The following is a 56900-nucleotide window of genomic DNA, read 5'->3' as shown; positions in this document are numbered from 1 at the left end:
CGCCAGGGCCTGCAATACGTGATCTCGGTGCAGGGCTACGAATGGGGGCTGGCGGTGCATCAGGTCAGCCGTTCGCTGCGCCTGGACCCCAACGAAATCAAATGGCGCAGCCACCGGGGCCAGCGGCCATGGCTGGCGGGCACTGTGATCGAGCATATGTGCGCACTGCTGGATGTCGCCGAATTGGCGGAGCTGATTGCCAGCGGTGCGGTAAAGGATTTGCCAGGTAACAAACGTACTTGATAAGAGGCGCAGCGCCAGGGTGCTGCCAAAGAAGAACACACGCCGTCATCAACGGTATTTGAAGGGGTCAGGGGTATGAACAAGTCGTCAGCGTCCGCACAGGGTTTGGATGATCCGATTCTGCAATGGGTGACCTTCAAGCTGGACAACGAGTCCTACGGCATCAACGTGATGCGCGTGCAGGAAGTGCTGCGCTACACCGAAATCGCGCCAGTACCGGGGGCGCCGAGCTACGTGCTGGGCATCATCAACCTGCGCGGCAACGTGGTGACGGTGATCGACACCCGCCAGCGCTTTGGCCTGATGCCGACTGAAGTCAACGACAACACCCGGATCGTCATCATCGAAGCCGACAAGCAAGTGGTCGGGATCATGGTCGACAGCGTGGCCGAAGTGGTTTACCTGCGCCAGTCGGAAGTCGAGACTGCGCCGAATGTCGGCAACGAAGAGTCGGCCAAGTTTATCCAGGGCGTATGCAACAAGAACGGCGAACTGCTGATTCTGGTTGAGCTGGACAAGATGATGAGCGAAGAAGAGTGGTCGGACCTGGAGAACATCTGATTGATGCTTGAGGTAGCGGTAATCGTCCTGGCCCTGTTGTGGGTCGGGACCCTGGTGGTGTTGCTGCGCCATATGCGTCAGCAACGCGAATCGGCCTTGCAGCAGGCCGAGCGCGACGCCGTGCGCGACCAGCGTCTGCGCGAGATGGCCAAGCGCGTGGACAACTACCAGCAAAGCGCCGTGCGGGTGGGGGAGGACGTGCATGAACTGCGTTCAATCCTTGCCCCATTGCCCGATAAGCTGTCGGCACTGGAACAGCGCGACCCGGCCAACCTGTCCTTTGCCCAGGCCGCCAAGCTGGTGGGCATGGGCGCCACGGTGGATGAGTTGACCCAATCCTGCGGCCTGACCCAGGCCGAAGCGCAGTTGATGAGCAAGTTGCACAAAAGCTGAGCCCCGGCACAGGTCAACCGGGAGGTTATGCGGTCAACCTCCCGCCTCGCTCATGTCGGCCTTGAATATCAGTATTTCTCCCTGCTGGTTGGTGGCGCCCACCAGTTGAACCAGCCGTCCACGGGACATTGCGTCAAGGACGGCCTGCCCTGCAGGCGTGTACAACGCTTCTGGATGGTTCAAGACGTGATTAATCCAGCCGTCGCTCAATTGAAAGGGGTACGGCGTTCTGGAGAGTTGCACTTTGCCGGAGGAGGTCGGGCTTTCGCCGGTAACATGTTTCACTTCCATCACATAAGTAATGTCGGCGGGGCCTTTGAAGACCAGGTCCAAGCCGTTCTGGCCATTAGCGTACTTCCCCCCCTCAAGCACGAGGTAACCCCTGTCCTTGAGCATGAACTCATACATCTTTTCGTTCAGTTGGCCGCGTCGCAGGTTATTGGCTGTCTGGCGCCTATCCAGTTGCTGCCATTCGTGCAAAACGGCTATTTCGCTAGGGCTTTTGACGCGCGTGTCGGGGATGAAGTCGTTGGACTGTTTAATTGCGTCAATATTAAAAGAGCCATTTTCACTGCACTTGAAGCTGGAGATGCCCTGGAAAGGATCAAAGAACGGAGCCCCCACTGGAATAGACCCATGTTCCACATTGCCTTTGAACACGCCCAGTAAATACCGGTAGGGGTAGCCGTGCCTCCAAATGAATGTATCAATCATCCGGTCACGCTGACGAACGGGCGCTGACAGGATATTTGGGTGGGTAAAGCCAATGATCTGGCGGGCGTAGGCTCTTATCAGCCGATACACCGATTTGTCTTGGGGCACGCTGGACAGTGAATCCAGGGTCAGTGGATGGGTGTCGTCCAGGCGTTTTGACCGTCGTGCATAAAAAATCACTTCCTCGATGTCCGGCAGGTCGAGCATGGGGATCCAGGACGCATGGCCACTTGACTCGATATACACGTCCTTGAGTGCCGGAGTGCTCATCTCCGGGAGCAGTTTGTAGCGCTCCAGATTGTCGTCAAGCGTTACTCGGCACCAGTTGCCATCGGCGTATAGGTATTTGGACGCGTTATTGTCGGTGTCGGTTATTTCAAATAGGCCGTTTTTGGCGATCCTTCCGCACTCATACCGTGTGTTGTCGGGGTTCACCCGATAGAGGGTTGCCGGCCTGTTGAGCTGTGATCGGACATAGTCATGGGCCCCGATGGAGAACAATTGTTCCCCATGCGCCAGCACTGGAGGATGAGGCCTCGCGCTGGCGGGCACGCTGTAAGGGACAAGGCTCCAGGTACTGCCTGGATAACCGGGAAGGGGTTGTGCCGAGGGCGTTTGATGCCCCAGAAAACGGTTGACCAGTACCGGATTGGAGGCAGGAACGCTGGGCCTGTAGTTTTGTAGGTCTTGCAGGGTCGGATGGTTCGAGGGTGGGCCGCTGACACCTCTTCTGACCCAGGGCGGCACATTGATTGCCGCGGTGGGGGGGCTGGTGGGCGGTAGTGGAGGCCTGCCGCCAGGTGGTGCAGGCAGGCGTGAAGACGTAGGGTGTTGACGCATGGCTGTTCTCCGTGATCGAAGTACCCTGTGCCCGGTCTTGGTTTGGAATTCAGGAATGCTGCAAACAGGCATACGCAACCTGCCAAGGCCATGGGGAGAAACAGGGGGGAGGATTAAATGGCAGCTTGAAGTTGCAGTTCGTTCGCTTGCAGCGGGCGGGTGTTGTCCTTGGATAAGGTCCATCCGTCATACTGAACGTCATAATAAATACGTTCTTGTGGATGCTGTCGGGCCGTTAACCCGTTAATCAATATGTACGACGCCACCAGTGGACTTTTTTGTCTGAGCTTACGCAGTTCAAGGTGGAGGTTTTCGATGGTCTGGTGGGCAGATGCGTTCATTTCATAAAGAAATGCCTTCGCGTGCCCAGGGCTGACTTCATATTTATGCCCGCAGGCAACGTAAATAATAATTCTGTCAGGTGTGCCCGTGGTCGAGGCTGTTTCAGGCATGACTATTTTTACTGTGCCAGCACTGATGGTTTTTCCATCGACGGTGACTTCCTGAAGCTGGGGAGGCCCTTGGGTCGTGAATATCCAGGTAGAGGGCTGTGCCTGGTCCGGGTATTGTGGCGATAAGTAGAGTGTCGTCCCGTTGTCTGGAAATACCTCATAAATTGCGCCTTTGCCTTTTAAACAATAAATGCCACCCCCCGAAAACGCCGGCAGTCGGATTGTTTGCGGGGTTGATTTGCAATGAATGCTTTTTGAAACTTGCGGGCGGACAAACGCGAACTTTCCGGCTCGAAATTGCAGATGCGCCTGACCGTCGTGGATCTTGTGGCCAGGGTATGAACGGTCGCTAAGGGTAAAGACGTAAGGTGTTGTGATGTTGCAGGATTGACCATCGGCCATGACGAGCAGCAAGCGACACAGGATACTGATGGGCGCAGCCTGAATACGGGTCCCCAATGTTCTGGCTCGGCCTTTTTCAGTGGCGTAGTTGGCGAGCATCAACTTTTTTCCGTCTTCAAAGGTAATGCTGAGTTTGAAGTTCTTATAGGTCAGCCGGTCATAGACACCACTGCTGTTTTTCGTGACGTGATAGCTATAACTTACACTTTCGATGTGTTCTTTCGGGTAGTCGACGTACAACGTGCAAGTGGCATCATCTTGCGCCGAGATGAACCGTACTGTTGTATGCATTGCACCGCGAGGAACATACAAGTTGGACTCACCATGAGCAGACAGTGCGTACTCGTGGTTGTTGACGATCGCCTGGAGTGCCTTCTCGGGGCCGTGGGCAATGAGTTGGACGGTTACGTTGTGATCGTCCGCCCCCTGCAGCTTTAAGGGGAGCACAGGGGAGAGCACATAGCCATCTTGGGTCATAAACACCAGTTTGGAGTTTTTCAGTACACGGCTGCCAGCCAGTGTCTCGTAGACGTTCATGATGATGATTTGTTGTTCAGCCAGGTCGCCATCGGCATCGCTCAATGCCGATACCACCAGGCTATTCTCGTGAAGGGTCCAACTCTGGATACGCTCAAAGGGCCATGCCATTTCCACGTGGCTGATTTCTTCTCCATCTTCATCGATACGCACTTCGCCGATGCCGTTGGCGATCACGTAGCGGTCCTGGCCTGCTCCACCATTGACCCGCGTGCCGTTCCCGGCGATCACCAGGGTGTTGTCGGCAGGGCCGGCGTCGATGGTGTCGTGGCCCATCGAGACGATCTGTTGCGTATCGAGCGCGCCTTTGACACGGCTGGAAGCGCCCGCGAGGGTCTGCACCTGCTCGATCGAGGAGAGCGTGGCCGTGAGTTGTGGGTAGAGGTCTGTAGCGCTGCGGTGCAGTTCGACACGCTGACGCTCCAGGTCGATGGTATAGCCTGCCCCGGAGGCACCACCTGGATGATGACCGGCAAATCTGAGCGTGTCGGTACCGCCTTCTCCCTGCAGGACGCTCAGATTCTGACGGGGTTCAATGCCATCGAGGGTGCCGTCCGGCACCGTGAAAATGAACTCATCGTTGTCCTGGCCTCCCGTCAGGTATTTGCGACCCTGGCCGTAGTGGAAGAAGTTGGGTTTATCGGGCAGGCCGGTGACAACGTCTTCTCCACCGCCCAATCTCCAGACGATAGCTTTCGTGGCCCCTTGGGTGCCAGGTACATAACCCGGCAGGTTGTCGAGGGGGAACGCAGCGGCATTGATCACGTCGTCGTCATCGTTGATCACCGGCTGGTCTTCCAGGGTGTACGGCGACTCTTGCTCACTCCAGCTCATCTTCCAGACTTTTGCCGGGCGCACGGTGACAGTGAACTTGCCGTTGACAATGCCTTCGACACTGTCTTTCAGCGTGGTCTCAAGCCATTCCCTGGCCTGGGCTTTCAACTGGGCGTTGTAACTGGCTGTGGTTTGAGCGATCAGGTATCGATGCATGACCTCTGTATCCAGCGGGCGTCTCCAGAACAACAACCACCCTGAACGCAGGCGCTCATGAGTACTGAGTTCGATGTAATCGTCGATGTCGTCAATCTTGCGGATGGCGCCGTAGATTTCGGCACCGATCACCAACAGGGCGGCTGCCACCAGCCCCAACGGCCCGGCAGCACCAAAACCCGCCAGTGCCGCTGCCCCCAGGCCTACCGTCAAGCCGATACTGACCAAATCAAACCCGGCGCTGACGTAATGGTCCATGGCCTCCTTGCCGTGTGCTTTGGCGGCAGCCTCGAACGAGGTTGTGGCGTTGTAGATATCAAACGGCAGTGTGAGTGCACTACCGATGGGCCCGGCACTGCGTCCCAGCCACTTACCGAGGCGACAGGCGGCAAAGCCTTTGAACAGGCTCGCGCTGTTTTTGATCAAGGCCTGCCCGGTTTTGCGCAGGCTCAGTTCCAGGGCCTGTGCAGTGAATTCAGCGGCGAGGCTGCCGAAGCCAATGATCGCGGTTGATTTCTCGCCTTCCTTGATCGCCCCGGCAATCGCGACGATTGCGCTGTAGTAACCGTAGGCCTGGAGGCCGTTGCCGGTCATGTCCATGCTGCGGCTCAATGGGGCATGGACCCAGTTGAAGTTGCCGCCAGTTGAGTGTGAAGTGTCTGGATTGAAGTGCTGAACCCGCTCCAGCAGACCGTTGAGTCTATTCATCAGCGTGGTCGGGGATGGATCGTCGATGCCCTTGATCAGCGCAGGTGCCGAGATCGAGCGCAACGACGCGAGGTCGAACAATAGCCCGGGCGAGCTCAGGTCCGTCGATAAATCAGATGTCTTGAAAACCTGTTCGACATCGGCGCTGGAGAAGCGGATGCCATCAATAAATGCTTGATCGACATCCGTCCCGCTCACATCACTGGCACTGAGCGCCCGGTCATCAATGCGTGCGCCCATCCGCGCAAGGGCTACCCGGCTGACGCTCAGATCGCCGATTGCCAGGGGGCCCATGCTGCGATCCAGGTCTGCCAACGGCCTTGTGGTGGGCCTTGCATCGTCAAGCGAGGGGGGAGTTTGGTTATCCGTGGTTGTCATGGCTATACCTTTTGGCATGAACGTCTGGTGACGTTTTGGCCATGTTGGAATAGCGCTGTCCCCCCATGGGGGTACCTAATTAACGAGCTTGCAGAACGAGTAATGTGCCGTTTGCAGGGCGCCTTTTGCTTGAAATCTGACTCGCGATACCGACAGCTCAGACTTCAGTAATCATCCCCGCGATCTGTCACATCCCGCTCCACCGGCCCTGCATCCGGGTCATATCCCACCGGGAATTTGCCCTTCAGCGTCCAGGCGAACGCAATGATCTCAGCGATGGTGCGGTACAACTCTTCAGGGATGCTGTCGCCCAACTCCATGCGCGCGAGCAACTTCACCAATTCGGCATTTTCATAAATCGGCACTTCATGTTCGCGCGCCAGTTTCAGGATGGCTTCGGCCAGGGCCTCATCGCCTTTGGCAGTCAGGGCGGGGGCGGCTTTGCCGTCGTATTTGAGGGCGATGGCCTGGCGTGGTGGGTTGGGGGTCTTCATGCGGTTTCATCCACCCAGCGTTGTTCCAGCCCGGTCTTGGGCCCCCGGGGCGGGGTGCCGAGGTGGCAGTCGAGGTCGCCGACATTGAGGCCCGACGACACCAGGCGCTCACGCAGGCTGCCCAGGTGGCTTTCGATCAGGCTGGCGGTAAACGGGCGGGTGGCCCACAGCTGGCTGGAGAGTTTGCCCTGGCTCAGTTGTGCCTGGACCTGCAGCGGGCCCAGGGGCTCCATGTCGAAGGCCAGTTCCACGCGCCACAGCATCTTCTTGGCGTCGCGTTCGATCTTGCGTTCTGGCTCGTCCTTGTCCGGCGCCGGCTCCTCACGCTGGAACTTGACCTGCAAGGGCACGATGTCCTGCAAGGTACGCATGGGGATTTCCAGTTGCCAGGTGGTTTGCAGGCGACCGTCGGCGGTGGTGCCGGTTTGTTCCAGGCTCGACAGTTGATGGCTCTGCAGGCGCGAGATGGCGCCGGCGGCCAGGCGCAGCAGGTTTTCCAGGCTGTTTTCACCGTCCAGGCGCTGCAGCAGGCGCTCGGGCAACGGGAAGCCGCCCGGCGTGGTGCGTGCACTCACCTGGCCGAGGGTACCCAGTGGGCTGCGGACAAAGCTGGGCAGCATCTGCGCCAGGGTATTGGCGGCCAGGATCGCGTTGAGGTTGGTGCTGGCGGGCAGGGCGGGTAGCAATTCGTTGACCAGGCGCAGCAGGCTGCCTTTCATGTCCAGCGGCGGCACTTGCGGGTTTTGCCCGGCCAGCAGCTTGGCTTCGAGGAACACGCCGCTGTTGTACAGCAACTGCGCCAGCACCTTGGGATTGCTGACCTGCGCCACATCCGGCAGCCCGGCAAGCAGGCGGTCGACGGCGGCGCGCAACTGCGCCGAGGTGTCATTGGGCACGTTTTTCAAGGCCGTGAGCAGGCCTTCCAGCGAGCCCTGGCGGCTTTGCTGGGCGGCCAGTTGCTGGCTGACTGCCAGTTGATCGCGCAGCCCGCTCAGGGGCACGAAATCCAGGGTCTGCGCGCCCTGCACCACGGCACTGAGCAAGCTGCCGACGCGCAGCGGCTGCGGGCTTTCCAGGCTCAGGGTGGTGCCGCTCAGGGCGTTATTGAGCACCGCTACCAGCGAGCGGTACAGCGCCGGCTGCCCGGCGCCCTGGGGCAGCATCTGCGAGGTCAGCACCTTGGCTTGCAACAAGGTGCCCACGGGCAATTGGGTGGTGTCGATGCGGGTCAGGGCGGCGACATTGGCGCTGAGGGCCTGTTGCAGGCTGATCGCCAGGTCTCCCGACGCCGTCTGGCTCACCGCGACGTTGCTGCCCAGGGGCAGCGGCTGGCTGCTCGCAGCCTGCACCAGGGTTTGCCGGCCACCGTCGAGGGTCAGCTTGAGCAACAGCTGAAAGGCTTCACCGCCTTGCTTGAGCGCAAGCACCTCGGCGTTCACGGTTTTGCCGGCGTCGATCAACCCTGCCTGAGGCTCCAGCAGTTTCAGCAGTTCTCCCACCGCAGGCGCAGGCCTGGGCCCGGTGGCTGGTAGTGGGGGGAGGGTCGGTAGGTTGATGTCACCGGTCATCGTGGCCGCGGTCTCAAGGAAATTGCCCTCTTTAGAGTAGGACATCGCATGTATAATGCCGCCCGTCTGCAAAGAGCGGGTCAAAAACATCACAACTGATTGATCCAGCTCTCTAAAACAGGCCGCCAATGCAGTTATTGTGCATCTCTTTAACGGCCGCTCCACCGCCGACTTGAACCGTAAAGGCCCGCGATCTTGTGACCAGTCCACTACTTGAAGCCGTTGCGCTTGCCTGTGAGCGAGACCTGCGGATGCTGTTCGAACACCTCGAACTGCGTCTGGCGGGCGGCGATATGGTGCAGATCAGTGGGCCCAACGGCAGTGGCAAGACCAGTCTTCTGCGCCTGCTGGCCGGCCTGATGCAGCCGACGGCGGGGCAGGTACGCCTCAATGGCAAGCCGCTGCACGAACAACGCACGGAGCTGGCGCGCAACCTGGTGTGGATCGGCCACGCTGCCGGGATCAAGGATGTGCTGACGGCTGAAGAAAACCTCAGCTGGCTCAGCGCCCTGCATCACCGGGCCACGCGCGAGTCTATCTGGCAGGCCCTGGCCGCCGTGGGCCTGAAGGGCTTCGAAGACGTTCCCTGCCATACCCTGTCGGCCGGCCAGCAACGTCGGGTGGCCCTGGCCCGCCTGTATCTGGATGGACCGCCGCTGTGGATCCTCGACGAACCCTTCACCGCCCTCGACAAACAGGGGGTGGCGCAGCTCGAAGAACACCTGGCCCGGCACTGTGAGCAGGGCGGCATGGTGGTCCTCACCACCCATCACACCTTGACCCGCCTGCCCGCCGGTTACCGTGACCTGGACCTGGGGCGGTGGTCGGTATGAGTGTGTTTGCCTTGTTGGTGGCCCGTGAGGCCCGTTTGCTGTGCCGTCGCCCGGCCGAGTTGGCCAACCCGCTGGTGTTCTTCGCCATTGTCATCGCGTTGTTCCCTTTGGCGGTTGGTCCCGAGACTAAACTGTTGCAAACCTTGTCTCCGGGACTGGTGTGGGTAGCGGCACTTTTGTCCGTCCTGCTCTCGCTGGACGGGCTGTTTCGCAGTGATTTTGAAGATGGTTCCCTTGAGCAGTGGGTCCTTTCGTCGCACCCCCTGCCTCTTCTGGTACTGGCCAAGGTACTGGCACACTGGGCCTTTTCCGGCCTGGCGCTGGTCCTGCTCGCGCCGTTGCTGGCAATGATGTTGGGCCTGCCTTTTGAATGCCTGCCCGTGTTGCTGGCCTCGTTGTTGCTGGGCACCCCGGTGCTGAGCCTGCTGGGGGCCGTGGGCGCAGCGCTGACCGTGGGCCTCAAGCGTGGGGGGCTGTTGCTGGCCTTGCTGATTTTGCCTTTGTATATCCCGGTGTTGATCCTGGGCAGCGGTGCCTTGCAAGCCGCGCTCATGGGCATGCCGGCGACCGGTTACCTCTTGTGGCTTGGCAGCCTGACCGCCCTGGCGGTAACCCTGACACCCTTTGCTATAGCGGCCGGCCTGAAGATCAGCGTCGGCGAATAATGAGGTCTGATCCAGTGTTTTCACTGAGTCAGTAAAGACCCTAAGCTTCTTGCCACGACAAGAAGCAACCGTGATGGAAACAGCAATGAACTGGACCTGGTTTCACAAGCTCGGCTCGCCCAAGTGGTTCTATGGCATCAGCGGCAAGATGCTGCCCTGGCTGGCCGCCGCCGCCTTCCTGCTGATCGGCATCGGCCTGGTCTGGGGCCTGGCCTTCGCACCGCCGGACTATCAGCAAGGCAACAGCTTTCGCATTATCTATATCCATGTTCCCGCCGCGCTGCTGGCCCAGTCCTGCTACGTGATGCTGGCGGTGTGCGGCGTCGTCGGGCTGGTGTGGAAGATGAAGCTGGCCGATGTCGCCCTGCAATGCGCAGCGCCCATCGGTGCATGGATGACGGCCGTAGCGCTGCTGACCGGAGCAATCTGGGGCAAGCCGACCTGGGGGGCGTGGTGGGTCTGGGATGCGCGATTAACGTCCATGCTGATCCTGCTGTTCCTGTACTTCGGTCTGATTGCCCTGGGCAACGCGATCAGCAATCGTGACAGCGCCGCCAAGGCCTGTGCGGTGCTGGCGATTGTCGGCGTGATCAATATCCCGATCATCAAATACTCGGTGGAGTGGTGGAACACCCTGCACCAGGGCGCCACCTTCACCCTCACCGAAAAGCCGGCAATGCCCGTGGAAATGTGGGCGCCGCTGCTGCTGATGGTCCTGGGGTTCTATTGCTTCTTCGGCGCGGTGCTGCTGATGCGCATGCGCCTCGAAGTGCTCAAGCGTGAAGCCCGCGCCAGCTGGGTCAAGGTCGAAGTGCAAAACAGCCTGGGAGCCCGTGGATGAGTTTCGCCTCTTTCAGTGATTTTCTCGCCATGGGCCACCACGGCCTGTACGTCTGGACCGCCTATGGCATCAGCCTGGCCGTCCTGGCCCTGAACGTTGTTGCGCCGATCCTGGCCCGCAAGCGTTACCTGCAACAAGAGGCGCGTCGTCTGCGCCGGGAGACCGATAAGTGAATCCGCTGCGTAGAAAGCGTCTGTTGATCATCCTTGCCATCCTGGTGGGCGTCGGCGTTGCCGTGGGCCTGGCCTTGAGTGCCTTGCAGCAGAACATCAACCTGTTCTATACCCCGACCCAGATCGCCAACGGCGAGGCGCCGCAAGACACGCGCATCCGGGCCGGCGGCATGGTCGAGGCCGGTTCCCTCAAGCGCTCCGGCGACTCCCTGGACGTGACCTTCGTGGTCACCGACTTCAACAAATCCGTGACCATCGCCTACCGCGGCATCCTCCCGGACCTGTTCCGCGAAGGGCAGGGCATCGTTGCCCTCGGCAAGCTCAACGCCCAGGGCGTGGTCGTGGCCGATGAAGTGCTGGCCAAGCACGATGAAAAATACATGCCGCCGGAAGTGACCAAGGCCCTGAAAGAAAGCGGCCAATCCGCGCCAACCCCAGCCAAGGAAGGTTAAGCGATGACCTCTACATTGTTTGTTCCCGAGTTGGGCCAGCTGGCGATGATCCTTGCCCTGTGCTTTGCCATCGTCCAGGCCATCGTGCCGCTGCTGGGCGCCTGGCGCGGCGATCGCTTGTGGATGAGCCTGGCGCAGCCAGCGGCCTGGGGCCAGTTCGCGTTCCTGGCGTTCGCCTTCGGTTGCCTGACCTATGCCTTCATGATCGATGACTTTTCCGTTGCCTATGTTGCCAGCAACTCCAACAGCGCCTTGCCCTGGTACTACAAGTTCAGCGCCGTCTGGGGTGCCCACGAGGGCTCCCTGCTGTTGTGGGCCCTGATCCTCGGCGGTTGGACCTTTGCCGTGTCGGTGTTCTCCCGGCAGTTGCCGCAAGTGATGCTGGCGCGGGTGCTGGCGGTGATGGGCATGATCAGCATCGGTTTCCTGCTGTTCCTGATCATGACCTCCAACCCGTTCGAGCGGATTCTGCCGCAGATCCCCGTGGACGGTCGCGACCTCAACCCGTTGCTGCAGGACATCGGCCTGATCGTCCACCCGCCGATGCTGTACATGGGCTATGTCGGTTTTTCCGTGGCCTTCGCCTTTGCCATCGCCGCCTTGCTCGGTGGGCGTCTCGATGCGGCCTGGGCGCGCTGGTCGCGGCCATGGACCATTGTCGCCTGGGCCTTCCTCGGCATTGGCATCACCCTGGGCTCGTGGTGGGCCTACTACGAACTCGGCTGGGGCGGCTGGTGGTTCTGGGACCCGGTGGAAAACGCCTCCTTCATGCCCTGGCTGGTGGGCACGGCGCTGATCCACTCCCTGGCCGTCACGGAAAAACGTGGCGTGTTCAAGAGCTGGACCGTGTTGCTGGCCATCGCCGCCTTCTCCCTGAGCCTGCTGGGCACCTTCCTTGTGCGTTCCGGCGTGCTGACCTCGGTGCATGCGTTCGCTGCCGACCCTGAGCGCGGCGTGTTTATCCTGATCTTCCTGCTGTGTGTGGTGGGCGGCTCGCTGACCCTGTTCGCCCTGCGCGCGCCGGTGGTCAAGAGCCAAGTGGGCTTTAACCTGTGGTCGCGGGAAACCCTGCTGCTGGGCAACAACCTGGTACTGGTGGTCGCCGCCTCGATGATCCTGCTGGGCACCTTGTATCCGCTGGTACTCGATGCCCTGACCGGCGCCAAGCTTTCGGTCGGCCCGCCCTATTTCAACGCCTTGTTCATCCCGCTGATGGGCCTACTGATGGTGGTGATGGCCATTGGCGTGCTGGTGCGCTGGAAAGATACCCCGGTCAAATGGCTGCTGGGCATGCTGACCCCGGTGCTGCTGGGCAGTGCCGCCTTGTCGGTGATTGCCGGGATTGCCTACGGCGACTTCAACTGGGCAGTGCTCGCCACCTTTATGCTCGCGGCCTGGGTGTTGCTGGCCGGCGTGCGCGATATCGTCGACAAGACCCGGCACAAAGGCCTGATCAAGGGCCTGCCGACCCTGACCCGCAGCTACTGGGGCATGCAGATCGCCCATATCGGCATCGCCGTGTGCGCCCTGGGCGTGGTGTTGTCCAGCCAGAACAGCGCCGAGCGCGACCTGCGCCTGGCCCCTGGCGAGTCCATGGACCTGGCCGGCTACCAGTTTGTCTTTGAAGGCGCCAAGCACTTCGAAGGCCCGAACTTCACTTCCGACAAAGGCACCGTGCGCGTGGTGCGCAACGGCAAGCAAATCGCCGTGCTGCACCCGGAAAAACGCCTGTACACCGTCCAGAGCTCGATGATGACCGAAGCCGGGATCGACGCCGGGTTCACCCGTGACCTTTACGTGGCGCTGGGTGAACCGTTGGGTGACGGCGCCTGGGCTGTGCGCGTGCACGTCAAGCCGTTCGTGCGCTGGATCTGGTTCGGCGGCCTGTTGACCGGTTTCGGCGGGTTGCTGGCAGCGATGGACCGGCGTTACCGGGTCAAGGTCAAGAGCCGGGTGCGTGAAGCCCTCGGCATGCAAGGAGCGGCGGTATGAAGCGTGGGTTGATGGTATTGCCGCTGGCGGTGTTTCTGGTGGTCGCGGTGTTTTTGTACCGGGGCCTGTACCTGGACCCGGCCGAGCTGCCGTCGGCGATGATCGGCAAGCCGTTCCCGGCGTTCTCGCTGCCGACGGTGCAGGGCGACAAGACCCTGACCCAGGCCGACCTGATCGGCAAGCCGGCCCTGGTCAACGTGTGGGCCACCTGGTGCATCTCGTGCCGCGTGGAACATCCGGTGCTGAACAAGCTGGCCGAGAATGGCGTGGTGATCTACGGCATCAACTACAAGGACGACAATGCGGCGGCCTTGAAGTGGCTGGCCGAATTCCACAACCCGTACCAGTTGGATGTACGTGATGAAGACGGCAACCTGGGCCTGAACCTGGGCGTCTACGGTGCCCCGGAAACCTTCTTTATCGACGCCAAGGGTGTGATTCGCGACAAGTTCGTCGGCGTGATCGACGAAGTGGTCTGGCGCGAGCAACTGGCGGCCAAGTACCAGGCCCTGGTGGATGAGGCCAAGCCATGAAGCGCTGGTTGAGCGCCGCAGTATTGGCCCTGGGCCTGGTGGGCCTGGCCCAGGCTGCCATCGACACCTATGAGTTCGCCCGGGATAGCGACCGCGAGCGTTTTCGCGAGCTGACCAAGGAACTGCGCTGCCCCAAGTGCCAGAACCAGGACATTGCCGACTCCAATGCGCCGATTGCCGCCGACCTGCGCAAAGAGATTTTTCGCATGCTGGGCGAGGGCAAGGACAATCAGCAGATCATCGACTTCATGGTGGATCGCTACGGTGACTTTGTCCGCTACAAGCCGGCGCTGACCGGCAAGACCGCCTTGCTCTGGTTTGGCCCCGCCGCCCTGTTGCTGGGTGGCCTGGTGGTCATGGCCATGATCGTCCGCCGTCGTCGCGCGGCGCCTACCGATGGCTTTGACGCACTGTCTCCCCAAGAGCGCCAACGCCTCGACCAACTGCTGGACAAAAAAACTGATGATTGATTTCTGGCTCGCAGCTGGCCTGCTGCTCCTGGTTGCCTTGAGTTTCCTGTTGATCCCGGTGCTGCGCGTGCGTCGCGCCCAACGTGAAGAAGACCGCACCGCGCTGAACGTCGCGTTGTATCAGGAACGTGTCGCCGAACTGCAAACCCAACAAAACGAAGGCGTGCTTAACGCGGCACAACTCGACACCGGCCGCGCCGAAGCTGCCCGGGAACTGTTGGCGGATACCGAAGGCGTGGAAAAACCCCGCGAATCGCGCCTGGGCAAGCCATTGCCACTACTGGCAGCGGTGTTGGTGCCCGTACTGGGCCTGGCGCTGTACCTGCATTACGGCGCCATCGACAAGGTGGAACTGACCCGCGAATTCGCCCAGCCGCCGGTCTCCCTTGCAGACATGACCCAGCGTCTGGAACGGGCTGCTGCGGCGCAACCGGACTCGGCCGAAGGCCTGTACTTCCTGGGGCGCGCCTACATGGCCCAGGACCGTTCGGCCGACGCGGCCAAGGTCTTTGAGCGCGCCGTGGCCCTGGCCGGCCGTCAGCCAGAATTGCTGGGGCAGTGGGCCCAGGCACAGTACTTTGCCAACAACAAACAGTGGTCGCCCCAGCTTCAGGCCCTGACCGACGAAGCACTGAAGCTTGACCCCAAAGAAGTCACCAGCCTCGGCCTGCTGGGCATCGCCGCCTTTGAAGGCCAGCGTTACCAGGACGCCATCGATTACTGGAACCGCCTGTTGGCCCAACTGCCGGAGCAGGACAGCTCCCGCGCAGCGCTGCAAGGCGGTATCGATCGTGCGGCAGAGAAGTTGAAGGAGGGGGGAGGTGCCGTCGCCCCGACCGTCAAGACTGCCGTGATGAGCGTGCGTGTGGACCTCGCGGCCGACGTCAAAGCCAAGGCGCTGCCGACTGACAGCGTATTCATCTTCGCCCGTGCCGTTTCCGGCCCGGCGGCGCCACTGGCTGCCAAGCGCGTGACCGTGGCCGACCTGCCGGTGACCGTCGAACTGGGCGATGCCGACGCGATGATGCCGCAGTTGAAACTGTCCAACTTTCCCGAAGTCCAACTGGTTGCGCGCATCTCACGGGCCGGTCAACCGACTGCCGGCGAGTGGATTGGCCGCAGTCAACCCCTGGCCAGCAGTACCACGGCGACCCAGCAGTTGACCATCGACAGCCCGGATCCATAATTTCGAGGAACCCCCCATGACCGCCATCGCTCGTATCACCCTGCTCAGCCTGGTATTGGGCTTGAGCGCTTGCGCGGTTCATCGGCCACCTCCTGCCCCTACGGGCCCGACCATCCCACCGTCGGGCCCATCGACCCAGCCGAGCAGCAAACCCAGCGGCCCGGTCACCGCGCCGCCGAAGGCCCTGCCCAGCAAGTCCCCGACCTTCGCCCCGCCGCCTGGCGCTGCCAGCCACTGGGACGGCAAGATGCAGGTGTACGTGCTGGACGAACAACCGGACACCTTCTACCGCCAGCGTACCTACTACCGCTGGAGCAACGGCTGGAGCCGCTCCATCAGCCCCAACGGGCCATGGGAAGAAACCAATGTGCAGGGCGTGCCGCCGGGGTTGAGCAAGCAGTATGCGCAATGACACAAGGCGACCTTCGGGTCGCCTTTTTCATGGTTGCTGAAAACACTGCTGCCCAATCAACGCAGATCAACTGTAGGAGCGGGTTTATCCGTCACTACTGCGGTGCAGCAGCGCCAGTACTTGCTTGAGGCTGGAGCCGGGAGCCTTCAAGATGCTCGCGGATGGCTGGATGTACTTTCCAGTGGCCCCGCTGCATGCAGTTGGTGGTCCAACAAGTCTGGCGACAAGCCAAGAGGGTGTTTTGATGGCGGGCAGGTTGATCTATCTCATCGGGCCATCGGGTTCGGGCAAGGACAGCCTGTTGGAGGCGGCGCGGGTGCCATTGGCCGAGCGCGGCTGCCGCATTGTGCGGCGGGTCATCACCCGGTCGGCAGAAGCGGTGGGCGAGGCCGCCCAGGGCGTAAGCCCCGCACAGTTCGCTGCGCTGGTGGCCGAAGGCGCCTTTGCTTTGAGCTGGCATGCCAATGGCCTGTCTTATGGCATTCCACGGCAGATCGACGACTGGCTGGCGGCCGGCGACGATGTGTTGGTCAACGGCTCTCGTGGCCACCTGGCGCAGACCCGCGCGCGTTATCCAACGCTACAGGTGGTGCTGCTGACCGTGGACCAGGCAGTGTTGCGCCAGCGCTTGCTGGCGCGGGGCCGTGAGTCGGAGGTGGAAATAGACGCGCGCCTGGCGCGCAATGCACAGTTCAGCGAAAGCCTGAAGGCCGCGCCAGGGGTGTTCCTGCTGGACAACTCCGGGCCATTGGCGCGCACCGTTGAGCAGTTGCTCGGAGGCCTGGGCGACGGGCAGTCGGCAGGATCCAGAGCGTGCTGACGTCAGACGCTTACTGGTGAAGATACCCTGGACACACTCAAGAACCGCACCAGCGCCACCAGCGGGAACAGGCTGCCGACGGCAATCACGCCCAGCCAGCCGCCATGTTCGTACACACTGCTGGCAATCGCCGAGCCGAAGGCGCCGCCGATAAAAATGCTGGTCATGTACAGCGCGTTCAAGCGGCTGCGGCTGTGGGCATCGAGGGCGTAGATGGTCCGCTGGCCGAGGACCATGTTCATCTGCACGCAGAAGTCCAGGACCACACCGGTCACCGCCAGGCCAATCACGCTGTAGAGCGGGTGGATAAACGCCGGCAGGAAACTCAGTGCGGCAAACAGCATCGCCAGCAGTGAAGCGCGGTAAGTATGGCCGGCATCGGCCAGGCGCCCGCTGATAGGGGCAGCCATGGCACCGAGGGCACCGACCAGGGCAAACAGTGCAATCTCACTTTGGCTCAGGCCGTGGTTACGCGACAGTTCCAGGGGCACGGCGGTCCAGAACAGGCTGAAGGAGGCAAACAGGCAGCCTTGGTAGAACGCCCGTTGCCGCAACAGAGGTTGCTCGCGCAGCAGCGTGCCCAGGGAACGCAGCAACTGGCCATAGCTGGCGCTGTGATCTGGCTGGCGCTTGGGCACGGTCAACAGCAGTACCAGGCTGATCAGGGCCATCATCGCCGCCGCCGCCATGAACATCGCGCGCCAGCCGAAGTGGTCCGCCACCAGGCTGGACACCGGACGCGCCAGCAGGATGCCCAGCAACAGGCCACCCATGATGCTGCCGACCACCCGGCCACGGGATTCGGCGGGCGCCAGGTGCGCGGCCAGGGGAATCAGGATCTGCACGGACACCGAGCTGAAGCCGATCAGCAACGACACCAGCAGGAAAAGGTTCGGCTGCTCGGTAAATGCCGCGCCCAGCAGGCTGGCGATGGCAACCACGGTGGTGGTGATCATCAGCCGGCGATTTTCCAACAGGTCACCCAGCGGCACCAGGAAGAACAGGCCCAGGGCATAGCCGATCTGGGTCAGGGACACGATCAGGCTGGCCATGGTGGGCGTCAGGCCGATATCCGGGGCGATCAGTTCAATGATCGGTTGCGCGTAGTAGATGTTGGCGACAATGGCGCCGCAGCAGAACGCGAACAGCAGCACCATGCCACGGGTCAGGGTGGCGGTCGCGGGCGGGGTAGCGGTCATGGTGTTCTCGTTAGAGCGGGGAAGGAGGATGTGCAGGGTAAAGGGTCGGCTGGGGACGGAGTAGAGTGTTACTAATAATTTCGGTCATGTCTGGCATTGATGCCTTGCGCGCAAGCCAATGTGGGAGCGGGCTTGTGTGGGAGCGGGCTTGCTCGCGAATGCGGTGGGTCAGACAAATAGTTTTTGACTGATACACCCCCTTCGCGAGCAAGCCCGCTCCCACACAAGCCAGCTCCCACATTCAGTTACTGGCCGTTGTAGATCTGGTCGAACACCCCGCCATCATTGAAGTGGGTCTTCTGCACGGTGCGCCAGTCACCAAAGGTCTTCTCCACCGACAGGAAGTCGACTTTCGGGAAGCGGTCGGTGTACTTGGCCAGTACCTTCGGGTCCCGTGGGCGCAGGTAGTTGTTGGCCGCGATTTCCTGGCCTTCTGCCGACCACAGGTATTTCAGGTAGTCATCGGCCACGGCACGGGTGCCTTTTTTATCGACCACTTTGTCGACGACCGACACCGGCGGTTCGGCTTCGGCAGAGACGCTTGGGTAGACCACCTCGAACTGATCACGGCCGAATTCACGGGCAATCATTTCTGCTTCGTTCTCAAAGGTCACCAGCACGTCACCGATCTGGTTGGTCATGAAGGTGGTGGTGGCGGCACGGCCACCGGTATCGAGCACCGGTGCTTGCTTGAACAGCTTGCCGACAAAATCCTTGGCCTTGTTTTCATCGCCGCCGTTCTTCAGGACATAGCCCCAGGCCGACAGGTAGGTGTAGCGCCCGTTACCGGAGGTCTTGGGGTTGGGGACGATCACCTGCACACCGTCCTTGAGCAGGTCCGGCCAGTCTTTCAGGGCCTTGGGGTTGCCCTTGCGCACGATAAACACCGTGGCGGAAGTAAACGGCGCGCTGTTGTTTGGCAGGCGGGTGACCCAGTTGTCCGGCACCAGTTTGCCGTTGTCCGCCAGGGCGTTGATATCGGTGGCCATGTTCATGGTGATCACGTCAGCCGGCAGGCCATCGATGACCGAGCGTGCCTGTTTGCTGGAGCCGCCGAAGGACATCTGCAAGGTCAGCTTGTCGTCCGGGTGCTCGGCTTGCCAGTGCTTCTGGAACGCGGCGTTGTAATCCTTGTAGAAGTCGCGCATCACGTCATAGGAGACGTTGAGCAGGGTGGTCGAGGCGGCCTGGGCGCCGACAGACAGGGCAAGGCCGGCGGCCAGGAGAGAAGCGCTAACGAGTTTTTTCACTGCTCATTCCTTGTTGTTCGAGAAGGTAGTGGCTTATAGCCCACGACTATAGCCGGGGCGACATAGACGCTTAAAGATTAAAAAGAACTTTGCTTATTCCACTTTCGGATAGAGCCCGTTGCCGCAACGTGAACAGAAGGCCGCGTTGGGTTCGTGGCTGTTTTTCTTGCATACCGGGCAATCGTGTTGCAGTTGCTCACCGCGCATGGCGTGGGCCAGCTCGGCGGTAAAGATCCCGGTGGGCACGGCGATGATCGAGTAACCGGTGATCATCACCAGCGACGAAATCACCTGGCCCAGCGGGGTCTTGGGCACGATATCGCCAAAACCCACGGTGGTCAGGGTCACGATGGCCCAGTAGATGCCCTTGGGGATGCTGGTAAAGCCATGCTCCGGGCCTTCGATCACGTACATCAGGGTGCCGAACACGGTCACCAGGGTGCAGACGCTGACCAGGAACACCACGATCTTCTGCTTGCTGCCGCGCAGCGCCGACATCAAGTAGTTGGCTTGCTTGAGGTACGGGCTCAGCTTGAGCACGCGGAAGATCCGCAGCATGCGGATGATGCGGATAATCAGCAGGTACTGGGCGTCGCTGTAGTACAGGGCAAGGATGCCGGGGACGATCGCCAGCAAGTCCACCAGCCCATAGAAACTGAAGGCGTAGCGCAACGGCTTGGGCGAGCAATACAGGCGCAGGCCGTACTCGATGAGGAAGATCAGCGTGAAGCCCCATTCGATATAGGCCAGCACGTTGGCGTAGTTCTGGTGCACTTGGTCGATGCTGTCGAGCATCACGACCACCAGGCTGGCGAGGATGATCAGCAACAGGAGGCCGTCGAAGCGGCGCCCGGCTGCCGTGTCGCTCTGGAAGATCATCACATAGAGCCGCTGGCGCCAGTCGTTGTTGCTGTCCATGAAGTTCGCCTGAATCGAAGATCTGCGAAGCCTAGGGGGATTCAAGCGGGCTGTCCATATTGGCCCTGTGCCGCAGGCGCAGGGTGGCGCGCACCAGCCAGCAGGCCAGGATAAACGGCGCGGTCAGCGGCGCCAGGTGCAGGCTGGCGAAGCCCGGGGTGAGGAGGACTGCCAGGAGAATCCCGAGCAAGGGCAGCCAGGGTTGGCGCCGATAATGGCTCAGAGCCAGGGCGGCAAGCGCCGGGTTATAGCTGTGCAGGCCGAGCAGGGCGCCGGCGCGGTCGTCGAGCAGCAGGCCCAGGACCACGCCGCAACAGGCGCCGAGCATGGCCCACAGCGCTGCACGAGGGCTGGCCAGCAGCAGGCCAAGGGCGATCAGCAGGCCGGCCAGCGGTTGGTCCAGCAGCACGACCTGCCCCAGGCCCGTCAGCGGCGCACTGAGCCAGTCCAGGGTGTGCGCTGTGCTGAGGGGCAACGTGGCAGGCGAGACGGTGCCGAGCAACAACCAGCCGATGCCGACGAAAGGTGCGGTGTAGGCGGGCAAGGCATCGCCATGGGCCATGCGCTTGACCCATTGGCGGGTCAGGATCGCACTCAGGCCGCCACACGCCAGGATCAGCGGCGGCAACAGCAGCGACCAGGCAAAGTGTTGGCTGATCAGCAACCCCAGCAAGACACCGTTGTAACTGTAGAGCCCGGCCTGGCGCTCGGCCTTGGGATAGTCGCGGCGCTGGGCCGTGAGCAAGCCGGCGACCCCGCCCAGCAGCGCCCCGCCGAGCAGGGCCGGGGCGCAGATCAGGATCGCCAGCAGGCAGAGCAAGCCACACAACGGGTGGCGTTGCAGGAAGATCTGGCTGAAGCCGTTGAGCAGGGCTTCGGCCCAGTCGGGGCAGGTTGGGTTGGGCATGGTGAGGGAGTCAGGGAGACCGAGTTATCCTTAATCGCAGACAAGCCAGCTCCCACATTTTGCTCTGCGAACAGGGTCAAATGTGGGAGTGGGCTTGCCGCGATAAGGCCCGAACAGACGCTAGATCAACGTCTCGATACGCAGCGAGTTGGTCGACCCCGGCTGCCCAAACGGCACCCCCGCCGTGATCAACAGCGTATCCCCACGCTGCGCCATGCCTTGGGCCTGGGCGATTTCCAGCGCCGTGGAACACACCTCGTCCACCTGGCGCAAGCGGTCATTGACCACCGAATGCACGCCCCAGGCCACGCTCAGGCGCCGGGCAGTGGACAGGTTGGGTGTGAGGTTGAGGATCGGCACCGCCGGCCGTTCCCGCGCCGCGCGCAGGCTGGAGCTGCCCGACTCGCTGTAGTTCACCAGCACCGCCACCGGCAGGATGCTGCTGATCCGGCGGATCGCGCAGCTGATGGCATCGGACACCGTGGCCTCGGCCTTGGGCCGGCTCACATCCAGTTGGCTCTGGTAGTCCGGGCCGTTTTCCACCTGGCGGATGATCTTGCTCATCATCTGCACGGCTTCCAGCGGGTATTCGCCGGAGGCGGTCTCGGCCGAGAGCATCACCGCATCGGCGCCCTCGGCCACGGCATTGGCCACGTCCGTGACTTCGGCGCGGGTCGGGGCCGGCGAGAAGCGCATGGACTCAAGCATCTGCGTGGCCACCACCACCGGTTTGCCCAACTGGCGGCAGGTGCTGATGATGTCTTTCTGGATTTGCGGCACGCTTTCGGCCGGCACTTCCACACCCAGATCGCCTCTGGCGACCATGATTGCATCGCTCAGCTCGGCGATTTCTTGCAGGTGGCGCACCGCCGAGGGTTTTTCGATTTTGGCCATCAAGAATGCCTTGTCGCCGATCAGCTCGCGGGCTTCGCGGATGTCTTCGGGGCGTTGCACAAATGACAGCGCCACCCAGTCCACGCCCAGTTCCAGGCCAAAGCTCAGGTCGCGGCGGTCCTTGGCGGTCAGCGGGCTGAGCTCCAACAAGGCTTGTGGGACATTCACCCCTTTGCGGTCGGACAGTTCGCCGCCATTTAGCACCGTGGTGTCGATCGCATCGGCGTGCTTGGTGATCACCCGCAGGCGCAGCTTGCCGTCGTCCAGCAGCAGGTCCATGCCGGGTTCCAGGGCCTTGATGATTTCCGGGTGGGGCAGGTTGACCCGCCGCTGGTCGCCCGGCGTGGGGTCGAGGTCCAGGCGCAAGGCCTGGCCGCGCAGCAGTTGCACCTTGCCTTCGGCGAAGCGCCCGACCCGCAGCTTGGGCCCTTGCAGGTCCATCAGGATCCCCAGCGGGTAATTGAGCTGGCGTTCGACCTGGCGGATCCATTGGTAGCGTTGGGCATGGTCGGTGTGTTCGCCATGGCTGAAGTTCAGGCGGAAGATATTTACCCCGGCTTGCACCAGTTCACGGATGTCATCGATACTGTCGGTGGCCGGTCCCAGGGTGGCGAGGATTTTGACCTTCTTGTCAGGCGTCATGGGCAGCAGTCTCAAGTATCAAAATGGCACGAAAGTCATTGACGTTGGTACGGGTCGGCTCGGTGACGATCAACGCGTCGAGTGCCGCGAAATAGCCGTAGCCATTGTTGTTGTCCAGCTCATCGCTGGCCGACAGGCCCAGGGCCTCGGCGCGGGCGTAGCTGGTGGGGGTCATGATTGCCCCGGCGTTGTCTTCGGAGCCGTCGATGCCGTCGGTGTCGCCGGCCAGGGCGTAGACGCCGGGCAGGCCCTTGAGGCTGTCGGTCAGGCTCAGCAAAAACTCGGCGTTGCGTCCGCCCCGGCCATGGCCGCGCACGGTCACGGTGGTCTCGCCGCCAGAGAGGATCACGCAGGGCGCCGCCAGCGGCTGGCCGTGCAGCACGATCTGCCGCGCAATGCCGGCGTGGACCTTGGCCACATCCCGCGCTTCGCCTTCCAGGTCGCCGAGGATCAGCGGGCTGAAACCGGCCTGGCGCACTTTCACCGCCACCGCTTCGAGGGATTGCTGGGGGCGCGCGATCAATTGGAAATGGCTGCGCGCAAGGCACGGGTCGCCGGGTTTGACGGTCTCCGACTCCGGGTTCTGCAACCAACTGCGCACCGAGCCCGGTACTTGGATCTGGTAACGCTTGAGAATTGCCAGGGCCTGTTGCGAGGTGCTCGGGTCGCCCACGGTCGGGCCGGAGGCAATCACTGTGGCCTGGTCGCCCGGCACATCGGAAATCGCATAGGTGTAGACCGTGGCCGGCCAGGCGGCCTTGGCCAGTCGCCCGCCCTTGATCGCCGAGAGGTGCTTACGCACGCAATTCATCTCGCCGATGGTCGCGCCGCACTTGAGCAGGGCTTTGTTGATGGCTTGTTTGTCGGCCAGGCTGATACCCGCCGCCGGCAACGCCAACAGGGCCGAACCGCCGCCGGACAGGAGGAAGATCACGCGGTCATCTTCGTTTAGGTTGCTGATCAGTTCCAGCACGCGCTTGGCTACGGCCTGGCCGGCGGCGTCCGGCACCGGGTGCGCGGCTTCGACCACTTCGATTTTCTGGCAGGGTGCGCCGTGGCCGTAGCGGGTGACCACCAGGCCCGAAACCTCGCCTTGCCAGCTGTTTTCCACGACCAGGGCCATGGCGGCTGCGGCTTTGCCGGCGCCGATCACGATCACCCGGCCGCTGCGGTCGGCGGGCAGATAAGGTTCGAGGACTTGCCGGGGGTGGGCAGCGTCGATGGCTGTGGCAAACAGCTCGCGAAGCAGGTGTTGCGGATCGACCGACATAAGCGGGCTCCCGGGTTCTTGTTATTGGATGTGAGACTTGGAATGAGGAACCCATGTGGGAGCGGGGCTTGCTCGCGATAGCGGTGTGTCAGGCAATACATCTGTTACTGATAGACCGCTATCGCGAGCAAGCCCGCTCCCACAGTTGACTGCATTTCAACGTGGGACAGGTGTGGCTTACTTATCGCGAATCGAGAAATTCGCCATATGCTCCAGCCCCTTGATCAGGCCTGAATGGTCCCAGTTGCCACCACCCAGCGCGGTGCAGGTGCTGAACACTTGCTGGGTCCCGGCGGTGTTGGGCAGGTTGATCCCCAGTTCCTTGGCGCCGGCCAGGGCCAGGTTCAGATCCTTCTGGTGCAGGTTGATGCGGAAACCCGGGTCGAAGGTGCCCTTGATCATCCGCTCGCCATGCACTTCGAGGATTTTCGACGAAGCAAAGCCACCCATCAGCGCTTCGCGGACCTTGGCCGGATCGGCGCCGTTTTTCGCGGCGAACAGCAGCGCCTCGGCCACCGCCTGGATGTTCAGGGCGACGATGATCTGGTTCGCCACCTTGGCGGTCTGGCCATCGCCATTGCCACCCACCAGGGTGATGTTCTTGCCCAGGCTCTGGAACAGCGCCAACGCGCGCTCGAAGGTCTGCGGCTGGCCACCGACCATAATGCTCAGGGTCCCGGCCTTGGCGCCGACTTCACCGCCCGATACCGGGGCGTCGAGGTACTGCGCGCCGGTGGCGTTGATCTTGGCGGCAAAGGCCTTGGTGGCGGTGGGCGAGATCGAACTCATGTCGATCACCACTTTGTTCGGCGACAGGCCGGCAGCCACACCGTCGGCGCGGAACAGCACGTCATCGACCTGGGGGGTGTCGGGCACCATGACGATAATGAACTCCGCTTCCTGAGCCACTTGCTGCGGGTTGGCCAGGGCCACGGCACCGGCGGCGACCAGCTCGGCGGGCGCCTTGCCATGGTGCTCGGAGAGGAACAGTTGGTGGCCTGCTTTCTGCAGGTTGGCGGCCATGGGTTGGCCCATGATGCCGGTGCCGATAAAGCCGATTTTAGCCATGGAGAAATCCTCTTTTTATTCGTTGTGCAGGTCTGGCGCGGTTTGCCAGACACAGGAGATCTAAATGTGGGAGCGGGCTTGCTCGCGATAGCGGTGTGTCAGCCGACATAAATGTTGAATGTCAGACCATCGCGAGCAAGCCCGCTCCCACATGGGGTTGTGTGGTGTGGCTTAGATCGCGTTATGGGTCTTGAGCCAACCCAGGCCGGCCTCGGTCGTGGTCAATGGCTTGTACTCACAGCCGACCCACCCCTGGTAGCCAATACGATCCAGATGCTCGAACAGGAACCGGTAGTTGATCTCACCGGTGCCCGGCTCGTTGCGCCCAGGGTTGTCCGCCAGCTGGATATGGTTGATTTGCTCCAGGTGCGTGGCCATGGTGCGCGCCAGGTCGCCTTCCATGATTTGCATGTGGTAGATGTCGTATTGCAGGAACAGGTTGGCGCTGCCCACCTGTTCGCGAATCGCCAGGGCCTGCGCCGTGTTGTTCAGGTAGAAGCCGGGAATGTCACGGGTGTTGATCGCTTCCATCACCAGCTTGATGCCCACCGCCTGCAGCTTGTCGGCCGCGTACTTGAGGTTGGCGACGAAGGTTTTTTCCAGGGTGGCGTCATCCACGCCGGCCGGGCGAATCCCGGCCAGGCAGTTGACCTGGGTATTGCCCAGCACCTGGGCGTAGGCAATGGCCAGGTTGACCCCGGCGCGGAACTCCTCGACCCGGTCCGGGTGGCAGGCCAGGCCGCGCTCGCCGCTGGCCCAGTCACCGGCCGGCAGGTTGAACAGCACTTGGGTCAAGCCGTGGGCGTCGAGTTGCGCCTTGATTTCGGCGGAGCTGAACTCGTAGGGAAACAGGTATTCCACCCCACTGAAACCGGCATCGGCGGCGGCCTTGAAGCGGGCGAGAAAGTCCTGTTCGGTAAACAGCATGGACAGGTTGGCGGCAAAACGCGGCATGGGGGTTCTCCTTAATCGAGCAATGAAATGGCAGTCGGTGCGTCGTTGCCCACCAGTGCCAGATCTTCAAATTCGTTGACGGCGTTGATCTCGGTGCCCATGGAAATATTGGTCACGCGCTCCAGAATAATCTCGACAATCACCGGCACCTTGAATTCTTCGATCATTGCCTGGGCCTTGCGCAGCGCCGGCTGGATCTGGCCCGGCTCGAACACCCGCAGGGCCTTGCACCCCAGGCCTTCGGCGACGGCGACGTGGTCGACGCCATAACCGTTGAGTTCCGGGGCGTTGAGGTTGTCGAAAGACAACTGCACACAGTAGTCCATATCAAACCCGCGCTGGGCCTGGCGGATCAGCCCCAGGTAGGAGTTGTTCACCACCACGTGGATATACGGCAGCTTGAACTGCGCGCCCACGGCCAGCTCTTCGATCATGAACTGGAAATCATAGTCGCCGGACAGCGCCACCACCTTGCGGCTTGGGTCGGCCTTGACCACGCCCAGCGCCGCGGGGATGGTCCAGCCCAACGGGCCGGCCTGGCCGCAGTTGATCCAGTGGCGTGGCTTGTAGACGTGCAGGAACTGCGCGCCGGCAATCTGCGACAGGCCGATGGTGCTGACGTAGCAGGTGTCTTTGCCGAACACCTGGTTCATCTCTTCGTACACCCGTTGCGGCTTGACCGGTACGTTGTCGAAGTGAGTCTTGCGGTGCAGGGTGGCTTTGCGCTGTTGGCAATCATGCAGCCAGGCGCTGCGGTCCTTGAGCTTGCCGGCGGCTTTCCACTCGCGGGCCACTTCGATAAACATCGTCAGCGCCGCGCCGGCGTCGGACACGATGCCCAGGTCCGGGGTAAACACGCGACCGATCTGTGTCGGCTCGATGTCAACGTGAATGAACGTGCGCCCCTCGGTGTACACCTCTACCGAACCAGTATGGCGGTTGGCCCAGCGGTTGCCGATGCCCAGCACCACGTCCGACTTGAGCATCGTAGCGTTGCCGTAACGGTGCGAGGTTTGCAGGCCGACCATGCCCACCATCAGCGGGTGATCGTCGGGGATGGTGCCCCAGCCCATCAGGGTCGGGATCACCGGGATCCCGGTTAGTTCGGCGAATTCCACCAGCAGTTCGCTGGCGTCGGCATTGATCACGCCACCACCGCTGACCAGCAACGGGCGCTCGGCCTGATCGAGCATGGCCAGGGCTTTCTCGACCTGGATGCGCGTGGCCAGGGGCTTGGCCAATGGCAGTGGCTGGTAGGCGTCGATGTCGAACTCGATCTCGGCCATCTGCACGTCGAATGGCAAGTCGATCAGCACTGGGCCGGGGCGGCCGGAGCGCATTTCATAGAAGGCTTTCTGGAACGCATACGGCACCTGGCCAGGCTCCAGCACGGTGGTTGCCCATTTGGTCACCGGCTTGACGATGCTGGTGATGTCCACGGCCTGGAAGTCTTCCTTGTGCATCCGGGCGCGGGGTGCTTGCCCGGTGATGCACAGGATCGGGATCGAGTCGGCCGAGGCGCTGTACAACCCGGTGACCATATCGGTGCCCGCCGGGCCCGAAGTGCCGATGCACACGCCGATATTGCCGGCCTTGGTGCGGGTATACCCCTCGGCCATGTGCGAAGCGCCTTCCACGTGGCGAGCGAGGACGTGATCGATGCCACCGACCTTTTGCAGGGCCGAATACAACGGGTTGATCGCGGCGCCCGGGATACCGAAGGCGGTGTCTACACCCTCACGGCGCATCACCAGAACGGCGGCTTCGATTGCTCTCATTTTGCTCATGGTTTTGGTGCCTCTTGCGTTTTGTAATTGTATACAAGTGGTGTTGCTTCAAAGTGTATTCACGGCGAGCTGCGCAGGTCAATCCATTTTCTTCTTACGCCTGTGCATTCGTCGGAAGGCTTTTTAGCAGGAATATTTCGACGTATGGTGCAAATATTAAGAAATATTGTATACAAAAAATAAATCTATTGTGTTCTATTTGTTGCATCCGGCTTCTGCTCAAGCAGAGCCCCAAGGCTTTCTCAATAACAAGATAAGGACGGCACCCATGAGCGCTCTCACCTTGAAAGTCGCAGTCAACCTGGTCAGCCAGGCCATCACCGCAGGCCGCACCATTGCCGCTGCACCGCTGACTATCGCGGTGCTCGACAGCGGCGGGCACCTGATCACCCTGCAACGGGAAGACGGCGCCAGCCTGCTGCGCCCGCAAATTGCCATCGGCAAGGCCTGGGGTGCGATAGCCCTGGGCAAGGGCTCGCGCTTGCTGGCGCTGGATGCCCAGCAACGCCCGGCATTTATCGCCGCGCTCAACAGCCTGGGGCAGGGCGGCGTGGTACCGGCGCCGGGTGGGGTGCTGATTCGGGACCCGGCGGGGTTGGTGCTGGGGGCGATCGGGATCAGTGGGGATACGTCGGATATTGATGAGCAGTGTGCGATTACGGCGATTGAGGGGGTGGGGTTGTTGGCGGATGCGGGGGTGTCTGCTTGAGGTGGTAGTGACTGTCATGGCCCCATCGCGAGCAAGCCGCTTTTGACCTGTGAACGCGGTCAAAATGTGGGAGCGGGCTTGCTCGCGATAGGGGCGCCTCGGTCCTAAACCTATACCCAAATCGCATCCCACAACGGATAGTCGCCAATCCTCTCCACCAACCCCGCCCTCAACGGATTGGCCACCACATACCTGGCCGTCTTCACCAGATCATCTTCCTTGCGCAGCGTGCGATCATGAAAGCTGGTTTGCCAAAGCCTTCCCTTGCGGCCAGTGGCGCCATTGACCGATCGAGTGCTTTTGGATTTGACCTGGCACATCAAGTCGCCCAGCGAACCTTTTTGCAGTTGGATCAACCAGTGGAAATGGTCGGGCATCACCACCCAGGCCAGAGAGTGCGCCAGCCCTTGATAGTGGGCGAGCCTGAACTGCCAGACCACCAGGCGGCCCAGGTAGAAGTCACTGAAGATCGGCACACGTTCGTGGGTGTTGGTGGTGATCAGGTAGATGTGGTTGGTTTCGCTGAAACGGCCAATGCGCAGGCGGTGTGAAGCAGGGAGATCAGGCATTCCTTGGCCTCTCTTCAAGTGGTGTTCTGAGAGGCTAGATCTGGGAAGCAGGCATTGAGGGCCTGGCTTTTGGCAGGATGTGTCTGGGAGGGCGCTATCGCGAGCAAGCCCGCTCCCACAGTGGTTTTGCAGTGTTCATACAATCTGTGTCTGGCACAGATCCAAATGTGGGAGCTGGCTTGCCTGCGATAGCCACACCACGGTCCATCAGTCCGGCTCACACCCCTTGAGCACCAACCGAATAATCGTCTGCGCCGCTGCTTCATAGTCGGCCTCATCCAGCTTGGCCTTGCCGGTCACGGCCGAGATCTGCCAGTCGAAGTCGGCGTAGGTCTGGGTCGCCGCCCAGATGCTGAACATCAGGTGGTTGGGGTCGATGGCGGCGATCAGGCCGCGATCGACCCAGCTCTGGATGCAATCAATGTTGTGCTTGGCCTGGGCATTGAGTTGCTGCACCTGCTCGGGGCTCAGGTGCGGCGCGCCGTGCATGATTTCGCTGGCGAATACTTTGGAGGCAAAGGGCAGGTCGCGGGAGATGCTGATTTTCGAGCGGATATAGCTGCTCAGTACCTGCTTGGGGTCGCCGTCCGGGTTGAAGGGGGTGGAGGCGGCCAGGATCGGCTCGATGATGCTTTCGAGCACCTCGCGGTAGAGGTTGTCCTTGGATTTGAAGTAGTAATAGACGTTGGGCTTGGGCAGCCCGGCCTTGGCGGCGATGTCGCTGGTTTTGGTCGCGGCGAAGCCCTTGTCGGCAAACTCCTCGCTGGCAGCCCGCAGGATCAGTTCTTTGTTGCGCTCGCGAATGGTGCTCATAGACCAGATGATTCCTTGCCAGGACAGGCGGTTGCGCATGGTAGCACCGGCGATCCGCGCGTCTCAAGAATCTGCCCGCGACGCTTTGTACCACGCTATGCTGCGAAAAATCTCACATCACTAAGGACATCCGGCTTATGGCAGGAAGCAGCTTGTTGGTACTGATCGATGACATCGCCGCCGTTCTCGACGATGTAGCCCTGATGACAAAAATGGCCGCCAAGAAAACCGCCGGGGTGTTGGGTGACGATCTTGCGCTGAATGCGCAGCAAGTCTCTGGTGTGCGCGCCGAGCGGGAAATCCCGGTGGTATGGGCCGTGGCCAAGGGCTCGTTTATCAACAAACTGATCCTGGTGCCCGCGGCGCTACTGATCAGCGCCTTTGCGCCATGGGCCGTCACGCCGTTGTTGATGCTGGGGGGCGCCTACCTGTGTTTCGAGGGTTTTGAAAAGCTCGCCCATAAATTCCTGCACAGCCAGGCCGAAGCTCAGGCCGAGCATGCTCAGTTGGTCAAGGCCGTGGCCGATCCGGCAATGGACCTGGTGGCCTTTGAAAAAGGCAAGATCAAGGGCGCGATCCGCACTGACTTTATCCTCTCGGCCGAAATCATCGCCATCACCCTGGGCACCGTGGCCGATGCGCCGTTGATGCAGCAAGTGATCGTGCTGTCGGGCATTGCTCTGGTCATGACCATTGGCGTGTACGGTTTGGTGGCTGGCATCGTCAAGCTCGACGACCTGGGGCTGTGGATGGCGCAAAAGCCCGGCCAGTGGGTACGGGATATTGGTAACGGGCTACTGCGCGCCGCGCCGTACATGATGAAAAGCCTGTCGGTGATCGGCACGGCAGCGATGTTTATGGTCGGTGGCGGCATCCTGACCCACGGCGTGCCTGCAGTGTCGCGCTGGATTGAAAGCGTGAGCCAGAGCATCGGTGGTATCAGTTGGTTGATGCCGACCTTGCTCAATGCCATCGCGGGGATCATCGCCGGCGCGGTGGTGCTGGCGTTGGTGTCGGTGGCGAGCAAGGTCTGGCACGCTTTGAGGGGCTAGAGGCTGAAATTATCGCAGTGCGCTGTAGCCTTTTTCGCTGAATGCCTTGAACAACTGTGCTTCCGAGCCGCCTGAAACACTGCCAAATGAACCGAAGCCCTGTATGTGCCGATCGTTTTGCTGGGTTGGGCCCTGACGCTTCAGGTTTTCGCGGCTATCAATATAGGTTGCCACTTGCGCCAGGTTATAGGCGGCATCGGCGCGTGAATCGAAATTGTGGTTGGCTGCACCCCAATCGCCGGTATGTTGCTTGAGCTGATTGATGAAGTTGCTTGCGAAAGGACCGTCTTGTTTGAGGATGTCCTTGAGGATCGGCGTGTCCTTGAAGATTTGTTCGGCGCTGCGATGATCGCCGGCAGGCCGGGTAGATTTTTCCGGGGGCGCACTCAGGCCGGGTTTCGTTGAGGCCTGGGCTTCTGCCGTTGCGGAGCCGGAGGGGATTTGCGCTGTGATGGGGGGCTGGGAAACCGATATCGTCATGCTGGCGTTCCACTGGAAAGTTTGAGGGGGGGCAACGGGAAGTCAGCCTGTTGTGTGTCAGGCTGACTTGCGGGTGTGCCTGGGTTTTAAGTGGTAAGCATGTGCGAAAGGGTTCCGGGTGGGGGCTATTGAGATGGTGAGTTGATGTCGGCACTTTTTATCTGGGGCGTAGAACGTGGTAGCCATTCTTTAGCACGGATAAAAGTAATTCTTCCTTATGTATGAGTTTTCCTTCGGACAAAATTAGTTCGCTTCTAAGTTCCGCGTTGGGGCGGTCTATAGTTATCTTATGAAGATAGTTGACTATAGATGCTAGGTTGTAATTGGCATCTGCTCGTGTCTCGGGATTTATATTGTTTTTACTCCAGTCTCCCGTGTGTTTTTGATAGTCCTGACTGGACTCTTTAAAGTGGGGGAGTTTATTTATGTTTGAGAGTGTTTTTGCGACTAGTGGGTTGTCTCGCATGATGTCCTCGGCGCTTCGTTGATCTCCACGGGGGCGTCCCGTGGGGTGGGTTGGCCTTGTATGGATCTGCTGCTCACCTTTGAACTCCAGGCTGGAATAACCATGTTCGATAAACTTCGTGAGCAGCGCATGTTCGGAGTCCTTTCGGATGGATTGACCACGAAATGGAAGGCCGATTTGCTCATGCCGCACAACTTGCTCGTTACCTAAATAACCACTGAGAAAACCATCATTGTGTTGGCTTGCCACTACGGCATGCGCATTTTTTGAGTCAATAAAGTTGAACAGACGTGCGGCGTTATAGGCCGCATCGGCGCGGGCGTCCGGGTTCTTGTTGGCGGTTGTCCAGTCGCCGGTGCGTTTGTAGATGCCTTGTTTATAGGCGTCGGGCAGGGGCCTGCTCTCTGGACCACCTCTGTAAATGCTCTGGCGCATCTCCAGGTTTTTAAGGGTAGGGTTGGCATTGATGATCTGTTCAGCCGTCCGGCGATCACCTGCCGGCCGACCGGTTGCGGCGGTTGGGCGGGTTGCGCTGTCCGGGCCTTTTAGGGCCGCCGGTTGCAGGGTGTCGGGCACCGAGCGCTCGGCCCGTGGCTTTTGACTGTTTTGTGCAGAGTCGGGTGTGGTGGTATGGAGAATGCTAACTTGATTGGAGATTGCCTGCTGGATAATACCCATTGCGGTAAAGGCTCTGATGTCCATAAACGGATCCTTTTTATTGGATGTTTATCATTGTTTCTATTTAAGTGAAAAGTGCGAAGACGCCAACCACTCTTGATTTAAGTGGTGGTGAGGGGTGGGTAGTTCCATATGTTCATGTTTCTGATATTAACCCGGCCGCAATACAGTACTTGACTATAAAAATATACCGGTCTTCGGAAAGGGTTAAATGTAAGTGTTGGAATAGTCGATAAAGCTTGTACGAGTAAAGGCATCCAGATAAGGGAATCTGGACGTGGGCAGGGTTCTGGGCCCGGGCTTACATTTACTGCAAGGCCGGGCTGCAGTGGTTACACGCTACTCGGCAATCTGCAACTTGCGCGACTCGCTATACACATAGCGCACTTTTTCATACTCGAACGGTGAGTTCATCTGGCCGTAGCGAAAGCTGGTCTGATAGCGTTTGTCTACCGCGCGCAGGGCCCAGATTTCCGGGTGGTTGGAGCTGACTTCGGCAACGTTGAGGAAGTTGATCTGGGATTCGGCGGTGTAGTCCACTAGCAGGCCGCCGGTGTCGCGCAGGTTGGACGGGCCGAGGATCGGCAGGACCAGATAGGCGCCGCCGGGTACGCCGTAGAAGCCCAGGGTCTGGCCGAAGTCTTCGCTCTGGCGCGGCAGGCCCATGGCGGTGGCCGGGTCCCACAGCCCGGCGATGCCGAGAGTGGTGTTGACCAGCAGCCGGCCGGTGGTTTCCAGAGAGCGGTGGCCCTTGAGTTGCAGCAGGCTGTTCAGCAGGTTGGGCACATCGCCCAGGTTGTTGAAGAAGTTGCTGACGCCGGTGCGCAGGAAACTGGGGGTGACGTAGCGATAGCCGTCGACCACCGGCAGGAATACCCATTGGTCGAAGCGGTAGTTGAAGTGGTACACCCGGCGGTTCCACGACTCCAGCGGGTCATAGACGTTGAGGGCGTTGAGGGTCGAGCGCTCGAATTCGCGTTGGTCTAGGCCGGGGTTGAACTTGAGCTTGCTCAGGGGCTCCTTGAAGCCATCCGGGTCGACTGCGGTCGGTGCGTGAGCCTTGCTGTTGTCCGCGTTGGCAACGCCTGCACAGAGTAAGGCGGCAAGAAGCAGGAGATATTTAGCCACGGAAGAACTCCAGCATGGCGTCGGCGTTGACGCGGTAATTGAGGTTGCCGCAATGGCCGCCCAGGGGGTAGACGGTCAAGCGATCGCCGAAGGTCTTGCGCAGGAAACCCAGGTCGCCAGGGCCGAGGATCACATCGTCGGCGTTGTGCATCACCGCGATTTTCGGGCTGTCGCGCAGGTAGTCCTCAAGGGCGTACAGGCTGACCTGGTCGATCAGTTGCAACAGGCTGCCGCCGTCGGAGCGGGCGCGCCACATTGGGATCACTTGTTCGGTGAGGTAGCAGTCGAAATCACATTGCAGCGCACGCTTGAGAAACGGCGTGAGGCTGGTGCTTTCGGTGATCGGGTATTTGGGCGGAGTGATCAGGCCGCGGCGGTTGATCAGGTCCGAGGTGAAGGCGATATCGGCGGCCGAGAAGCGGAACGAGGTGCCGATCAGCATCGCCATCTGCTCGTTGGTCAGGTGCTCCTTGGAGTTCTGGAAGTCGTAGAGCAGGGCGTCGTTGAGGTCGATATAGCCTTTTTGCTGGAAGTAGCGGGTCAGCTTGTTCAGCACCAACTCATAGAACGTGGTGCTGTTATTGATGCCCTTGACCTCGGTCTGCACCAACTTATCGAGGTTGCTGATGGAGGTGTAGAGGTTGACCGGTGGGTTGAGCAGCAACACTTTCTTGAAGTTGAAGCTGCGCCGGGTTTCGTCCAGCTTGCTGACGAATGCCGCGTCCAGCGCGCCCAGGCTGTAGCCGGTGAGGTAGAAGTCGGTGACCGGCAACGTGGCGTTTTGCGCACGTACGGCCTGCATCACGCGGTACATGTCCTCGGCGTCTTCCTGGGTGATGCCGGGTGTGGCGAAGCGCGAGGCGGCGCTGATGAAGTCGTAGCTGGTGGGCGACGACAATTGGACGACATGGTAGCCGGCCTTGTAGTACAGCTTTTTCAGGTATTCGTTGAGGGTGCTGTCAAAGCGCGCACCGGTGCCGGAGATCAGGAAGATCAGCGGTGCGGCGCGGTCTTGTTTGGCAATGCGGTAGGTGAGCTTCTTCACCGGCCAGAAGTTGGCGGGCAGGCTGAACTCACGCTCCGGGCGCATGGTCAGGCTGTAGTCGGACTGGTTGATGTCATCGATGGATGGCAAATCCGGCCGCAGATCCGGGGGCGTCGTGGCGATGGTCGCTTCAAACGGGTTGGTCAAAGGGTAGCCATAGCTGGCCGGGTCGACATCAACCGCCAGTGCTGACGCACTCAAAAAAAGGCTACCCAACAGGGCAGCACAGCGCAAGGAACGGAGCATGACTAAATCCCTAAGAGGAAACGTGCTTAATGAAGTTCGCAGGCTATGACCACCGCGTTATCGCCGAAGTGCCAGCCATCGGCACTAAATATCGGAAAAAAACGTAGGAATCGAGGTAATAGTAGGCAGACGATACACTTTGGCACGCTTTGATGAATAGTTATCTGTGTGCAACCCTTGCCAATGGCCCCGGGGAGATTAAGCTGGGCGCCGTTTTCGCCTATCGGAGTGCCCGTATGTTCCCTCGTTTGCCGCTGATCCTGCTGCTGTTGGCCTTGCCGTTATGGCTGGCCGCCAGTTATGGCGCCCGTTATGGGTTTATGGAGGATGGACAGTGGGTGGGCCTCTGCGCTGGCGATGCCAGCCGCTGGGAGTGCCAGTTGCGGGCCAACCTGGGCCTGATGATTCACTTTCGGGTGTTGGGCTGGGCCGCGTTGGCCACGTCGGTCCTGGCGTTTTTTGTACCAGGCCGTGCCGGTTGGGGCTTGGCGGTGCTGGGGTTGGCGTTCGGGATCCCGGCATTGGCGTTGTACAACACCAATTTTGCGGTGTTTGCGCTGGTGATTGCCGGGTTGCGGTTGGTCAGGGCGCCTCGGACTGTCTGATAGGGCCAATCGCAGGCAAGCCTGCTCCCACATTTGAATGTATTCACAGATCAAAATGTGGGAGTGGGCTTGCCCGCGATAGCAATCTCAAGCCTTGCGCACCCGCAGGCAACGCCACAAGGCTGCAACTATCAACACACTGACCAGCGCCCAACCCAGCGCCTGCTGGTTCATCAAGCCTTCCTGGTACAGCTGCGGTGCAATGCTGGCGCCAATGATGAAGGTCAGCAGGGCGATTTCCCGCCGTGGCCCGCTGACCGGGCGCAGCAGGTAGACCAGCGCCGGCAGCAGCAGGGCGGCGCTGGGGAAGCTGCGGTAGCGTGGGTCGAACACCAGCGCCAGCATCATCACCGCCGCAGCGAACCCGGCCATTGCAATCAGCCAGCCGGCCCGCTGCTCCAGCCAGGCGAAGGCCCGGGCGCGCCAACCCTGGCGAGCGCTCAAGGCCAAGGCCCCATGGGCCAGCACCAGCAGGTTCAGGGCCAGCAGTAGCCCGGCCCAGATCCATTCATCGGTAAAGCGTGCCGTCACCCGGGTCAATTCGGCCCAACTGCCAATCGAGCCCGCCGCCACTGCGCTCAACAGCGGCAGCAATAACGCGGCGCGGGTGCTGCGCACACGCCCGCCGAGCACCAGGGTGCCCAGCAGGATCAGCCCGCCAACGCCCAGCCATACTGGCCAGTACGGCACGTTGGTGACCGGGCCGGCCAGGATGCCCTTGTCCTGGCGATCGGCATCGAACAGCCCCCAGTAGCCGCCGACCGCGCCTTCGCTGGCGCGTTTCCAGGGTTGGTCAAAGGCTTCGATCAGGTTGTAGTGCCAGCCGTTGGCCTCGGCCATGGCGACGAAGCCGCGAATGAACTTGGCTTCGTTGACCCGGCTCGGCACGGCGGTTTCCCGCTGGCGACCCTCGCTGGGCCAGCCGGTTTCGCCAATCATCACGTCCTTGGGGGCAAAACGATTGCCGAAGGTCTGGCGGATATCGCCGACATGGCGCAGGGCCTGGTCGATCCCCGCCGGGTCATCTTCCCAGTAGGGCAATAAGTGAATGGTCAGGAAATCCACCGCCGGGGCCATTTCCGGGTGTTGCAGCCAGAACTCCCAGACATCGGCATAGGTGACCGGCTGCTGGATCTGGCTTTTGACCTTTTCGATCAACTTCACCAACTGCGTGGCGGTGATTTCCTTGCGCAGCAGGGCTTCATTGCCGACGATCACCGATGTGACCACGTCGGGGTTGGCATTGGCCGAGGCGATCAGCAGGTCGACTTCCTTGGCGGTGTCCACCGGGTTGCTGTTGACCCAGGCACCGATCATCAACTTCAGGCCGTGTTTGCGCGCCAGCTCGGGCAAGACCTCAAGGCCGGCCTGGGAATAGGTGCGGATGCACTCAAAGCGTGTGGCCAGCAGGGCCAGGTCGGCGTCCATGCGCGCGGGGCGCAGTTTGAACGGCTGGTCGAACGGCGATTGGTCCTTGTCGAAGGGCGTGTAGGACGCGCATTGCAGCTTGTGGCTGGCGCTGGCCACATCCGGCAGCAGCACCGGTTGGCCGAGGCCGTACCAGTAGCCACCGAGCGCAAACAGGCCGAGCAACAGGGCGAATATATAAGGCAGGAAGGGGAAGCGGGCAGTCGTGGTCATGGTCACGCCGTCAGGGAGCAAAGCCGCGCATCTTACCTGTATTTGCCGGTTTTCAGGGCGACCGCATAATTTTGACATGCAAAGTCCGGGCGGAATTTTTACGGTTTTTCCGATGAAACGGCTTGCTGGCTTTGTGATGTCGTTTCTTGCTCAACCGAGGTCGTAGCCAGAGCAGGTCCGCAGGGGCGGCAGGTTGATGATCCAATGGCACCACAGAGCAACAGGTTGACGTCGCTCGGCATCCGTCGGGCGCAGCACTTTCGGGGATGCACTATGAAGATGCGACGACTTTTGGGCGCAGCTGCCACCTTGGTAGTTGCGATGAGCGCCACACTGGCCAGCGCCGACAGCAAGACCCTGAGCATCGGCTATGTGGACGGTTGGTCGGACAGCGTCGCCACCACCCATGTGGCCGCCGAAGTGATCAGGCAAAAGCTCGGTTATGAGGTGAAACTGCAGGCGGTCGCCACCGGGATCATGTGGCAGGGCGTGGCCACCGGCAAGCTCGACGCCATGCTCTCGGCCTGGCTGCCAGCGACCCATGGCGAGTATTGGACCAAGAACAAGGACAAGGTGGTCGACTACGGCCCCAACTTCAAGGAGGCGAAGATCGGCTTGATCGTGCCGGAGTACGTCAAGGCCAAGTCCATCGAGGACTTGAAGACCGATACCACCTTCAAGAACAAGATCGTGGGCATCGATGCCGGTTCAGGCGTGATGCTCAAGACGGACGAAGTCATCAAGCAATATGGCCTGGACTACAAGCTGCAAGCCAGCTCCGGGGCGGCGATGATCGCGGAATTGACCCGTGCCGAAGACAAGCAGGACTCCATCGCGGTGACTGGCTGGGTGCCACACTGGATGTTCGCCAAATGGAAACTGCGTTTCCTTGAAGACCCCAAGGGCATTTATGGCGCCGCCGAGACCGTCAACAGCATTGGCAGCAAGGGCCTGGAAAAGAAAGCCCCGGAAGTGGCGGCGTTCCTGAAGAAATTCCAGTGGGCCTCCAAGGATGAAATCGGCGCAGTGATGCTGGCCATCCAGGAAGGCGCCAAGCCTGATGTGGCGGCCAAGGATTGGGTGGCCAAGCACCCTGAGCGTGTGGCTGAGTGGACTGCTCCATAACTCCCCCAAAAAACTGTAGGAACGGGCTTTGTGTGGGAGCGGGCTTGCCCGCGATGGCGATTTTTCAGCCGATACATTCGGTGACTGATACGCTGCCATCGCGGGCAAGCCCGCTCCCACATAAGCCTGTGCCTACAATTGTTTCTGTCGCGCCGTAAACCCTCGCTACACCGGTTCTAAGACTAAGGTCGTCTGGAACCTCTCCCGCAGCCGCATACAGTGGATATGTTCCAATAATAAAAAAGCTGTGCTGCGAGGATAAAAACAATGAACGACAGCATTTACCTCTCGATTCAAAACAGCCCGCGCTTCAAGGAGCTGGTGAAAAAAAGGGAAAGGTTCGCCTGGATTCTCTCGGCGATCATGCTTGGGCTGTACTCTGGATTCATCCTGTTGATCGCCTATGGGCCCCAAGTCCTGGGGGCCAAGATCAGCCCTGAATCATCCATCACCTGGGGAATCCCGATCGGGATCGGGCTGATTGTCTCGGCCTTTGTGCTCACAGGCATCTACGTGCGACGCGCCAATGGCGAATTCGACGACCTGAACAATGCGATTCTCAAGGAGGCTGCGCAATGATCCGTCGTCTATTGGCTGTATTCGGCGCTTCGCTTTTTGCACCTGCCGTTTGGGCGGCGGACGCATTGACCGGTGAAGTGCACAAGCAACCGTTGAACATCGCGGCGATCGTGATGTTTGTCGCCTTCGTCGGTGCAACCTTGTGCATTACCTACTGGGCGTCCAAGCGTAACAACTCGGCGGCCGACTACTATGCCGCTGGCGGCAAGATCACCGGTTTCCAGAACGGCCTGGCGATTGCTGGCGACTACATGTCGGCGGCGTCCTTCCTGGGGATTTCCGCGCTGGTGTTCACCTCCGGCTACGACGGCCTGATCTACTCGATCGGCTTCCTGGTGGGCTGGCCGATCATTCTGTTCCTGATCGCCGAGCGCCTGCGTAACCTGGGCAAATACACCTTTGCCGACGTGGCGTCCTATCGCCTCGGGCAAACCCAGATCCGCAGCCTGTCGGCCTGTGGTTCGCTGGTGGTGGTGGCGTTCTACCTGATCGCGCAGATGGTCGGCGCAGGCAAGCTGATCCAGCTGCTGTTCGGCCTTGATTACCATGTGGCGGTGATCCTGGTGGGGATCCTGATGTGCCTCTATGTGTTGTTCGGCGGCATGCTGGCGACCACCTGGGTACAGATCATCAAAGCCGTGCTGCTGCTGTCCGGTGCTTCGTTCATGGCACTGATGGTGATGAAGCACGTCAACTTCGACTTCAACGTGCTGTTCTCCGAGGCGATCAAGGTTCACCCTAAAGGTGAGGCGATCATGAGCCCCGGCGGCCTGGTGAAAGACCCGATCTCGGCGTTCTCTCTCGGCCTGGCCCTGATGTTCGGTACCGCTGGCCTGCCACACATCCTGATGCGCTTCTTCACCGTGAGTGACGCGAAAGAAGCCCGCAAGAGCGTGCTGTATGCCACAGGCTTTATCGGCTACTTCTATATCCTGACCTTTATCATCGGCTTCGGCGCGATTCTGCTGGTCAGCACCAACCCGGCGTTCAAGGATGCGGCAGGTGCTCTGTTGGGCGGTAACAACATGGCGGCGGTGCACCTGGCCAACGCGGTGGGCGGCAGTATCTTCCTGGGCTTCATCTCGGCCGTGGCGTTTGCCACCATCCTGGCAGTGGTTGCCGGCTTGACCCTGGCGGGTGCTTCGGCGGTGTCCCATGACCTGTATGCCAGCGTGATCAAGAAAGGCAAGGCCAACGAGAAGGATGAGATTCGCGTATCGAAGATCACCACCATCGCCCTGGCAGTCCTGGCGATTGGCTTGGGTATCCTGTTTGAAAGCCAGAACATTGCGTTTATGGTCGGCCTGGCGTTCTCCATTGCCGCCAGCTGTAACTTCCCGGTGCTGCTGCTTTCCATGTACTGGAAAAACCTCACCACCCGTGGCGCGATGATTGGCGGCTGGCTGGGCCTGGTCAGTGCCGTGGGCCTGATGGTCCTTGGCCCGACCATCTGGGTCTCGATCCTGCACCATGAAAAAGCGATCTTCCCGTACGAATACCCGGCGCTGTTCTCGATGATCATTGCGTTCGTGGGTATCTGGTTCTTCTCCATCACCGACAAATCGGCGGCGGCGGTGAAGGAGCGTGCGTTGTACTTCCCGCAGTTTGTGCGTTCGCAGACTGGCCTGGGGGCGAGCGGGGCGGTTAACCACTAAGCTTGTCGCTCAATAAGAAATGCCCCGGTCCAAAGGCCGGGGCATTTTTTTTGATCGTTCCCACGCTCCGCGTGGGAATGCAGCCTTGGACGCTCCGCGTCCCTCAGCCAGGTGACGCGGAGCGTCACGGGAGGCGTTACCACGCGGAGCGTGGGAACGATCAGTCGGCGGTGAAGGAGCGTGCGTTGTACTTCCCGCAGTTTGTGCGTTCGCAGACTGGCCTGGGGGCGAGCGGGGCGGTTAACCACTAAGGTTGATCGTTCCCACGCTCCGCGTGGGAATGCAGCCCCGGACGCTCCGCGTCCCTCAGCCAGGTGACGCGGAGCGTCACGGGAGGCGTTACCACGCGGAGCGTGGGAGCGATCAGTCGGCGGTGAAGGCGCGGGCGTTGTACCTCCCGCAGTTTGTGCGTTCGCAGACTGGCCTGGGGGCGAGTGGGGCGGTCAATCACTAAGGTTGATCGTTCCCACGCTCCGCGTGGGAATGCAGCCTCGGACGCTCCGCGTCCTCAGTCGGCACAAACAACTACGGCCTCCAGAGGAGGCCGTATTCGGTGCAACTAAGCGCTTGACTGCTTACTTGCGGTCTTCCAGCTTGGTAATGTCACGCGACTCGTAGCCGGTGTACAGCTGGCGCGGGCGGCCAATCTTGTACGGGCTGGAGAGCATTTCCTTCCAGTGGGAGATCCAGCCCACGGTCCGCGCCAGGGCGAAGATCACGGTGAACATGCTGGTTGGAATGCCGATCGCCTTGAGGATGATCCCCGAGTAGAAGTCGACGTTCGGGTACAGCGAGCGTTCGATGAAGTACGGGTCGGTCAGCGCGATCTCTTCCAGGCGCATGGCCAGTTCGAGTTGCGGATCGTTGTTGATCCCCAGTTCCTTCAACACTTCGTCGCAGGTCTGCTTCATCACGGTGGCGCGTGGGTCGCGGTTCTTGTAGACCCGGTGACCGAAGCCCATCAGCTTGAACGGATCGTTCTTGTCCTTGGCCTTGGCGATGAACTTGTCGATGTTGGACACATCGCCGATTTCATCGAGCATGGTCAAGACGGCTTCGTTCGCACCGCCGTGGGCAGGGCCCCACAGTGCGGCGATGCCGGCGGCGATACAGGCGAACGGATTGGCGCCCGAGGAGCCTGCCAGGCGCACGGTGGACGTCGAGGCGTTCTGTTCGTGGTCGGCATGGAGGATGAAGATCCGATCCATGGCCTTGGCCAGCACCGGGCTGATCGGTTTGATCTCGCACGGGGTGTTGAACATCATGTGCAGGAAGTTTTCCGCGTACGTCAGGTCGTTGCGCGGGTACATCATGGGTTGGCCCATGGAGTACTTGTAAACCATGGCGGCCAGGGTGGGCATCTTGGCAACCAGGCGGATCGCGGAGATTTCACGATGCTGCGGGTTATTGATGTCCAGGGAGTCGTGATAGAAGGCCGACAGGGCGCCGACGACGCCGCACATGACGGCCATCGGGTGGGCGTCGCGACGGAAGCCGTTGAAGAAGGTCTTCAACTGCTCGTGAACCATGGTGTGGTTCTTCACAGTGCTGACAAACTGGGCTTTTTGCTCGGCTGTTGGCAATTCGCCATTTAGCAGCAGGTAGCAGGTTTCCAGGTAGTCCGATTTCTCGGCCAGTTGTTCGATCGGGTAGCCGCGATGTAGCAAAATGCCATTATCGCCGTCGATATAGGTAATCTTCGACTCGCAAGAGGCGGTCGACATGAAACCTGGGTCGAAAGTAAAACGGCCCGTGGCCGTCAGGCCCCGTACGTCGATAACATCGGGACCAACGGTGCCGGTTAAAATGGGCAGCTCGACGGGGGCTGCGCCCTCGATGATCAACTGCGCTTTTTTGTCAGCCATGTGGCCTCCTATTTATGCTTCAAATCATCAGACAGACCCCCCACGCAGGGCCCGCACCACTATATTGATATAAATCCGAATGTCAATTTGCCTAAAGTCTTGCTCCAGAAGGCTTTAACCGTACTTTTTCCTCGAAATTGCCTGCCGTTTACGCCTTTTATCCCGTCAGCGCAATCAGCTATTAGGGTGAGGAGTGCGCGTTGTCATTAGTAGCCTAACTGTCTATACTCGGCCACCGACCGCCAAGGGCTTTTGGGCTTGCTTTCATTGGGGGTCGCACTCCCTGGGTGGTGCTTACCTGACCAGTGCACTCCCCAACAACTTTGCCCTGATTGTTAGGGGCTCTTCAGTGTGAAAAAAAGCCGTGAATAGCCAACGACCTGTAAACCTAGACCTAAGGACCATCAAACTCCCCATCACCGGCGTTACGTCGTTCCTGCACCGTGTTTCCGGCATCATCCTGTTCCTGGGCCTGGGCATCATGCTTTATGCATTGAGCAAATCCCTGGGTTCCGAGGAAGGATACGCCGAGGTGAAGGCATGCTTGACCAGCCCACTGGCCAAGTTCGTAGCATGGGGCCTCCTGTCCGCTCTGCTGTATCACCTGGTAGCCGGTGTGCGCCACTTGATCATGGACATGGGCATCGGTGAGACGCTGGAAGGCGGCCGCCTGGGCTCGAAAATCATCATCGCCATTTCCGTGGTGCTGATCGTTCTGGCAGGAGTTTGGATATGGTAACCAGCGTTACGAACCTATCGCGTTCGGGCCTCTATGACTGGATGGCACAGCGAGTGTCTGCGGTCGTTCTCGCGGCTTATTTCATTTTCCTGATCGGGTACCTCGTTGCAAACCCTGGCATTGGCTACGCCCAATGGCACGGTCTGTTCTCCCACAACGGGATGCGTATCTTCAGTCTGCTCGCCCTTGTGGCCCTGGGCGCTCACGCCTGGGTCGGCATGTGGACCATCGCGACCGACTACCTGACGCCGATGGCGCTGGGCAAGTCCGCGACTGCAGTACGTTTCCTTTTCCAGGCAGTATGCGGCGTCGCGATGTTCGCTTACTTCGTCTGGGGTGTGCAGATTCTCTGGGGTATCTGATTCATGGCTAACATTCCAACGATTTCTTTTGACGCCATCATTATTGGTGGCGGCGGTGCCGGCATGCGCGCTGCGCTGCAGCTGGCCCAGGGCGGTCACAAGACAGCCGTGATCACCAAGGTGTTCCCGACCCGTTCCCACACCGTCTCGGCCCAGGGCGGCATCACCTGCGCCATCGCGTCTGCCGACCCGAACGATGACTGGCGCTGGCACATGTACGATACCGTCAAGGGTTCCGACTATATCGGTGACCAGGACGCTATCGAATACATGTGTCAGGAAGGCCCGGCTGCGGTGTTCGAGCTGGACCACATGGGTCTGCCGTTCTCCCGCACCGAACAGGGGCGTATCTACCAGCGTCCATTCGGCGGCCAGTCCAAGGACTACGGTAAAGGCGGCCAGGCTGCTCGTACCTGCGCGGCATCCGACCGTACCGGTCACGCCCTGCTGCACACCCTGTATCAGGGCAACCTGAAAGCCGGCACCACGTTCCTGAACGAGTACTACGCTGTTGACCTGGTAAAAAACCAGGACGGCGCATTCGTCGGCGTGATCGCTATTTGCATCGAAACCGGTGAAACCACCTACATTCGCGCCAAGGCTACCGTGCTGGCGACGGGCGGTGCAGGTCGTATCTACGCGTCGACCACCAACGCCCTGATCAACACCGGTGACGGCGTTGGCATGGCCCTGCGTGCAGGCGTGCCGGTACAAGACATCGAAATGTGGCAGTTCCACCCAACCGGCATCGCCGGCGCCGGTGTACTGGTTACAGAAGGTTGCCGTGGTGAAGGCGGTTACCTGATCAACAAGCACGGCGAGCGTTTCATGGAGCGTTATGCTCCGAACGCCAAGGACCTTGCCGGTCGTGACGTGGTTGCCCGTTCGATGGTGAAAGAAATCATCGCCGGCAACGGTTGCGGCCCGAACGGCGACCACGTGATGTTGAAACTCGATCACCTGGGCGAGGAAGTGCTGCACAGCCGCCTGCCAGGTATTTGCGAGCTGTCCAAGACTTTCGCCCACGTTGACCCGGTGGTTGCTCCGGTTCCAGTAGTTCCAACTTGCCACTATATGATGGGCGGCGTGCCGACCAACATTCATGGCCAGGCGATCACCCAGAACGCCGAAGGCGTGGACGAGATCATTCATGGTCTGTTCGCCGTGGGCGAAGTGGCTTGCGTATCGGTTCACGGTGCCAACCGCCTGGGCGGCAACTCGCTGCTCGACCTGGTGGTATTTGGCCGCGCTGCCGGCCTGCACCTGGAAAAGGCGCTGACCGACGGTATCGAATACGATGATGCCACCGACGCCAACATCGAGGCGGCCCTGGCTCGCCTGAACGCGCTGAACGAGCGCACGGATGGCGAAGACGTGGCAACCCTGCGTCGCGAGCTGCAAAGCTGCATGCAGAACTACTTCGGTGTATTCCGTACTGGCGAATACATGCAGAAGGGCATTGCCCAGCTGGCCGACCTGCGCAAGCGGATTGCCAACGTCAAGATCAACGATAAGAGCCAGGCGTTCAACACCGCTCGTATCGAAGCCCTTGAGCTGCAAAACCTGCTGGAAGTGGCTGAAGCGACGGCGATTGCCGCCGAGGTTCGTAAGGAATCCCGTGGCGCTCACGCTCGTGAAGACTTTGAAGATCGCGATGACGAAAACTGGTTGTGCCACACCCTGTACTTCCCGGGTGACAAGCGCGTAACCAAGCGTGCCGTGAACTTCTCGCCGAAGACGGTTCCGACGTTTGAACCGAAGATTCGGACTTACTAAGGGTGGCTGCCATGTTGAAAGTCAGTGTTTATCGCTACAACCCTGATCAGGACGCCGCGCCGTTCATGCAGGAATTTGAGGTCGATACCGGTGGTAAAGACCTGATGGTGCTGGATGTGCTGGCCCTGATCAAAGAGCAGGACGAGGGTTTCTCCTATCGTCGCTCTTGCCGTGAAGGCGTCTGCGGCTCCGACGGCATGAACATCAACGGCAAAAACGGCCTGGCTTGCGTTACGCCGCTGTCGGCCGTGGTCAAGAAGGGCAAGCTCGTTGTCCGTCCGCTGCCAGGTTTGCCGGTTATCCGTGACCTGGTCGTCGATATGAGCATCTTCTACAAGCAATACGAGAAGGTTAAGCCATTCCTGCAGAACGACACGCCGGCTCCGGCCATCGAACGTCTGCAGTCCCCGGAAGAGCGCGAGAAGCTCGACGGTCTGTACGAGTGCATCCTGTGCGCTTGCTGCTCGACCTCTTGCCCGTCCTTCTGGTGGAACCCGGACAAGTTCCTGGGGCCGGCTGCACTGCTGCAAGCCTATCGCTTCCTGGCAGACAGCCGTGACACCAAGACGTCCGAGCGTCTGGCCTCACTGGATGACCCGTTCAGCGTATTCCGCTGCCGCGGGATCATGAACTGCGTCAACGTATGTCCCAAAGGCCTGAACCCGACTAAGGCCATTGGTCATATCCGTAACATGCTGCTGCAAAGCGGCGTGTAAGACGTTGTAGTAAAAGCAGGACCGTTGTGCCCGTAAATGCTACGGCGCAGGCTTCAACCGGCGCCGTAGTTTTAACTTGAGCAGCGACTTACAAAGCCGCAGCTCTTATTTTGAAGAAATGAGACAAGCAGGGGCATTCGGGTTGGTACCCGAACTATCAGCGTGATCCTAAGTGGCTTGTTTTGGTCGCTGCACTTGGCCTTTTGCAAGCAAACTCGGTGTTTTCGCCGGTGGTGTCCCCAAATTGAGGGTGACCAAGCATGCAAGAAAGCGTGATGCAGCGCATGTGGAACAGCAGCACCTTAGACGGTGGTAATGCTGCCTATGTGGAAGAGCTCTATGAGCTCTACCTGCACGACCCTAACGCTGTGCCAGAAGAATGGCGCACCTATTTTCAGAAGTTGCCTTCAGATGGCAACGCTGCAACCGATGTATCGCATGCTGCAATTCGCGATCATTTCGTGCTGCTGGCAAAGAACCAGCGCCGCGCCCAACCGGTTTCCGCCGGGAGCGTGAGCAGTGAGCATGAGAAGAAGCAAGTTGAAGTACTGCGACTGATCCAGGCCTACCGTATGCGTGGCCACCAGGCAGCCCAGCTTGATCCGCTGGGGCTGTGGCAGCGCTCTGCACCTGCAGACCTGTCGATCAATCACTACGGCTTGACCAATGCCGATCTTGATACGACCTTCCGTGCCGGCGACCTGTTCATCGGCAAAGAGGAAGCGAGCCTACGCGAAATTCACGAAGCGTTGCAGCAGACATATTGCCGCACCATTGGCGCTGAGTTCACGCATATCACCGATTCCGAGCAGCGCCACTGGTTCCAGCATCGCCTGGAAGGCGTGCGTGGCCGTCCGGTGCTGTCCGCCGATGTGCGTGGCCACCTGCTTGAGCGCGTGACCGCTGCCGAGGGCCTCGAAAAATATCTGGGCACCAAATACCCGGGCACCAAGCGTTTCGGCCTGGAAGGCGGCGAGAGCCTGATTCCGATGCTCGACGAGTTGATCCAGCGTTCCGGTTCCTACGGCACCAAGGAAGTCGTGATCGGCATGGCTCACCGTGGTCGTCTGAACGTGTTGGTCAACACCTTCGGCAAGAACCCACGTGAACTGTTCGACGAGTTCGAGGGCAAGAAGAAGGTCGAGTTGGGTTCCGGTGACGTTAAATACCACCAGGGCTTCTCGTCCAACGTGATGACCACCGGCGGCGAAGTCCACCTGGCCATGGCATTCAACCCATCCCACCTGGAAATTGTTTCTCCAGTGGTCGAGGGGTCGGTACGTGCTCGCCAGGATCGTCGTAACGACGCCACCGGTGAGAAGGTACTGCCGATTTCCATCCACGGTGACGCGGCATTCGCCGGTCAAGGCGTGGTCCTGGAAACGTTCCAGATGTCGCAGACCCGCGGCTTCAAGACCGGCGGTACCGTCCACATCGTCATCAACAACCAGGTGGGTTTCACCATCAGCAACCCGCTGGACGCACGCTCTACCGAGTACGCGACCGACGTTGCCAAGATGATCCAGGCGCCGATCCTCCATGTGAATGGGGATGATCCGGAAGCCGTATTGTTCGTGACCCAGCTGGCCATTGACTACCGCATGCAGTTCAAGCGCGATGTGGTGATTGACCTGGTCTGCTACCGCCGTCGCGGTCACAACGAAGCGGATGAGCCTAGCGGCACCCAGCCGTTGATGTACCAGCAGATCAGCAAGCAGCGCACCACCCGTGAGCTGTACGCCGAAAGCCTGACCAAGGCCGGCGTGCTGGACGAAGCGCGTGTTCAGGCGAAGATCGATGAATACCGCAACGCCCTGGACAACGGTCTGCATGTAGTAAAAAGCCTGGTCAAAGAGCCGAACAAAGAGCTGTTCGTGGACTGGCGTCCATACCTGGGCCATGCCTGGACTGCACGTCACGACACCTCGTTCGATCTGAAGACCCTGCAGGAACTGTCCGCCAAACTGCTGGAAATCCCGGATGGCTTCGTGGTCCAGCGCCAGGTTGCGAAGATCTACGAAGACCGTCAGAAGATGCAGGCCGGCGGCCTGCCGATCAACTGGGGTTATGCCGAAACCATGGCATACGCGACCCTGGCGTTTGAAGGTCACCCGATCCGCATGACCGGCCAGGACATCGGCCGTGGTACGTTCTCGCACCGTCACGCGGTCTTGCACAACCAGAAAGACGCCAGCACCTACGTACCGCTGCAACACCTGTACGAAGGCCAGCCGCGTTTCGACCTGTACGATTCGTTCCTGTCCGAGGAAGCCGTACTGGCGTTTGAATACGGTTACTCGACCACCACGCCAAACGCGCTGGTGATCTGGGAAGCCCAGTTCGGCGACTTCGCCAACGGTGCCCAGGTGGTGATCGACCAGTTCATCACCAGCGGCGAGCACAAGTGGGGCCGTCTGTGCGGTCTGACCATGTTGCTGCCACACGGTTATGAAGGTCAGGGGCCGGAGCACTCCTCGGCCCGTCTGGAGCGTTACCTGCAATTGTGCGCCGAGCACAATATCCAAGTGTGCGTGCCGACTACCCCGGCCCAGATCTACCACTTGCTGCGTCGCCAGGTGATCCGCCCGCTGCGCAAGCCGCTGGTCGTGCTGACTCCGAAATCGCTGTTGCGTCACAAATTGGCCATCTCGACCCTGGAAGACCTGGCCGACGGTTCGTTCCAGACCGTTATTTCGGAAATCGACACCCTGGACGCCGCCAAGGTCACTCGCCTGATCCTGTGCAGCGGCAAGGTTTACTACGACTTGCTGGAAAAACGTCGTGCCGAAGGCCGCGAAGACATCGCCATCGTGCGTATCGAGCAGCTTTACCCGTTCCCGGAAGACGACCTGATGGAGGCCATTGCGCCTTACACCAACCTCACCCATGTGGTGTGGTGTCAGGAAGAACCGATGAACCAGGGCGCGTGGTACAGCAGCCAGCATCACCTGCGTCGCAGCATCGGCAACCACAACAAGGCCCTGGGCCTGGAGTACGCCGGTCGTGATGCTTCTGCTGCACCTGCATGTGGTTATGCGTCGATGCACGCCGAGCAGCAGGAAAAACTGCTGCAAGATGCGTTCACTGTTTAACGTATTCGCGCTGACTGAAACCGAATTTTAAGGACCGCAGATAATGGCTATCGAAATCAAAACCCCGACATTCCCGGAATCGGTTGCTGATGGCACCGTTGCCACCTGGCACAAGAAACCAGGCGAGGCCGTCAAGCGTGACGAACTGATCGTCGACATCGAAACCGACAAAGTCGTTCTGGAAGTGCTGGCCACCGCTGACGGCGTAGTGGGCGAAATCATCAAGAACGAAGGCGATACTGTCCTGTCCGACGAAGTCCTGGGCACCATCGTTGAGGGCGGTGCTGCCGCTCCGGCCCCAGCTCCAGCGGCCCCTGCTGCTTCGGCTCCGGTTGCCACTCCGGCGGCTGATGCACAAGACCCGATCGCTGCCCCGGCTGCGCGTCAGTTGGCCGAGGAAAACGGCATCAACCTGGCTTCCATCAAGGGCACCGGCAAAGACGGCCGCGTGACCAAGGAAGACGTGGTTGCCGCTATTGAAGCCAAGAAAAACGCGCCGGCTGCCGCGCCTGCCAAGGCTGCTGCCCCGGCGGCCGCTGCGCCTGTATTCGCCGCTGGCGACCGCACCGAGAAGCGCGTGCCGATGACCCGCGTGCGCGCCACCGTGGCCAAGCGCCTGGTTGAAGCACAGTCGAACATGGCCATGCTGACCACGTTCAACGAAGTAGACATGACTGAAGTCATGGCCCTGCGCTCGAAGTACAAGGACCTGTTCGAGAAGTCCCACAACGGCGTGCGCCTGGGCTTCATGTCGTTCTTCGTGAAAGCGGCCACCGAAGCGCTGAAACGCTTCCCGGCAGTCAACGCTTCCATCGACGGCAGCGACATCGTTTACCACGGCTACGCTGACATCGGTGTTGCCGTGTCCAGCGACCGTGGCCTGGTGGTGCCGGTCCTGCGTAACGCCGAGCTGATGAGCCTGGCTGAAATCGAAGGCGGCATCGCCGGCTTCGGCAAGAAAGCCCGTGACGGCAAGCTGACCATCGACGAGATGACCGGTGGTACCTTCACCATCACCAACGGTGGTACCTTCGGTTCGATGATGTCGACCCCGATCGTCAACCCGCCACAGGCCGCGATCCTGGGCATGCACAACATCATCCAGCGTCCGATGGCCATCAACGGCCAGGTCGTGATCCGTCCGATGATGTACCTGGCACTGTCCTACGATCACCGCCTGATCGACGGTAAAGAAGCCGTTACGTTCCTGGTGACCATCAAGAATCTGCTGGAAGACCCGGCTCGCCTGCTCCTGGATATCTGATAGAAGCAGCTTCAAGTTGCGGGCTACAAGCTGTAGGAAAAATCAGCTTGGCTTGCAGCTTGGAGCTAAAAGCTTGTCGCAAATAGAGGATCTATTTTCATGACACAGAAATTTGACGTTGTAGTGATCGGTGCGGGCCCTGGTGGCTACGTGGCCGCCATCAAGGCCGCTCAACTGGGCCTCTCGACTGCTTGCATCGAAAAATACACCGACAAGGAAGGCAAACTGGCCCTGGGCGGTACCTGCCTGAACGTCGGTTGCATTCCTTCCAAGGCGCTGCTGGACAGCTCCTGGAAATTCCACGAAGCCCAGGACGGTTTTGCCATCCACGGCATCAACCACGCTGGCGTGACCATGGATGTGCCAGCCATGGTCGGCCGCAAGGCCAACATCGTCAAAGGCCTGACCTCTGGCGTGGCTACCCTGTTCAAGGCCAATGGCGTCACTTCCCTGCAAGGTCACGGCAAACTGCTGGCCGGCAAGAAAGTTGAAATCACCAAGCCAGACGGTTCGACCGAAATCATCGAAGCCGAGAACGTGATCCTGGCGCCAGGTTCGCGTCCAATCGACATTCCACCGGCTCCAGTCGACCAGAACGTGATCGTTGATTCGACCGGCGCCCTGGAATTCCAATCGGTACCCAAACGCCTGGGCGTGATCGGCGCTGGCGTGATCGGCCTGGAACTGGGTTCGGTCTGGTCCCGCCTGGGTTCGCAAGTGACCGTACTGGAAGCCCTGGACACGTTCCTGCTGGCTGCCGACACCGCCGTGTCCAAAGAAGCGCTGAAAACCCTGACCAAGCAAGGTCTGGATATCAAGCTGGGCGCCCGTGTGACCGGTTCTAAAGTCAACGGCGAAGAAGTGGTCGTGACCTACACCGACAAGGATGGCGAACAGACCATCACCTTCGACAAACTGATCGTTGCCGTTGGTCGCCGTCCAGTGACCACTGATCTGCTGGCAGCTGACAGCGGCGTGACCATCGACGAGCGTGGCTTTGTCCATGTTGACGATCACTGCGCCACCACCGTGCCTGGTGTCTACGCCATTGGTGACGTGGTTCGCGGCATGATGCTGGCGCACAAGGCGTCCGAAGAAGGCATCATGGTGGTTGAGCGCATCAAGGGTCACAAGACCCAGATGAACTACGACCTGATCCCTTCGGTTATCTACACCCACCCAGAAATTGCATGGGTTGGTAAGAACGAACAGCAGTTGAAAGCTGAAGGCGTTGACGTTAACGTCGGCACCTTCCCGTTTGCCGCTTCTGGCCGTGCCATGGCAGCGAACGACACTGGCGGTTTTGTCAAAGTCATCGCTGATGCCAAGACCGACCGCGTACTGGGTGTGCATGTGATTGGCCCAGGCGCAGCAGAGCTGGTTCAGCAGGGCGCTATCGGTATGGAATTCGGCACCAGCGCCGAAGACATCGGCATGATGGTCTTCTCCCATCCGACCCTGTCTGAAGCGCTGCACGAAGCCGCGTTGGCAGTGAATGGCCATGCCATCCACATTGCCAACAAGAAGAAGCGCTAAGCAAGATAATAAGAAACCACGGCGGTTGCCCGTCGTGAGCCTTGTGCGCAAGACTCACCGCGGAATATCCGCTGGACGCAGTCTTGCGCAGCTTTGCCTGTCCTAGGGCGGTGAAGTTGGGCAAGCAGCAGTCACAGGTGGCGCGGCACTCATAATGAGCGTAGCGCCGAATGCGCAGTACCTAACGAAGACGGTAAAAAGCATGAATCTTCACGAGTATCAGGGTAAGCAGCTGTTCGCTGAATACGGCCTGCCAGTTTCCAAGGGTTACGCAGTAGACACCCCGGAAGCAGCAGCAGAAGCTTGCGACAAAATCGGCGGCAGCGAGTGGGTTGTCAAAGCCCAGGTCCACGCTGGTGGTCGCGGTAAAGCGGGCGGCGTTAAGCTGGTTCGCAGCAAAGAAGACGCCAAGGCCTTCGCACAGCAGTGGCTGGGCAAGCGTCTGGTGACTTACCAGACTGACGCCAATGGCCAGCCAGTCACCAAGATCCTGGTTGAATCGTGCACTGATATCGCTAAAGAGTTGTACCTGGGCGCTGTCGTTGACCGTTCGAGCCGTCGCATCGTGTTCATGGCGTCCACCGAAGGTGGCGTGGACATCGAGAAGATCGCTCACGAAACCCCAGAAAAAATCCTGAAGGCCACGATCGACCCACTGGTTGGCGCTCAGCCATTCCAGGGTCGCGAGCTGGCTTTCCAGCTGGGTCTGGAAGGCAAGCAAGTTGCCCAGTTCGCCAAGATCTTCGTAGGCCTGGCCAAACTGTTCCAGGATCACGATCTGGCCCTGCTGGAAGTGAACCCGCTGGTGATCAAGGCTGACGGCGACCTGCATTGCCTCGATGCCAAGATCAACATCGACGCCAACGCCATGTACCGCCAGCCTAAGCTGAAGACTTTCCATGATCCGTCGCAAGACGATCCGCGCGAAGCGCACGCTGCCAAGTTCGAGCTGAACTACGTAGCCCTGGAAGGTAACATCGGTTGCATGGTCAACGGTGCTGGCCTGGCCATGGGTACCATGGACATCGTCAACCTGCATGGCGGCAAGCCAGCCAACTTCCTCGACGTAGGTGGTGGCGCTACCAAGGAACGCGTTACCGAAGCGTTCAAGATCATCCTGTCCGACTCCAACGTCGCTGCAGTACTGGTCAACATCTTCGGCGGCATCGTTCGTTGCGACATGATTGCCGAAGGCATCATCGGTGCAGTGAAAGAAGTCGGCGTGAAAATCCCGGTTGTTGTTCGCCTTGAAGGTAACAACGCTGAACTGGGCGCTAAAGTACTGGCAGAAAGCGGTTTGAACATCATCGCTGCTACCAGCCTGACCGACGCTGCTCAACAAGTTGTCAAAGCTGCGGAGGGCAAATAATGAGCGTCCTGATCAATAAAGACACCAAGGTTATCTGCCAGGGTATTACCGGTTCGCAAGGTAGCTTCCACACCCAGCAAGCCCTCGAATACGGCACCAAGATGGTCGGTGGCGTCACTCCGGGCAAAGGCGGCACCGAGCACCTGGGCCTGCCAGTGTTCAACACCGTGAAAGAAGCGGTTGCTCAAACTGGCGCCACCGCCAGCGTGATCTACGTTCCAGCTCCTTTCTGCAAGGATTCCATCCTGGAAGCGGCATTCGGCGGCATCAAGCTGATCGTGTGCATCACCGAAGGCATTCCTACCCTGGACATGCTGGACGCTAAAGTTAAGTGCGACGAGCTGGGTGTTACCCTGATCGGCCCTAACTGCCCAGGCGTGATCACTCCAGGCGAATGCAAGATCGGCATCATGCCCGGTCACATTCACTTGCCAGGCAAAGTCGGTATCGTTTCCCGTTCCGGCACCCTGACCTACGAAGCTGTGAAGCAGACTACTGACGCCGGTTTCGGTCAGTCGACTTGCGTCGGCATCGGCGGTGACCCGATCCCAGGCTCGAACTTCATCGACATCCTGAAACTGTTCCAGGAAGACCCGAAGACCGAAGCGATCGTGATGATCGGTGAGATCGGCGGTTCGGCTGAAGAAGAAGCGGCTGCCTACATCAAGGCACACGTGACCAAGCCGGTTGTTTCCTACATCGCTGGTGTGACTGCCCCTGCGGGCAAGCGCATGGGCCATGCTGGCGCAATCATCTCTGGCGGCAAGGGCACTGCAGACGAGAAGTTTGCTGCCCTGGAAGACGCAGGCGTGAAAACCGTGCGTTCGCTGGCAGACATCGGCAAGGCTTTGTCCGAGCTGACTGGCTGGGCGATCAAGTAAGCCTCGCGCTTAACTGACGCTTCACCACACAAAGGCCACCTTCGGGTGGCCTTTGTGCGTTCTGGGTATATCCATTTGTTGAAATTGACGCGGTCCATTGTGGGAGCTGGCTTGCCTGCGATTGCATCACCTTGGCTTGCCTGGATCACCGCGCCGTCCGCATCGCAGGCAAGCCAGCTCCCACAGTGGACTGCATTACCAAGTTAAGTATGAAAACGCGACATCAACGTGTCGCTTATCGGACAGCGCGCCCCGCAACAGTGCGTTTGTCAGGCAAATTCGGTACTCTGGCCGCCTCTTTATGCGCCCGCGTCCCAAAAGGAAGCCGCGCGCTAGAACAGTCGGTGCCCATCAGCGCTGGCAGTATTTCCCTCATCCATAGGGAATCCCCCTCTAAATTCCGATTCAGTAGTGTGGTATTTCCTCAAATGAAAGTGTTGAAAGGCCAGGATATCCTGGCGCTGGGCTTTATGACGTTTGCCCTGTTCGTGGGCGCCGGCAACATCATCTTCCCGCCTATCGTTGGTTTGCAGTCCGGGCCGCATGTCTGGATGGCGGCGCTGGGCTTCCTGATCACTGCCGTCGGCCTGCCGGTGGTCACGGTCATCGCCCTGGCCAAGGTCGGCGGTGGCATGGATGCATTGAGCAGCCCTATCGGCAAGATCGCCGGTGGCATCCTGGCTGCGGCGTGCTACCTGGCAGTCGGGCCATTGTTCGCCACCCCGCGTACCGCGACGGTGTCGTTTGAAGTCGGCCTGGCGCCATTAACCGGCGAAAGCCCGCTGGCCCTGTTCCTCTACAGCTCGGTGTACTTCCTGCTGGTGTTCTTCATCTCCCTGTACCCAGGGCGCCTGTTGGATACCGTCGGGCGTTTTCTCGCGCCGCTGAAGATCATTGCGCTGGCGGTGCTGGGCATCGCGGCCTTTGCCCTGCCTGCGGGCGATATTGGCGTCGCCACGCCGGAATACGTCGCCGCGCCGTTCTCCCAGGGCTTTATCAATGGTTACCTGACCATGGATACCCTGGGCGCGCTGGTGTTTGGCATCGTGATCGTCAACGCGATCCGCTCCCGGGGTGTCGAGTCGCCACAGTTGATCACCCGCTACGCCATCATTGCCGGGCTGATTGCCGGCCTGGGCCTGGCATTGGTGTACATCAGCCTGTTCCGCCTCGGTTCGGGCAGCCATGAAGTGGCCGCCGGTGCAGCCAACGGCGCAGCGGTATTGCACGCCTATGTACAACACACCTTTGGTTCCCTGGGCAGCGGCTTCCTTGCGGTGCTGATCTCCCTGGCGTGCCTGGTCACCGCCGTGGGCCTGACCTGTGCCTGCGCCGAGTACTTCAGCCGGGTGTTGCCACTGTCCTACAAGACTCTGGTGGTGATCCTCGCCGCATTCTCGCTGCTGGTGTCCAACCTGGGCCTGACCAAGCTGATCGCGTTCTCGATCCCGGTGCTGACAGCCATCTACCCGCCGTGCATCGTGCTGGTGGCGCTGAGCTTCTGCAAAGACTTCTGGCATGAACATGGCCGTATCCTTGGCCCGGTGATGCTGGTGTCGTTTATCTTTGGCACCATCGACGCCCTCAAGGGCGCGGGCCTGGCGGGCTGGATGCCGGCGCAAATGGCGAACCTGCCGTTGAGCGAGCAAGGCCTGGCCTGGCTGGTGCCTTGCGTGATCACCCTGGTGGCCGCAGTCGTGGTTGACCGTATGCTGGGCAAGCGCAGCGAAGCCATCGCCTAAAGCGAACTGTTGTACGCTGACAACGAAATGCCCCGCCAGGTGCGGGGCATTTTTATGGGCGCTCGGCGGTGTCTTTTTTGGCGGGCTAACGTCGAAGGGGTTATGAGTTTTGCAGATCAGGAACACGGTCAGTGTGGGAGCTGGCTTGCCTGCGATAGCGGTAGATCAGTCGGCCTGATACTGACTGAAGGGACGCCATCGCAGGCAAGCCAGCTCCCACATCGTCCGAGTTAGCCAGCCCTATTGTTTAGAGGACCCGCATGTCGTTCGTCGAAGCCAACCTGATCCACTTGCTTGCCGCGCTGTGGTTCGTCATCTGCTGGGGCGGCTACACCCGCTACGCCAGCTGGAAAGCCCGGGACACGGCCTGCCTGGCCAGTGTGCTGCACCTGTATCGTGAAGACTGGATGCGCCGCATGCTGCTGCGTGACAACCGCATCGCCGATGCCAGTGTGATCGGTAACCTGGAGCGCAATGCGTCCTTCTTCGCCTCCAGCACCTTGATCATTCTCGCCGGTATCCTGACCGTGCTGGGGGCTTCGGAGCGGGCGGTCTCGCTGCTGGCGGACATTCCCATGGTGCAGCAGGCGTCCCAGGGCATGTCGGAGATCAAGCTGTTGTGCCTGGCCCTGGTGTTTGTCTATGCCTTTTTTACCTTCAGTTGGTGCATGCGCCAGTACAACTTTGCGGCGATCCTGGTCGGCTCGGCGCCCATGGTCGGCGAGCGGCATGTCTCCGAGCAGGAGCGCAAGGCCTTTGCCTCCCGGGCCGCGCGGGTGATATCGATGGCCGCCAACCAGTTCAACTTCGGCCTGCGTTCCTATTACTTCGGCATGACCATGCTCGCCTGGTTTGTCAGCCCCTGGCTGTTCATGCTGATGAGCAGCGGGGTGGTGCTGGTGCTGTATCGCCGGGAGTTTCATTCCGATGTGCTGGAAGTCATGGTCTATACCCCGACCGAGGCGCCGTTGCCTGAGGCAAATAAAGAGCCAGCCGCCTGAGTCGATCGTTTATTGCCGCTTAGTCTGGCGACCTGCTGTTTGGCTACGCAAAAAATACCGCCCAAAGTAAAGCCCGCTAATAAGCGGGCTTTCTTTTGGTGCGCCAGGCATGGCGCGTTGCGCGCAAGCGCAACCAGCTTGGCTGTGGTGGCCACGCTGGTGACTGGGAGGTGAAAGTCCTCTACACACCCGGCAAGGGGAAGTGTTAGCCAGAGGCAAG

General features: G+C 60.3%; 52 protein-coding genes and 1 pseudogene (1 of these 53 running past the window's edge). 32 read left to right on the top strand and 21 right to left on the bottom strand.

Annotation, left to right across the window (positions count from 1 at the left end; all coding sequences use genetic code 11):
* The 3 genes from BLL38_RS19285 to BLL38_RS19275 form a co-directional block, all read left to right on the top strand.
* A protein-coding gene (locus tag BLL38_RS19285; RefSeq protein WP_038447008.1) for a CheW domain-containing protein crosses the window boundary here: on the top strand, positions 1–243 show its 3' end. It extends 558 nt beyond the left edge of the window; only the last 243 of its 801 coding nucleotides appear in the window; its start codon lies beyond the left edge, outside the window; the stop codon is at positions 241–243.
* Positions 244–318: 75 nt separating this feature from the next.
* A complete protein-coding gene (locus tag BLL38_RS19280; protein WP_029292578.1) occupies positions 319–804 on the top strand; it encodes a chemotaxis protein CheW in 486 nt (161 codons plus the stop codon).
* On the top strand, positions 805–1197 hold the full coding sequence (locus BLL38_RS19275; RefSeq protein WP_038447010.1) for a DUF2802 domain-containing protein: 393 nt from the start codon (positions 805–807) through the stop codon (positions 1195–1197).
* A 33-nt stretch (positions 1198–1230) separates the two neighbouring features.
* On the opposite strand, the gene BLL38_RS19270 is transcribed toward BLL38_RS19275, so the two are convergent.
* The 4 genes from BLL38_RS19270 to fliK all read right to left on the bottom strand — a co-directional run bounded on the left by BLL38_RS19270 (position 1231) and on the right by fliK (position 8280).
* A complete protein-coding gene (locus BLL38_RS19270; RefSeq protein WP_130898246.1) occupies positions 1231–2751 on the bottom strand; it encodes a hypothetical protein in 1521 nt (506 codons plus the stop codon).
* Between the two features lie 113 nt (positions 2752–2864).
* A complete protein-coding gene (locus BLL38_RS19265) occupies positions 2865–6218 on the bottom strand; it encodes a calcium-binding protein (protein ID WP_130898245.1) in 3354 nt (1117 codons plus the stop codon).
* Positions 6219–6382: 164 nt separating this feature from the next.
* Positions 6383–6712 carry an EscU/YscU/HrcU family type III secretion system export apparatus switch protein gene (locus BLL38_RS19260; RefSeq protein ID WP_038447016.1) on the bottom strand — a complete coding sequence of 110 codons (330 nt, stop codon included), beginning with the start codon at positions 6710–6712 and terminating at the stop codon, positions 6383–6385.
* Complete coding sequence (gene fliK, locus BLL38_RS19255; RefSeq protein ID WP_038448194.1) at positions 6709–8280, bottom strand: flagellar hook-length control protein FliK; 1572 nt, start codon at positions 8278–8280, stop codon at positions 6709–6711. Before fliK ends, BLL38_RS19260 begins: the two co-directional genes overlap by 4 nt.
* A 197-nt stretch (positions 8281–8477) precedes the next feature.
* Between fliK and ccmA the strand changes: the two genes are divergently transcribed.
* From ccmA to phnN, 11 genes are all read left to right on the top strand, one after another.
* Positions 8478–9113, top strand: coding sequence for a cytochrome c biogenesis heme-transporting ATPase CcmA (ccmA, locus tag BLL38_RS19250; RefSeq protein ID WP_038447018.1), 636 nt, complete (start codon positions 8478–8480; stop codon positions 9111–9113).
* Positions 9110–9778: a heme exporter protein CcmB gene (ccmB, locus tag BLL38_RS19245; protein ID WP_038447020.1), complete on the top strand. Its 669-nt coding sequence runs from the start codon at positions 9110–9112 to the stop codon at positions 9776–9778. The genes ccmA and ccmB overlap by 4 nt, the downstream gene beginning before the upstream one ends.
* Positions 9779–9863: 85 nt before the next feature.
* Positions 9864–10619: a heme ABC transporter permease gene (locus BLL38_RS19240; protein ID WP_038447022.1), complete on the top strand. Its 756-nt coding sequence runs from the start codon at positions 9864–9866 to the stop codon at positions 10617–10619.
* On the top strand, positions 10616–10792 hold the full coding sequence (ccmD, locus tag BLL38_RS19235; RefSeq protein WP_029292593.1) for a heme exporter protein CcmD: 177 nt from the start codon (positions 10616–10618) through the stop codon (positions 10790–10792). The genes BLL38_RS19240 and ccmD overlap by 4 nt, the downstream gene beginning before the upstream one ends.
* Positions 10789–11244 carry a cytochrome c maturation protein CcmE gene (gene ccmE, locus BLL38_RS19230; protein WP_038447024.1) on the top strand — a complete coding sequence of 152 codons (456 nt, stop codon included), beginning with the start codon at positions 10789–10791 and terminating at the stop codon, positions 11242–11244. Before ccmD ends, ccmE begins: the two co-directional genes overlap by 4 nt.
* Positions 11245–11247: 3 nt before the next feature.
* Positions 11248–13236, top strand: a complete 1989-nt coding sequence (locus tag BLL38_RS19225) for a heme lyase CcmF/NrfE family subunit (RefSeq protein WP_038447026.1) — start codon at positions 11248–11250, stop codon at positions 13234–13236.
* A complete protein-coding gene (locus BLL38_RS19220) occupies positions 13233–13769 on the top strand; it encodes a DsbE family thiol:disulfide interchange protein (protein WP_038447028.1) in 537 nt (178 codons plus the stop codon). Before BLL38_RS19225 ends, BLL38_RS19220 begins: the two co-directional genes overlap by 4 nt.
* The gene (locus BLL38_RS19215) at positions 13766–14239 is read left to right on the top strand and encodes a cytochrome c-type biogenesis protein (RefSeq protein WP_038447030.1); all 474 of its coding nucleotides are present in this window, start codon (positions 13766–13768) and stop codon (positions 14237–14239) included. Before BLL38_RS19220 ends, BLL38_RS19215 begins: the two co-directional genes overlap by 4 nt.
* Positions 14232–15425 carry a c-type cytochrome biogenesis protein CcmI gene (gene ccmI, locus BLL38_RS19210; RefSeq protein ID WP_038447032.1) on the top strand — a complete coding sequence of 398 codons (1194 nt, stop codon included), beginning with the start codon at positions 14232–14234 and terminating at the stop codon, positions 15423–15425. The genes BLL38_RS19215 and ccmI overlap by 8 nt, the downstream gene beginning before the upstream one ends.
* 16 nt (positions 15426–15441) lie before the next feature.
* Complete coding sequence (locus tag BLL38_RS19205) at positions 15442–15837, top strand: lipoprotein (RefSeq protein WP_038447033.1); 396 nt, start codon at positions 15442–15444, stop codon at positions 15835–15837.
* A gap of 244 nt (positions 15838–16081) precedes the next feature.
* On the top strand, positions 16082–16657 hold the full coding sequence (gene phnN / locus BLL38_RS19200) for a phosphonate metabolism protein/1,5-bisphosphokinase (PRPP-forming) PhnN (RefSeq protein ID WP_038447035.1): 576 nt from the start codon (positions 16082–16084) through the stop codon (positions 16655–16657).
* 2 nt (positions 16658–16659) lie between these two features.
* Here the strand turns inward: phnN and BLL38_RS19195 are convergent, their stop codons facing one another.
* From BLL38_RS19195 to gcl, 9 genes are all read right to left on the bottom strand, one after another.
* Positions 16660–17856 carry an MFS transporter gene (locus BLL38_RS19195; protein ID WP_038447042.1) on the bottom strand — a complete coding sequence of 399 codons (1197 nt, stop codon included), beginning with the start codon at positions 17854–17856 and terminating at the stop codon, positions 16660–16662.
* A 245-nt stretch (positions 17857–18101) separates the two neighbouring features.
* On the bottom strand, positions 18102–19106 hold the full coding sequence (locus BLL38_RS19190; RefSeq protein ID WP_038447044.1) for a sulfate ABC transporter substrate-binding protein: 1005 nt from the start codon (positions 19104–19106) through the stop codon (positions 18102–18104).
* A 93-nt stretch (positions 19107–19199) separates the two neighbouring features.
* Positions 19200–20024, bottom strand: a complete 825-nt coding sequence (locus BLL38_RS19185; RefSeq protein ID WP_076963935.1) for an ion transporter — start codon at positions 20022–20024, stop codon at positions 19200–19202.
* Positions 20025–20055: 31 nt separating this feature from the next.
* Complete coding sequence (locus BLL38_RS19180) at positions 20056–20931, bottom strand: urea transporter (protein ID WP_076963934.1); 876 nt, start codon at positions 20929–20931, stop codon at positions 20056–20058.
* A 120-nt stretch (positions 20932–21051) separates the two neighbouring features.
* Positions 21052–22467 carry a pyruvate kinase gene (gene pyk / locus BLL38_RS19175; RefSeq protein ID WP_076963933.1) on the bottom strand — a complete coding sequence of 472 codons (1416 nt, stop codon included), beginning with the start codon at positions 22465–22467 and terminating at the stop codon, positions 21052–21054.
* Positions 22457–23737: a glycerate kinase type-2 family protein gene (locus tag BLL38_RS19170; protein WP_076963932.1), complete on the bottom strand. Its 1281-nt coding sequence runs from the start codon at positions 23735–23737 to the stop codon at positions 22457–22459. Before BLL38_RS19170 ends, pyk begins: the two co-directional genes overlap by 11 nt.
* Positions 23738–23914: 177 nt before the next feature.
* Entirely contained in the window at positions 23915–24805 is an 891-nt protein-coding gene (locus BLL38_RS19165) for a 2-hydroxy-3-oxopropionate reductase (RefSeq protein WP_076963931.1), read from the bottom strand.
* A 171-nt stretch (positions 24806–24976) separates the two neighbouring features.
* Positions 24977–25759, bottom strand: coding sequence for a hydroxypyruvate isomerase (gene hyi / locus BLL38_RS19160; protein WP_076963930.1), 783 nt, complete (start codon positions 25757–25759; stop codon positions 24977–24979).
* An 11-nt stretch (positions 25760–25770) separates the two neighbouring features.
* Positions 25771–27546, bottom strand: a complete 1776-nt coding sequence (gcl, locus tag BLL38_RS19155; RefSeq protein ID WP_076963929.1) for a glyoxylate carboligase — start codon at positions 27544–27546, stop codon at positions 25771–25773.
* A gap of 268 nt (positions 27547–27814) precedes the next feature.
* Here gcl and BLL38_RS19150 point away from each other — a divergent pair, with 268 nt between their 5' ends.
* Positions 27815–28255: a GlcG/HbpS family heme-binding protein gene (locus tag BLL38_RS19150; protein WP_076963928.1), complete on the top strand. Its 441-nt coding sequence runs from the start codon at positions 27815–27817 to the stop codon at positions 28253–28255.
* Between the two features lie 110 nt (positions 28256–28365).
* Here the strand turns inward: BLL38_RS19150 and BLL38_RS19145 are convergent, their stop codons facing one another.
* Both BLL38_RS19145 and BLL38_RS19140 read right to left on the bottom strand, forming a co-directional pair.
* Positions 28366–28824, bottom strand: a complete 459-nt coding sequence (locus BLL38_RS19145; RefSeq protein ID WP_076963927.1) for an REP-associated tyrosine transposase — start codon at positions 28822–28824, stop codon at positions 28366–28368.
* A 207-nt stretch (positions 28825–29031) separates the two neighbouring features.
* Positions 29032–29637 carry a TetR/AcrR family transcriptional regulator gene (locus BLL38_RS19140; protein WP_057438851.1) on the bottom strand — a complete coding sequence of 202 codons (606 nt, stop codon included), beginning with the start codon at positions 29635–29637 and terminating at the stop codon, positions 29032–29034.
* Positions 29638–29774: 137 nt separating this feature from the next.
* Between BLL38_RS19140 and BLL38_RS19135 the strand changes: the two genes are divergently transcribed.
* Positions 29775–30689 (top strand): DUF808 domain-containing protein, encoded by a 915-nt coding sequence (locus tag BLL38_RS19135; protein ID WP_076963926.1) that lies wholly within the window; start codon positions 29775–29777, stop codon positions 30687–30689.
* Between the two features lie 9 nt (positions 30690–30698).
* Here the strand turns inward: BLL38_RS19135 and BLL38_RS19130 are convergent, their stop codons facing one another.
* The 4 genes from BLL38_RS19130 to BLL38_RS19115 form a co-directional block, all read right to left on the bottom strand.
* On the bottom strand, positions 30699–31169 hold the full coding sequence (locus tag BLL38_RS19130) for a hypothetical protein (protein WP_083743085.1): 471 nt from the start codon (positions 31167–31169) through the stop codon (positions 30699–30701).
* A 157-nt stretch (positions 31170–31326) separates the two neighbouring features.
* Positions 31327–32337 (bottom strand): hypothetical protein, encoded by a 1011-nt coding sequence (locus tag BLL38_RS19125; RefSeq protein ID WP_076963925.1) that lies wholly within the window; start codon positions 32335–32337, stop codon positions 31327–31329.
* A gap of 315 nt (positions 32338–32652) precedes the next feature.
* A complete protein-coding gene (locus tag BLL38_RS19120; RefSeq protein ID WP_076963924.1) occupies positions 32653–33441 on the bottom strand; it encodes an MlaA family lipoprotein in 789 nt (262 codons plus the stop codon).
* Complete coding sequence (locus BLL38_RS19115; RefSeq protein WP_076963923.1) at positions 33434–34732, bottom strand: serine/threonine protein kinase; 1299 nt, start codon at positions 34730–34732, stop codon at positions 33434–33436. Before BLL38_RS19115 ends, BLL38_RS19120 begins: the two co-directional genes overlap by 8 nt.
* Positions 34733–34968: 236 nt before the next feature.
* Here BLL38_RS19115 and BLL38_RS19110 point away from each other — a divergent pair, with 236 nt between their 5' ends.
* Positions 34969–35337: a hypothetical protein gene (locus BLL38_RS19110; protein ID WP_076963922.1), complete on the top strand. Its 369-nt coding sequence runs from the start codon at positions 34969–34971 to the stop codon at positions 35335–35337.
* An 87-nt stretch (positions 35338–35424) separates the two neighbouring features.
* On the opposite strand, the gene BLL38_RS19105 is transcribed toward BLL38_RS19110, so the two are convergent.
* Complete coding sequence (locus BLL38_RS19105) at positions 35425–36978, bottom strand: glycoside hydrolase family 17 protein (RefSeq protein WP_076963921.1); 1554 nt, start codon at positions 36976–36978, stop codon at positions 35425–35427.
* 273 nt (positions 36979–37251) lie between these two features.
* On the opposite strand from BLL38_RS19105, the gene BLL38_RS19100 reads away from it, so the two are divergent.
* The 4 genes and pseudogenes from BLL38_RS19100 to BLL38_RS31965 form a co-directional block, all read left to right on the top strand.
* Positions 37252–38103, top strand: coding sequence for a glycine betaine ABC transporter substrate-binding protein (locus tag BLL38_RS19100; RefSeq protein ID WP_076963920.1), 852 nt, complete (start codon positions 37252–37254; stop codon positions 38101–38103).
* Positions 38104–38370: 267 nt separating this feature from the next.
* Positions 38371–38682, top strand: coding sequence for a DUF485 domain-containing protein (locus BLL38_RS19095; protein WP_076963919.1), 312 nt, complete (start codon positions 38371–38373; stop codon positions 38680–38682).
* On the top strand, positions 38679–40337 hold the full coding sequence (locus BLL38_RS19090) for a cation acetate symporter (RefSeq protein WP_076963918.1): 1659 nt from the start codon (positions 38679–38681) through the stop codon (positions 40335–40337). The genes BLL38_RS19095 and BLL38_RS19090 overlap by 4 nt, the downstream gene beginning before the upstream one ends.
* A gap of 164 nt (positions 40338–40501) precedes the next feature.
* Positions 40502–40588, top strand: a pseudogene (locus BLL38_RS31965) (hypothetical protein); the annotation flags it as partial.
* Positions 40589–40912: 324 nt separating this feature from the next.
* On the opposite strand, the gene gltA reads toward BLL38_RS31965, so the two are convergent.
* The gene (gene gltA, locus BLL38_RS19080; protein ID WP_003222994.1) at positions 40913–42202 is read right to left on the bottom strand and encodes a citrate synthase; all 1290 of its coding nucleotides are present in this window, start codon (positions 42200–42202) and stop codon (positions 40913–40915) included.
* A 364-nt stretch (positions 42203–42566) separates the two neighbouring features.
* Here gltA and sdhC point away from each other — a divergent pair, with 364 nt between their 5' ends.
* From sdhC to BLL38_RS19025, 11 genes are all read left to right on the top strand, one after another.
* A complete protein-coding gene (gene sdhC, locus BLL38_RS19075) occupies positions 42567–42941 on the top strand; it encodes a succinate dehydrogenase, cytochrome b556 subunit (protein ID WP_003172804.1) in 375 nt (124 codons plus the stop codon).
* Positions 42935–43303 (top strand): succinate dehydrogenase, hydrophobic membrane anchor protein, encoded by a 369-nt coding sequence (sdhD, locus tag BLL38_RS19070; RefSeq protein ID WP_029292670.1) that lies wholly within the window; start codon positions 42935–42937, stop codon positions 43301–43303. The genes sdhC and sdhD overlap by 7 nt, the downstream gene beginning before the upstream one ends.
* A 3-nt stretch (positions 43304–43306) precedes the next feature.
* The gene (sdhA, locus tag BLL38_RS19065) at positions 43307–45079 is read left to right on the top strand and encodes a succinate dehydrogenase flavoprotein subunit (protein ID WP_076963916.1); all 1773 of its coding nucleotides are present in this window, start codon (positions 43307–43309) and stop codon (positions 45077–45079) included.
* Positions 45080–45090: 11 nt separating this feature from the next.
* Positions 45091–45795, top strand: coding sequence for a succinate dehydrogenase iron-sulfur subunit (locus tag BLL38_RS19060; protein WP_029292674.1), 705 nt, complete (start codon positions 45091–45093; stop codon positions 45793–45795).
* A gap of 260 nt (positions 45796–46055) precedes the next feature.
* On the top strand, positions 46056–48887 hold the full coding sequence (locus BLL38_RS19055; RefSeq protein WP_076963915.1) for a 2-oxoglutarate dehydrogenase E1 component: 2832 nt from the start codon (positions 46056–46058) through the stop codon (positions 48885–48887).
* Between the two features lie 43 nt (positions 48888–48930).
* Complete coding sequence (gene odhB / locus BLL38_RS19050) at positions 48931–50151, top strand: 2-oxoglutarate dehydrogenase complex dihydrolipoyllysine-residue succinyltransferase (RefSeq protein WP_076963914.1); 1221 nt, start codon at positions 48931–48933, stop codon at positions 50149–50151.
* 99 nt (positions 50152–50250) lie between these two features.
* Positions 50251–51687, top strand: coding sequence for a dihydrolipoyl dehydrogenase (gene lpdA / locus BLL38_RS19045; RefSeq protein ID WP_076963913.1), 1437 nt, complete (start codon positions 50251–50253; stop codon positions 51685–51687).
* A gap of 202 nt (positions 51688–51889) precedes the next feature.
* Positions 51890–53056, top strand: coding sequence for an ADP-forming succinate--CoA ligase subunit beta (gene sucC / locus BLL38_RS19040; RefSeq protein WP_003190011.1), 1167 nt, complete (start codon positions 51890–51892; stop codon positions 53054–53056).
* Positions 53056–53937 (top strand): succinate--CoA ligase subunit alpha, encoded by an 882-nt coding sequence (gene sucD / locus BLL38_RS19035; RefSeq protein WP_057438865.1) that lies wholly within the window; start codon positions 53056–53058, stop codon positions 53935–53937. The genes sucC and sucD overlap by 1 nt, the downstream gene beginning before the upstream one ends.
* 428 nt (positions 53938–54365) lie before the next feature.
* Positions 54366–55679: a branched-chain amino acid transport system II carrier protein gene (gene brnQ, locus BLL38_RS19030; RefSeq protein WP_076963912.1), complete on the top strand. Its 1314-nt coding sequence runs from the start codon at positions 54366–54368 to the stop codon at positions 55677–55679.
* Between the two features lie 260 nt (positions 55680–55939).
* A complete protein-coding gene (locus BLL38_RS19025) occupies positions 55940–56680 on the top strand; it encodes a DUF599 domain-containing protein (protein ID WP_076963911.1) in 741 nt (246 codons plus the stop codon).
* Positions 56681–56900 lie beyond the last annotated feature (220 nt).

The sequence above is a fragment of the Pseudomonas gessardii genome (genome assembly GCF_001983165.1).
Lineage (GTDB): Bacteria > Pseudomonadota > Gammaproteobacteria > Pseudomonadales > Pseudomonadaceae > Aquipseudomonas > Aquipseudomonas gessardii.
Note: the sequence above shows the minus strand (reverse complement) of the source record. Positions and strands in the feature narration are given on the sequence as shown.

Bases quoted from the DNA above. Each gene is read 5' to 3' on its own strand.
- BLL38_RS19280 (WP_029292578.1), top strand. From the start codon at position 319: ATGAACAAGTCGTCAGCGTCCGCACAGGGTTTGGATGATCCGATTCTG.
- BLL38_RS19270 (WP_130898246.1), bottom strand. From the start codon at position 2,751: ATGCGTCAACACCCTACGTCTTCACGCCTGCCTGCACCACCTGGCGGC.
- BLL38_RS19265 (WP_130898245.1), bottom strand. From the start codon at position 6,218: ATGACAACCACGGATAACCAAACTCCCCCCTCGCTTGACGATGCAAGG.
- BLL38_RS19260 (WP_038447016.1), bottom strand. From the start codon at position 6,712: ATGAAGACCCCCAACCCACCACGCCAGGCCATCGCCCTCAAATACGAC.
- fliK (WP_038448194.1), bottom strand. From the start codon at position 8,280: ATGACCGGTGACATCAACCTACCGACCCTCCCCCCACTACCAGCCACC.
- ccmB (WP_038447020.1), top strand. From the start codon at position 9,110: ATGAGTGTGTTTGCCTTGTTGGTGGCCCGTGAGGCCCGTTTGCTGTGC.
- BLL38_RS19240 (WP_038447022.1), top strand. From the start codon at position 9,864: ATGAACTGGACCTGGTTTCACAAGCTCGGCTCGCCCAAGTGGTTCTAT.
- ccmD (WP_029292593.1), top strand. From the start codon at position 10,616: ATGAGTTTCGCCTCTTTCAGTGATTTTCTCGCCATGGGCCACCACGGC.
- BLL38_RS19225 (WP_038447026.1), top strand. From the start codon at position 11,248: ATGACCTCTACATTGTTTGTTCCCGAGTTGGGCCAGCTGGCGATGATC.
- BLL38_RS19220 (WP_038447028.1), top strand. From the start codon at position 13,233: ATGAAGCGTGGGTTGATGGTATTGCCGCTGGCGGTGTTTCTGGTGGTC.
- BLL38_RS19215 (WP_038447030.1), top strand. From the start codon at position 13,766: ATGAAGCGCTGGTTGAGCGCCGCAGTATTGGCCCTGGGCCTGGTGGGC.
- ccmI (WP_038447032.1), top strand. From the start codon at position 14,232: ATGATTGATTTCTGGCTCGCAGCTGGCCTGCTGCTCCTGGTTGCCTTG.
- BLL38_RS19205 (WP_038447033.1), top strand. From the start codon at position 15,442: ATGACCGCCATCGCTCGTATCACCCTGCTCAGCCTGGTATTGGGCTTG.
- phnN (WP_038447035.1), top strand. From the start codon at position 16,082: ATGGCGGGCAGGTTGATCTATCTCATCGGGCCATCGGGTTCGGGCAAG.
- BLL38_RS19195 (WP_038447042.1), bottom strand. From the start codon at position 17,856: ATGACCGCTACCCCGCCCGCGACCGCCACCCTGACCCGTGGCATGGTG.
- BLL38_RS19185 (WP_076963935.1), bottom strand. From the start codon at position 20,024: ATGGACAGCAACAACGACTGGCGCCAGCGGCTCTATGTGATGATCTTC.
- BLL38_RS19180 (WP_076963934.1), bottom strand. From the start codon at position 20,931: ATGCCCAACCCAACCTGCCCCGACTGGGCCGAAGCCCTGCTCAACGGC.
- pyk (WP_076963933.1), bottom strand. From the start codon at position 22,467: ATGACGCCTGACAAGAAGGTCAAAATCCTCGCCACCCTGGGACCGGCC.
- BLL38_RS19170 (WP_076963932.1), bottom strand. From the start codon at position 23,737: ATGTCGGTCGATCCGCAACACCTGCTTCGCGAGCTGTTTGCCACAGCC.
- BLL38_RS19165 (WP_076963931.1), bottom strand. From the start codon at position 24,805: ATGGCTAAAATCGGCTTTATCGGCACCGGCATCATGGGCCAACCCATG.
- hyi (WP_076963930.1), bottom strand. From the start codon at position 25,759: ATGCCGCGTTTTGCCGCCAACCTGTCCATGCTGTTTACCGAACAGGAC.
- gcl (WP_076963929.1), bottom strand. From the start codon at position 27,546: ATGAGCAAAATGAGAGCAATCGAAGCCGCCGTTCTGGTGATGCGCCGT.
- BLL38_RS19150 (WP_076963928.1), top strand. From the start codon at position 27,815: ATGAGCGCTCTCACCTTGAAAGTCGCAGTCAACCTGGTCAGCCAGGCC.
- BLL38_RS19145 (WP_076963927.1), bottom strand. From the start codon at position 28,824: ATGCCTGATCTCCCTGCTTCACACCGCCTGCGCATTGGCCGTTTCAGC.
- BLL38_RS19140 (WP_057438851.1), bottom strand. From the start codon at position 29,637: ATGAGCACCATTCGCGAGCGCAACAAAGAACTGATCCTGCGGGCTGCC.
- BLL38_RS19135 (WP_076963926.1), top strand. From the start codon at position 29,775: ATGGCAGGAAGCAGCTTGTTGGTACTGATCGATGACATCGCCGCCGTT.
- BLL38_RS19130 (WP_083743085.1), bottom strand. From the start codon at position 31,169: ATGACGATATCGGTTTCCCAGCCCCCCATCACAGCGCAAATCCCCTCC.
- BLL38_RS19125 (WP_076963925.1), bottom strand. From the start codon at position 32,337: ATGGACATCAGAGCCTTTACCGCAATGGGTATTATCCAGCAGGCAATC.
- BLL38_RS19115 (WP_076963923.1), bottom strand. From the start codon at position 34,732: ATGCTCCGTTCCTTGCGCTGTGCTGCCCTGTTGGGTAGCCTTTTTTTG.
- BLL38_RS19110 (WP_076963922.1), top strand. From the start codon at position 34,969: ATGTTCCCTCGTTTGCCGCTGATCCTGCTGCTGTTGGCCTTGCCGTTA.
- BLL38_RS19105 (WP_076963921.1), bottom strand. From the start codon at position 36,978: ATGACCACGACTGCCCGCTTCCCCTTCCTGCCTTATATATTCGCCCTG.
- BLL38_RS19100 (WP_076963920.1), top strand. From the start codon at position 37,252: ATGAAGATGCGACGACTTTTGGGCGCAGCTGCCACCTTGGTAGTTGCG.
- BLL38_RS19095 (WP_076963919.1), top strand. From the start codon at position 38,371: ATGAACGACAGCATTTACCTCTCGATTCAAAACAGCCCGCGCTTCAAG.
- BLL38_RS19090 (WP_076963918.1), top strand. From the start codon at position 38,679: ATGATCCGTCGTCTATTGGCTGTATTCGGCGCTTCGCTTTTTGCACCT.
- gltA (WP_003222994.1), bottom strand. From the start codon at position 42,202: ATGGCTGACAAAAAAGCGCAGTTGATCATCGAGGGCGCAGCCCCCGTC.
- sdhD (WP_029292670.1), top strand. From the start codon at position 42,935: ATGGTAACCAGCGTTACGAACCTATCGCGTTCGGGCCTCTATGACTGG.
- sdhA (WP_076963916.1), top strand. From the start codon at position 43,307: ATGGCTAACATTCCAACGATTTCTTTTGACGCCATCATTATTGGTGGC.
- BLL38_RS19060 (WP_029292674.1), top strand. From the start codon at position 45,091: ATGTTGAAAGTCAGTGTTTATCGCTACAACCCTGATCAGGACGCCGCG.
- BLL38_RS19055 (WP_076963915.1), top strand. From the start codon at position 46,056: ATGCAAGAAAGCGTGATGCAGCGCATGTGGAACAGCAGCACCTTAGAC.
- odhB (WP_076963914.1), top strand. From the start codon at position 48,931: ATGGCTATCGAAATCAAAACCCCGACATTCCCGGAATCGGTTGCTGAT.
- lpdA (WP_076963913.1), top strand. From the start codon at position 50,251: ATGACACAGAAATTTGACGTTGTAGTGATCGGTGCGGGCCCTGGTGGC.
- sucC (WP_003190011.1), top strand. From the start codon at position 51,890: ATGAATCTTCACGAGTATCAGGGTAAGCAGCTGTTCGCTGAATACGGC.
- sucD (WP_057438865.1), top strand. From the start codon at position 53,056: ATGAGCGTCCTGATCAATAAAGACACCAAGGTTATCTGCCAGGGTATT.
- brnQ (WP_076963912.1), top strand. From the start codon at position 54,366: ATGAAAGTGTTGAAAGGCCAGGATATCCTGGCGCTGGGCTTTATGACG.
- BLL38_RS19025 (WP_076963911.1), top strand. From the start codon at position 55,940: ATGTCGTTCGTCGAAGCCAACCTGATCCACTTGCTTGCCGCGCTGTGG.